General features: G+C 58.3%; 58 protein-coding genes (1 of these 58 running past the window's edge). 31 read left to right on the top strand and 27 right to left on the bottom strand.

Annotated elements, in window-relative coordinates; translation table 11 throughout:
- The 3 genes from L2I46_RS23265 to L2I46_RS23255 all read right to left on the bottom strand — a co-directional run.
- Nucleotides 1-49 carry the 5' portion of a hypothetical protein gene (locus L2I46_RS23265; protein WP_001588079.1) on the bottom strand. The gene continues 503 nt to the left of window position 1, outside the view, so the window shows 49 of its 552 coding nt (coding positions 1-49); its start codon is at nucleotides 47-49; its stop codon lies off the left edge, out of view.
- A 14-nt stretch (nucleotides 50-63) separates the two neighbouring features.
- The gene (locus L2I46_RS23260; RefSeq protein ID WP_048291710.1) at nucleotides 64-630 is read right to left on the bottom strand and encodes a hypothetical protein; all 567 of its coding nucleotides are present in this window, start codon (nucleotides 628-630) and stop codon (nucleotides 64-66) included.
- Between the two features lie 505 nt (nucleotides 631-1,135).
- Nucleotides 1,136-1,414 (bottom strand): hypothetical protein, encoded by a 279-nt coding sequence (locus tag L2I46_RS23255; protein WP_226322754.1) that lies wholly within the window; start codon nucleotides 1,412-1,414, stop codon nucleotides 1,136-1,138.
- 936 nt (nucleotides 1,415-2,350) lie between these two features.
- Here L2I46_RS23255 and L2I46_RS23250 point away from each other — a divergent pair.
- The 3 genes from L2I46_RS23250 (at nucleotide 2,351) to L2I46_RS23240 (ending at nucleotide 4,188) form a co-directional block, all read left to right on the top strand.
- Complete coding sequence (locus L2I46_RS23250; RefSeq protein WP_236948258.1) at nucleotides 2,351-3,058, top strand: replication protein; 708 nt, start codon at nucleotides 2,351-2,353, stop codon at nucleotides 3,056-3,058.
- Between the two features lie 87 nt (nucleotides 3,059-3,145).
- Nucleotides 3,146-3,625 (top strand): DUF4756 family protein, encoded by a 480-nt coding sequence (locus L2I46_RS23245; RefSeq protein ID WP_236948257.1) that lies wholly within the window; start codon nucleotides 3,146-3,148, stop codon nucleotides 3,623-3,625.
- A gap of 158 nt (nucleotides 3,626-3,783) precedes the next feature.
- A complete protein-coding gene (locus L2I46_RS23240; RefSeq protein WP_041035854.1) occupies nucleotides 3,784-4,188 on the top strand; it encodes an H-NS family histone-like protein in 405 nt (134 codons plus the stop codon).
- Nucleotides 4,189-4,313: 125 nt separating this feature from the next.
- On the opposite strand, the gene L2I46_RS23235 is transcribed toward L2I46_RS23240, so the two are convergent.
- From L2I46_RS23235 to L2I46_RS23210, 6 genes are all read right to left on the bottom strand, one after another.
- Nucleotides 4,314-4,694, bottom strand: coding sequence for a hypothetical protein (locus L2I46_RS23235; RefSeq protein ID WP_236948256.1), 381 nt, complete (start codon nucleotides 4,692-4,694; stop codon nucleotides 4,314-4,316).
- Between the two features lie 51 nt (nucleotides 4,695-4,745).
- Nucleotides 4,746-5,036 carry a hypothetical protein gene (locus tag L2I46_RS23230; RefSeq protein ID WP_000164588.1) on the bottom strand — a complete coding sequence of 97 codons (291 nt, stop codon included), beginning with the start codon at nucleotides 5,034-5,036 and terminating at the stop codon, nucleotides 4,746-4,748.
- 78 nt (nucleotides 5,037-5,114) lie between these two features.
- On the bottom strand, nucleotides 5,115-5,426 hold the full coding sequence (locus tag L2I46_RS23225) for a hypothetical protein (protein ID WP_001030749.1): 312 nt from the start codon (nucleotides 5,424-5,426) through the stop codon (nucleotides 5,115-5,117).
- A gap of 13 nt (nucleotides 5,427-5,439) precedes the next feature.
- Entirely contained in the window at nucleotides 5,440-5,769 is a 330-nt protein-coding gene (locus L2I46_RS23220) for a hypothetical protein (RefSeq protein ID WP_236948255.1), read from the bottom strand.
- A 15-nt stretch (nucleotides 5,770-5,784) separates the two neighbouring features.
- The gene (locus tag L2I46_RS23215) at nucleotides 5,785-6,003 is read right to left on the bottom strand and encodes a helix-turn-helix transcriptional regulator (protein ID WP_236948254.1); all 219 of its coding nucleotides are present in this window, start codon (nucleotides 6,001-6,003) and stop codon (nucleotides 5,785-5,787) included.
- Between the two features lie 146 nt (nucleotides 6,004-6,149).
- Entirely contained in the window at nucleotides 6,150-7,013 is an 864-nt protein-coding gene (locus L2I46_RS23210; RefSeq protein WP_000211446.1) for a DUF6387 family protein, read from the bottom strand.
- Nucleotides 7,014-7,669: 656 nt separating this feature from the next.
- On the opposite strand from L2I46_RS23210, the gene L2I46_RS23205 reads away from it, so the two are divergent.
- On the top strand, nucleotides 7,670-8,773 hold the full coding sequence (locus L2I46_RS23205; RefSeq protein WP_023290316.1) for an AarF/UbiB family protein: 1,104 nt from the start codon (nucleotides 7,670-7,672) through the stop codon (nucleotides 8,771-8,773).
- Here the strand turns inward: L2I46_RS23205 and L2I46_RS23200 are convergent.
- The 3 genes from L2I46_RS23200 to L2I46_RS23190 all read right to left on the bottom strand — a co-directional run bounded on the left by L2I46_RS23200 (nucleotide 8,770) and on the right by L2I46_RS23190 (nucleotide 11,550).
- Complete coding sequence (locus tag L2I46_RS23200; RefSeq protein ID WP_023290317.1) at nucleotides 8,770-9,741, bottom strand: sensor domain-containing diguanylate cyclase; 972 nt, start codon at nucleotides 9,739-9,741, stop codon at nucleotides 8,770-8,772. The genes L2I46_RS23205 and L2I46_RS23200 overlap by 4 nt on opposite strands.
- Before the next feature lie 204 nt (nucleotides 9,742-9,945).
- Nucleotides 9,946-10,782 carry an alpha/beta fold hydrolase gene (locus tag L2I46_RS23195; protein ID WP_044524034.1) on the bottom strand — a complete coding sequence of 279 codons (837 nt, stop codon included), beginning with the start codon at nucleotides 10,780-10,782 and terminating at the stop codon, nucleotides 9,946-9,948.
- Nucleotides 10,783-10,974: 192 nt separating this feature from the next.
- Complete coding sequence (locus L2I46_RS23190; protein ID WP_236948253.1) at nucleotides 10,975-11,550, bottom strand: hypothetical protein; 576 nt, start codon at nucleotides 11,548-11,550, stop codon at nucleotides 10,975-10,977.
- Between the two features lie 131 nt (nucleotides 11,551-11,681).
- Here L2I46_RS23190 and L2I46_RS23185 point away from each other — a divergent pair, with 131 nt between their 5' ends.
- Nucleotides 11,682-12,596, top strand: coding sequence for a LysR substrate-binding domain-containing protein (locus L2I46_RS23185; RefSeq protein WP_236948252.1), 915 nt, complete (start codon nucleotides 11,682-11,684; stop codon nucleotides 12,594-12,596).
- A 5-nt stretch (nucleotides 12,597-12,601) separates the two neighbouring features.
- On the opposite strand, the gene L2I46_RS23180 is transcribed toward L2I46_RS23185, so the two are convergent.
- Nucleotides 12,602-12,937 carry a DUF1869 domain-containing protein gene (locus L2I46_RS23180; protein WP_023290321.1) on the bottom strand — a complete coding sequence of 112 codons (336 nt, stop codon included), beginning with the start codon at nucleotides 12,935-12,937 and terminating at the stop codon, nucleotides 12,602-12,604.
- Between the two features lie 4 nt (nucleotides 12,938-12,941).
- A complete protein-coding gene (locus L2I46_RS23175) occupies nucleotides 12,942-13,274 on the bottom strand; it encodes a DUF1971 domain-containing protein (RefSeq protein ID WP_002911866.1) in 333 nt (110 codons plus the stop codon).
- Here L2I46_RS23175 and L2I46_RS29655 point away from each other — a divergent pair.
- Nucleotides 13,273-13,527, top strand: coding sequence for a hypothetical protein (locus L2I46_RS29655; RefSeq protein ID WP_320339539.1), 255 nt, complete (start codon nucleotides 13,273-13,275; stop codon nucleotides 13,525-13,527). The genes L2I46_RS23175 and L2I46_RS29655 overlap by 2 nt on opposite strands.
- Here the strand turns inward: L2I46_RS29655 and L2I46_RS23170 are convergent.
- Nucleotides 13,498-15,408, bottom strand: coding sequence for a putative bifunctional diguanylate cyclase/phosphodiesterase (locus L2I46_RS23170; protein WP_236948251.1), 1,911 nt, complete (start codon nucleotides 15,406-15,408; stop codon nucleotides 13,498-13,500). The genes L2I46_RS29655 and L2I46_RS23170 overlap by 30 nt on opposite strands.
- A 10-nt stretch (nucleotides 15,409-15,418) precedes the next feature.
- Nucleotides 15,419-15,916 (bottom strand): molybdopterin-dependent oxidoreductase, encoded by a 498-nt coding sequence (locus tag L2I46_RS23165; RefSeq protein ID WP_032428930.1) that lies wholly within the window; start codon nucleotides 15,914-15,916, stop codon nucleotides 15,419-15,421.
- Nucleotides 15,917-16,221: 305 nt separating this feature from the next.
- On the opposite strand from L2I46_RS23165, the gene shiA reads away from it, so the two are divergent.
- Nucleotides 16,222-17,541: a shikimate transporter gene (shiA, locus tag L2I46_RS23160; protein WP_236948250.1), complete on the top strand. Its 1,320-nt coding sequence runs from the start codon at nucleotides 16,222-16,224 to the stop codon at nucleotides 17,539-17,541.
- Between the two features lie 46 nt (nucleotides 17,542-17,587).
- Nucleotides 17,588-18,328 (top strand): lipoyl protein ligase domain-containing protein, encoded by a 741-nt coding sequence (locus tag L2I46_RS23155; RefSeq protein ID WP_236948249.1) that lies wholly within the window; start codon nucleotides 17,588-17,590, stop codon nucleotides 18,326-18,328.
- Here L2I46_RS23155 and L2I46_RS23150 read toward each other — a convergent pair.
- Entirely contained in the window at nucleotides 18,288-19,244 is a 957-nt protein-coding gene (locus L2I46_RS23150; RefSeq protein WP_048336048.1) for a LysR family transcriptional regulator, read from the bottom strand. The two genes, L2I46_RS23155 and L2I46_RS23150, sit on opposite strands and share 41 nt — an antisense overlap.
- A 116-nt stretch (nucleotides 19,245-19,360) precedes the next feature.
- Between L2I46_RS23150 and L2I46_RS23145 the strand changes: the two genes are divergently transcribed.
- Nucleotides 19,361-19,750 carry a tautomerase family protein gene (locus L2I46_RS23145; protein WP_023290327.1) on the top strand — a complete coding sequence of 130 codons (390 nt, stop codon included), beginning with the start codon at nucleotides 19,361-19,363 and terminating at the stop codon, nucleotides 19,748-19,750.
- Between the two features lie 21 nt (nucleotides 19,751-19,771).
- On the opposite strand, the gene L2I46_RS23140 is transcribed toward L2I46_RS23145, so the two are convergent.
- Entirely contained in the window at nucleotides 19,772-20,503 is a 732-nt protein-coding gene (locus L2I46_RS23140) for an HPP family protein (RefSeq protein ID WP_236948248.1), read from the bottom strand.
- Nucleotides 20,504-20,702: 199 nt separating this feature from the next.
- Here L2I46_RS23140 and L2I46_RS23135 point away from each other — a divergent pair, with 199 nt between their 5' ends.
- Nucleotides 20,703-21,812 carry an adenosylhomocysteinase gene (locus L2I46_RS23135; RefSeq protein WP_004203536.1) on the top strand — a complete coding sequence of 370 codons (1,110 nt, stop codon included), beginning with the start codon at nucleotides 20,703-20,705 and terminating at the stop codon, nucleotides 21,810-21,812.
- A 45-nt stretch (nucleotides 21,813-21,857) separates the two neighbouring features.
- Here L2I46_RS23135 and cobT read toward each other — a convergent pair whose 3' ends face one another.
- The 6 genes from cobT to dacD all read right to left on the bottom strand — a co-directional run bounded on the left by cobT (nucleotide 21,858) and on the right by dacD (nucleotide 27,465).
- Nucleotides 21,858-22,925 (bottom strand): nicotinate-nucleotide--dimethylbenzimidazole phosphoribosyltransferase, encoded by a 1,068-nt coding sequence (gene cobT, locus L2I46_RS23130; RefSeq protein ID WP_236948247.1) that lies wholly within the window; start codon nucleotides 22,923-22,925, stop codon nucleotides 21,858-21,860.
- 27 nt (nucleotides 22,926-22,952) lie between these two features.
- Nucleotides 22,953-23,693, bottom strand: a complete 741-nt coding sequence (gene cobS, locus L2I46_RS23125; RefSeq protein ID WP_050533842.1) for an adenosylcobinamide-GDP ribazoletransferase — start codon at nucleotides 23,691-23,693, stop codon at nucleotides 22,953-22,955.
- 310 nt (nucleotides 23,694-24,003) lie between these two features.
- Nucleotides 24,004-24,327: a DUF496 family protein gene (locus L2I46_RS23120; RefSeq protein WP_002911883.1), complete on the bottom strand. Its 324-nt coding sequence runs from the start codon at nucleotides 24,325-24,327 to the stop codon at nucleotides 24,004-24,006.
- 167 nt (nucleotides 24,328-24,494) lie between these two features.
- On the bottom strand, nucleotides 24,495-25,553 hold the full coding sequence (locus L2I46_RS23115; RefSeq protein WP_004203544.1) for an FUSC family protein: 1,059 nt from the start codon (nucleotides 25,551-25,553) through the stop codon (nucleotides 24,495-24,497).
- A 98-nt stretch (nucleotides 25,554-25,651) separates the two neighbouring features.
- A complete protein-coding gene (sbmC, locus tag L2I46_RS23110; RefSeq protein ID WP_236948246.1) occupies nucleotides 25,652-26,125 on the bottom strand; it encodes a DNA gyrase inhibitor SbmC in 474 nt (157 codons plus the stop codon).
- Nucleotides 26,126-26,301: 176 nt separating this feature from the next.
- Nucleotides 26,302-27,465, bottom strand: a complete 1,164-nt coding sequence (dacD, locus tag L2I46_RS23105; protein ID WP_016161444.1) for a serine-type D-Ala-D-Ala carboxypeptidase DacD — start codon at nucleotides 27,463-27,465, stop codon at nucleotides 26,302-26,304.
- Between the two features lie 180 nt (nucleotides 27,466-27,645).
- Here dacD and sbcB point away from each other — a divergent pair, with 180 nt between their 5' ends.
- Both sbcB and L2I46_RS29550 read left to right on the top strand, forming a co-directional pair.
- The gene (sbcB, locus tag L2I46_RS23100; RefSeq protein WP_012541115.1) at nucleotides 27,646-29,070 is read left to right on the top strand and encodes an exodeoxyribonuclease I; all 1,425 of its coding nucleotides are present in this window, start codon (nucleotides 27,646-27,648) and stop codon (nucleotides 29,068-29,070) included.
- On the top strand, nucleotides 29,071-29,199 hold the full coding sequence (locus L2I46_RS29550) for a hypothetical protein (protein ID WP_021313317.1): 129 nt from the start codon (nucleotides 29,071-29,073) through the stop codon (nucleotides 29,197-29,199).
- A gap of 105 nt (nucleotides 29,200-29,304) precedes the next feature.
- On the opposite strand, the gene fusA is transcribed toward L2I46_RS29550, so the two are convergent.
- Nucleotides 29,305-31,407: an elongation factor G gene (fusA, locus tag L2I46_RS23095; RefSeq protein ID WP_236948245.1), complete on the bottom strand. Its 2,103-nt coding sequence runs from the start codon at nucleotides 31,405-31,407 to the stop codon at nucleotides 29,305-29,307.
- Nucleotides 31,408-31,647: 240 nt separating this feature from the next.
- On the opposite strand from fusA, the gene L2I46_RS23090 reads away from it, so the two are divergent.
- On the top strand, nucleotides 31,648-31,956 hold the full coding sequence (locus L2I46_RS23090) for an ArsR/SmtB family transcription factor (RefSeq protein ID WP_008804136.1): 309 nt from the start codon (nucleotides 31,648-31,650) through the stop codon (nucleotides 31,954-31,956).
- A gap of 16 nt (nucleotides 31,957-31,972) precedes the next feature.
- Here L2I46_RS23090 and nifJ read toward each other — a convergent pair whose 3' ends face one another.
- A complete protein-coding gene (gene nifJ, locus L2I46_RS23085; protein WP_236948244.1) occupies nucleotides 31,973-35,488 on the bottom strand; it encodes a pyruvate:ferredoxin (flavodoxin) oxidoreductase in 3,516 nt (1,171 codons plus the stop codon).
- Nucleotides 35,489-35,889: 401 nt separating this feature from the next.
- Between nifJ and nifH the strand changes: the two genes are divergently transcribed.
- The 14 genes from nifH to nifM all read left to right on the top strand — a co-directional run bounded on the left by nifH (nucleotide 35,890) and on the right by nifM (nucleotide 49,629).
- The gene (gene nifH, locus L2I46_RS23080; protein ID WP_004203553.1) at nucleotides 35,890-36,771 is read left to right on the top strand and encodes a nitrogenase iron protein; all 882 of its coding nucleotides are present in this window, start codon (nucleotides 35,890-35,892) and stop codon (nucleotides 36,769-36,771) included.
- Between the two features lie 16 nt (nucleotides 36,772-36,787).
- Nucleotides 36,788-38,236, top strand: a complete 1,449-nt coding sequence (nifD, locus tag L2I46_RS23075) for a nitrogenase molybdenum-iron protein alpha chain (protein WP_012541112.1) — start codon at nucleotides 36,788-36,790, stop codon at nucleotides 38,234-38,236.
- A gap of 55 nt (nucleotides 38,237-38,291) precedes the next feature.
- Nucleotides 38,292-39,854, top strand: a complete 1,563-nt coding sequence (gene nifK, locus L2I46_RS23070; RefSeq protein ID WP_236948243.1) for a nitrogenase molybdenum-iron protein subunit beta — start codon at nucleotides 38,292-38,294, stop codon at nucleotides 39,852-39,854.
- Between the two features lie 39 nt (nucleotides 39,855-39,893).
- On the top strand, nucleotides 39,894-40,112 hold the full coding sequence (gene nifT, locus L2I46_RS23065; protein ID WP_004203557.1) for a putative nitrogen fixation protein NifT: 219 nt from the start codon (nucleotides 39,894-39,896) through the stop codon (nucleotides 40,110-40,112).
- A 10-nt stretch (nucleotides 40,113-40,122) separates the two neighbouring features.
- Entirely contained in the window at nucleotides 40,123-40,785 is a 663-nt protein-coding gene (locus L2I46_RS23060) for a NifB/NifX family molybdenum-iron cluster-binding protein (RefSeq protein ID WP_236948242.1), read from the top strand.
- 708 nt (nucleotides 40,786-41,493) lie between these two features.
- On the top strand, nucleotides 41,494-42,867 hold the full coding sequence (gene nifE / locus L2I46_RS23055; RefSeq protein WP_043875007.1) for a nitrogenase iron-molybdenum cofactor biosynthesis protein NifE: 1,374 nt from the start codon (nucleotides 41,494-41,496) through the stop codon (nucleotides 42,865-42,867).
- 9 nt (nucleotides 42,868-42,876) lie between these two features.
- Nucleotides 42,877-44,262, top strand: coding sequence for a nitrogenase iron-molybdenum cofactor biosynthesis protein NifN (gene nifN, locus L2I46_RS23050; RefSeq protein ID WP_236948241.1), 1,386 nt, complete (start codon nucleotides 42,877-42,879; stop codon nucleotides 44,260-44,262).
- Complete coding sequence (locus L2I46_RS23045) at nucleotides 44,249-44,719, top strand: NifB/NifX family molybdenum-iron cluster-binding protein (protein WP_008804129.1); 471 nt, start codon at nucleotides 44,249-44,251, stop codon at nucleotides 44,717-44,719. The genes nifN and L2I46_RS23045 overlap by 14 nt, the downstream gene beginning before the upstream one ends.
- A gap of 194 nt (nucleotides 44,720-44,913) precedes the next feature.
- Nucleotides 44,914-45,753, top strand: a complete 840-nt coding sequence (gene nifU / locus L2I46_RS23040) for a Fe-S cluster assembly protein NifU (protein ID WP_236948240.1) — start codon at nucleotides 44,914-44,916, stop codon at nucleotides 45,751-45,753.
- Nucleotides 45,754-45,768: 15 nt separating this feature from the next.
- Complete coding sequence (nifS, locus tag L2I46_RS23035) at nucleotides 45,769-46,971, top strand: cysteine desulfurase NifS (protein WP_236948239.1); 1,203 nt, start codon at nucleotides 45,769-45,771, stop codon at nucleotides 46,969-46,971.
- Nucleotides 46,972-46,986: 15 nt separating this feature from the next.
- A complete protein-coding gene (gene nifV / locus L2I46_RS23030; RefSeq protein WP_032700998.1) occupies nucleotides 46,987-48,129 on the top strand; it encodes a homocitrate synthase in 1,143 nt (380 codons plus the stop codon).
- A 2-nt stretch (nucleotides 48,130-48,131) separates the two neighbouring features.
- Entirely contained in the window at nucleotides 48,132-48,389 is a 258-nt protein-coding gene (locus L2I46_RS23025; protein WP_008804125.1) for a nitrogenase-stabilizing/protective protein NifW, read from the top strand.
- Entirely contained in the window at nucleotides 48,386-48,829 is a 444-nt protein-coding gene (locus L2I46_RS23020; protein WP_038421500.1) for a nitrogen fixation protein NifZ, read from the top strand. The genes L2I46_RS23025 and L2I46_RS23020 overlap by 4 nt, the downstream gene beginning before the upstream one ends.
- A complete protein-coding gene (gene nifM, locus L2I46_RS23015) occupies nucleotides 48,829-49,629 on the top strand; it encodes a nitrogen fixation protein NifM (RefSeq protein WP_155011602.1) in 801 nt (266 codons plus the stop codon). The genes L2I46_RS23020 and nifM overlap by 1 nt, the downstream gene beginning before the upstream one ends.
- A gap of 22 nt (nucleotides 49,630-49,651) precedes the next feature.
- On the opposite strand, the gene L2I46_RS23010 is transcribed toward nifM, so the two are convergent.
- Nucleotides 49,652-50,182: a flavodoxin gene (locus L2I46_RS23010; RefSeq protein WP_008804122.1), complete on the bottom strand. Its 531-nt coding sequence runs from the start codon at nucleotides 50,180-50,182 to the stop codon at nucleotides 49,652-49,654.
- Between the two features lie 319 nt (nucleotides 50,183-50,501).
- Between L2I46_RS23010 and nifL the strand changes: the two genes are divergently transcribed.
- From nifL to L2I46_RS22990, 4 genes are all read left to right on the top strand, one after another.
- Complete coding sequence (gene nifL, locus L2I46_RS23005; protein ID WP_025714614.1) at nucleotides 50,502-51,986, top strand: nitrogen fixation negative regulator NifL; 1,485 nt, start codon at nucleotides 50,502-50,504, stop codon at nucleotides 51,984-51,986.
- Complete coding sequence (gene nifA / locus L2I46_RS23000) at nucleotides 51,983-53,557, top strand: nif-specific transcriptional activator NifA (protein WP_047666776.1); 1,575 nt, start codon at nucleotides 51,983-51,985, stop codon at nucleotides 53,555-53,557. The genes nifL and nifA overlap by 4 nt, the downstream gene beginning before the upstream one ends.
- 164 nt (nucleotides 53,558-53,721) lie before the next feature.
- Nucleotides 53,722-55,128 (top strand): nitrogenase cofactor biosynthesis protein NifB, encoded by a 1,407-nt coding sequence (gene nifB / locus L2I46_RS22995; RefSeq protein WP_016161454.1) that lies wholly within the window; start codon nucleotides 53,722-53,724, stop codon nucleotides 55,126-55,128.
- Nucleotides 55,128-55,643: a nitrogen fixation protein NifQ gene (locus L2I46_RS22990; protein ID WP_236948238.1), complete on the top strand. Its 516-nt coding sequence runs from the start codon at nucleotides 55,128-55,130 to the stop codon at nucleotides 55,641-55,643. The genes nifB and L2I46_RS22990 overlap by 1 nt, the downstream gene beginning before the upstream one ends.
- Nucleotides 55,644-56,057 lie beyond the last annotated feature (414 nt).

Here is a 56,057-nt window from a genome sequence, read left to right as displayed (position 1 = left end):
AGCCTGATAGCAACACAGCAAGGCCAGCAATGGCTAAAAATTGACGCATGGTTCTCATCCCTTTTAATGATTGATAGTGCCGTTTCTCAGAACAACCAGACGAACTGGCATATCGGCATTGTTTACTGTGGCAAATCCACGGACTTCGAAATTGTTTACCGTTCCGGTGACGCTGACTTTCTGGCCTTTCTTATAGGTAAGAACTGCATCATCAATACCAGAGTAGTAATCCAGCCAAACCATACCGCCGCAGTAGCTTGTATCGGCAGTTTTAAAGAGCAGGTAATAGTGGGGGGCTGATTTGGGCATACCCGTCATCATATCGCTTGCACTTCTGCCCTTCGTAACTTCCAGAACTGTGGCATTGCTGATAGAGATCCTTTTGCCTGTCCATTTCTTTTCTGCTGCCATTGCGTTTTCTTCATAGTCTTTGCAGACAGCACCCAGACCTGATACTGGTGATGCTGGACCAAGATTTTGAGTGGCGGTACTTCCATTCAGCGCTTTACCTACTGAAGACAAAGAAGAGCTGATTGCCCCATTGACTTTACTCACGCCATCATTGAGCTGTTGGCATCCTGTTAGTGCGGCAGCAGACAGTACCAGTAGCATCACTATCCGTAATTTCATATCTATCCCCAATGTGTGGAAACTTTATGTCAAAGACAGCCCTACCCATAGGTTGGTCTCTCTGGGCTGTAAAAAAGCATTAATCAATTGATAGGATTCAATTTATTTTTCTGTTCGTCATATCGTTTGTATCGATCGAATTCAAATCATTTAATAGATTAAAACTATCATATATCTATAATCGATCGATATAAACAATTAAAACACCGATCAATTGACGCTAATTTGATAGTTAAAATCTATCAAATACAGTTTATTGATCTTTTATATCGATCAAAAAGAGGTGTTATGTGCACGAAGAGCCATGTCAGTAGCTGTTTGCACATGGATGGAGATAGAAAGGTATAGGTCGGAACAGATAATACCCTGTCGACCATTACGCAGACAGGGATTGTTAGATCTCAGGTAACGTAGCTATCTTCCGATATGGTGTTGCAAAAACCTGTATGCAACGCATGTTTTAATATGCTGTTTCATATGGAATGGTTGCTACCATTCAGATTTTTCAATCATCTTCCAAAGCACTCACACCGCTTGTCGGGAAATTGGTTTTCATATTATTCGATATCATCGGAACTAAGGACTCTATTGTTTCTTCACTAATTTGGCTCAGTTCAGAAATCAATCTTCTGTATGTGTTAATCATTCGTTCCTGATCACACTCATGTGCTGATTCTGATAAGAAGAAATAGTCATAATCTTTGACATGGATATTATCACCATTTTGCAAAGTGAGTTTTATTACTTGTTCATTCTCTTCAACATCTTTAACAATACAAATCATAAATGGTATTTTTTTTATTTGTATGAAAAAACGTAATAATCTTAATGTTGTTCATTCTTTATTTTCATTCTTTTTTATTATTTAATACCATATCGAATCGGTAAAAATCAAATTTAACTCATTTAATAAACGTTTTACCTGTTTTTTCTTATTCTTTTGAAAAGATATTTATCTTATGAGCTAACGCTCATGTGCTGACGCACGGCTACGCCCTAACTCTGTAAAATATATTTAACGATTTAACAATGGTCCTTGCTATGTTTTAGGGTAAAGCCAAAAGGATCAACATCTATTCTTTTATTCATGATTAAATATTTTCGATCCTATATTTCATAACAGTATTAGCACTAAAAAATATAGTATTTGCTCTTAAACGCATAGGAAAACTATATTCATAGAAGCAGCACTTAGTGATTGCTCAAGACAATCACACTGCTGAAACAGGGTTCATCCCTGTTAATGATGGTTTTATCCATAAAGAATTGCGGCGTAGCCGCTAAAACGTAGAGGAAAAACAATTGTATATTTACTAAAAAATCAGCAGCGCTTCGTGATTGTATAAAACAATCACTTGCTGTCCATAACATCAAGTAAAAACAAAGTAGAAAAATAGACGGTGCCATTTAACCGGCACACTCCCCGTTAAGGTTATTAAACATATTATAGTATTAAGGAGGTGTAACCTATTATATTTAAAAGAGATTTCACGGAAAAAGTTTCCTGTACGGAAATTTAAGTTTCTTCTGTGGAAACCGAAGTTTCCTGTACGGAAACCAAAATTTCTTCTGTGGAAACTTTTTTATAGTTAAAACACCCGGAAAGAAGTGAACACTATTTCGCAAAAGTGTATTATTTTTCCTTTTTTCACATTTATTTTTGACAAAAGTATATCCTGCATTATATAGAATAAACATAATAACAATAAAAGGATAACCGATGAGCATTGATTACAATACAATAATGACCTCCAGCAGTGAAGAGGTGGAAGAGTATATAAGCAGAAATCATTTCACGGACAAACAAAAACTGGAGATTTACAGTTTTTATAACAGAAACAGAAAAGATAAAATAACCGTAAATGTAAGAAAAGAGCGAAGTTCCGATATTCGACCGGGAATAGCCTATGTTCATGCTTTTCTTGATAATCTGGAAAAGCTCGGAAAAAATATGTCTGGTGCAGAATACACAATAATGATCCGCTTATGTAAACTCATGCAGCATGGAAACCTCATTGCTAGTATATCTCAGTCGGCACTCGCAGAAGAGCTTAATATGAGCAAATCTAACGTGTGTAAATGCTGGAATAAGCTAATAAATAAAGGCATTCTGGTCAAAGAAGGGAAGCATACCATGATAAACGCAAATCTCTTTCTGAAAGGCCAGTACAGAACATTAAATGCCACAAGGAAAGAATATGTTAAGAAGTCGCTGAGAACGACCAGTGAAGGCATAGAAGACGTATTCGTCACCGTTTATAAAGATACGGTACTTACAAATAACGTAGAGAAAACAATCGATAAAGAAGATGATAAACCTTTACTTTCTACTCCCGACGAAGATATTGACTGGGACTCTGTTTCAGAAGACAGCATATTTGATGATTATTCTCAAGAAGATGAGTTTGATGAAGAAGAAAACATATAAAACTTTTGCCTATATATTAGGTCATTTGACACTTACACCATATCTCGTAATATAAATATATACATTATTTTATTAACGAGGTTTTATATGAGAAAAGTAAAAACAGACAACAGTGATTTAATCCAATATTTAGATACAGTAAAAGAACTAAAAAATCATATTCCGATAGAGGAATACCGAAATGAATATCGTAAACTATGCTCTGATAATATTCCGTGGATTAAGATTAAAAAATTTAAGTCTGCCCATGCCGAACTTCGCAGACTGGATAAAAAGAGAGAATCTCTTATTGAATTGTTTATTGATGACCTTAACCCGATAAGCAGTTCAACAGCACGAACAGCAGCAAAATCATCAGGTAATTTTGATGTACTGCATGAGAGAATGCTTTATTCCAAAACACTTTCAGAAAAAAGTGATGAAGAAATTGTTGCCTTGGTCGTAAAACAGCGTACAGAAGCCGCTCTGGAGTTTCAGCGTTCTATTGAACAGAGCCTTGAGCAACTCTCCCGCATTTCGTCAGAGTTCAAACCATCAAGTCAGATACGCAGGAAAATGCCTCTGTAAAACTTATCCTGTGCTATTCAGTGTAAAATGGAATTTATTAGATTGATTAACCGATAGTATTTACTATATTATTTATCGGTTAGTATATTTTTGGCTGTTCAATCGCATCCTATACATTAACTGTATAAATCCCCATTTTAAACACAGGAAGGCATCGTATGAGTGAAACTCTCAAGGCACTGAATAATATCCGTACACTGCGCGCACAGGCTCGTGAAACAGATCTGGCAACTCTGGAAGAGATGCTGGAAAAACTCTCTGTTATCGTTGATGAGCGCCGTGAGGAAGAACAGGCAATACTCAAGGAACAAGAACAACGTCAGGCTAAGCTTGAAGCCTTCCGCCAGAAACTGTTAGAAGATGGTATCGATCCTGCTGAACTACTTTTAGTGGTTGGTTCAACTAAGCCTAAAACCAAATCGACACGAACTCCACGCCCTGCCAAATACAAATATACAGATGATAATGGCAATGAGCAGACTTGGACTGGTCAGGGCCGTACTCCTAAAGCAATTGCTACTGCTATTGAAGCAGGTAAAACATTGGAAGACTTCGCAATCTGATCATTCTAAGGCCGTCAATATATTTTGACGGTTTTAAAAATCAGGCTATATGTAATACTGGAATCCATTCCGTCATTACACTATTGATATACTCATACATTCCTCTAAATAACATTTTCCTGATGTTATCTATTTATGTCCAGATCCCAGTCCAGCACTCCATTATCAACTAAGGATTGTCCTTTTTCCAGATTTTTTATCAACATATCCCTGATATAAAGGTCATAATAAAATGTTACTCTCTCCAATAGCTCTGCCATATCTATATGCTCCTTTTTTTCTTTACCCGAACCATAAAGACCTTTGTAATAATCGAAACCATTAATGATTTCTAACATTTGAGCACGTAACAGTGAATCAACAGCATCCTCTTCTTTTACAAAAGTCATAACATCTTCATCATTTACACTTGCCATCCCGTAAATCCTGTTTACGTATAACATTAATGTCACTGATATAGCAAATATCATCGTTTTATCTTTTTTGCTCATCTTAACTTTTTTCATAAAAATCCTCTCTTATTAATATTAAGACTTAAATAAAAATACACATGAGTTTTAGCAAAACACCCAAGCATTACGCACAAGCCGTTCTGCAACCTCTTCAAAGTTGACCTCTGTAAGGTGTCCTTGATTTCCTTCTTGTGTAGTAAACTTCTCAAAGTTATGACAAATATGATTAATAGTGAGCCGTATAAATGCGCTCATAAAATCAGCATCATCGACAAGATGCGAAATGCTATCACTACACATATCCTGCATTGTTTTCCAGCTCGCTTCAAAAGAACGCTTTGCAAGATCATAGAACAACTCAGTAGATGTATTTTTACTTTCAATATTTTTAGTCATGATTACTCCTCATTTTTACATGATATATTTTAACTTACTCTTATTTTCAGCCCCTGAATACGGGGCTAAAACAAAAAACTACTTTTGAAAATCTTTCATAAAATCCATTTGTTTATGAAATGCCTTTAATGCTTTCAATATAAAATCGTTATCAATGAGTCTTGGTGATAACTTTACATCAAAGAATGTATTCCTTACGACTTTAGGGAACATCTGTTTTGCTACTTTAATACTGTCCTTATAAGTATTCATCATAAAAGCTTCTTCATGCTTGAGTTGTTCTACTTGTTCAGGATGGTTCTGAATAATAGAACTCACACGCAATTCAAAGCATTGTTTAGATAAATGCAGTAATATCTTGTTTGCTTCTTTTTTCAGATCTTTATTCATGATTTCTTCCTCTTTATTTAATGCCAAGTTTAGGATAGATTTTTTTGAACTCTCTATAAGAGTATTTTAAATCTTCCATAACTTCATCAATCAAAAAAATACATTCCCCAACATTATTGTCTCTCACCCACTTGAGGAAGTCTGGTTTTGTGATATAAATAATATGATCCATAACCATATTCATATATTTTTCATCATAAAGATGACGTTCAAATTGATCACCCATTATCTTAAACATGTTTTCCACATAAAGAGCAAAGTTATCCATTGCCATTCTTGAGAAAACTTCAGTTTTATCATTATCAAAGATAAATGATATTTCAGGCACATTTATATTTTTCATGTTATTTTCCTTTTATTAGTTAGATGTATTACGAGAAGTAGTTATAGCTTTATAAATCCACTCATCAACTTCGCTTTCAATGAAAGCAACAGCTCTTTCACCGATTTTTATTTGTTTGGGAAATTTCCCCGCGCTGATAAGTTTATAAATCCACGTCTTGCCGAACCCGGTTTTCCTTATTACTTCTGATAAGCGAATAAGTTTTAAAGTTTTATCTGTTTTGTTTTGAACCATGTTTATCTCCTGTGTTGTTCGATGGAGATAATTCTAGGATTTTAGCTGATTCTAAACTAGGGATGTTCACCAACCGTGAGTTTCGCGGAAATTTTGGAGGGAGACTCTTTATAGGGACATTCGCAGGTTGTGAACATCCCTTGTGTTTACTTTTTGTTTTTATCTGTGGCTTTATCGTTAAATGTTATCACGTCAGTGATCTTCCAGTCCTTTAACATATTGTTTTTAATATAAAAATCATTTAATACCTTGAAGTACTCATCGTTATCAAGATAACTTTTCGCGTAGTCATAATCAGTATCTTTGATGTTATCACGGCTCCGAATCCCACCAGTACCATGTAGAATGTCAGCTAAGATGTTGAAAGGTATGTTCTTACCTTCGTTGTAGAGCTGTTCCCATGAGATCAAATCCATCAAAGGGATGACTTTGTAATCAAGTATTCTTTGAAAAGTCTTATGACCAAACCGAAAAGTTCGTTTTGGTGGTTTTGCCGTTTTAAGCTGCTTTTGCCATAGAGCAATCAGCACCTTCAGGTGTTCTGCGAGATCGTCGCTGCTGGCTTCTTCCAAGTCAATTTCAACCAGTATTTTGTTGGCAGGATTCATGCCACCTTGTTTCAGATACTCAGAGATGTAGTCAGAACTCACAGCAACAGGGTCTGTTTGCTCAGAATTCTCCAGCCGATACATAGCCCGCCCATAGTTGAACAATTGAACTCTGCTCATTGGTCTTACAGCATAGCTATGTGACAGTCTGTGATTGCCTGAAATCCAGTCCGATTGAAGTATCACATCACCACATCGGATTTTGGCATCATGGTATATAGCTTGCATTTGATTATCTTTGCCTGCTGTTTCCCATTGTTGCCTTGTTTTGTAAGCCAACATCCGTCTTTCAAGCTCTGCATAGATTTGTTCTAGGGTCAGGTCTTTCAGGCCATCGTATCGGCGTACATCAAACCAAGATAATGCAGTCCTGATTTCTTCCATTTCCTTTTGTGTAGTCATTATTCTACCGATTGCTTTTAAGTTTCATAAAAGTTAACCCATTCAACATGATAGAGAAAGTGGAAAAGAGGGGCGGGTTTTCAAAATGGTGTGAGAGCAGATAAGTGATCTTGGATGTAAGTGCTTTAATCTTGACTAAACATCGTTTCTTTACTAAAAATTAACTAATTGTTTTATATAAATTAATTTAACAAAAATAACGACAACATCATGTTGATAGATAAAGTTAAATCAGATTCATATAGTTAGATAGTTATGACAACAACCAATTGTTTTTAATTGACATTTTCTTGATAAGAAAACAATAATGATGGTAAATATGTTGGTAAAAATATAGTTAAACTTAACAAAATCAGTAACAACAGGAGATACAGATGAAGTTCGAGTCCAGTCAGAGGAGCCAAATTTAAAAAGCCTGCTTTCGAGCAGGCTTTTTGCTTTCTTGCGTCTCTGGCGTTAACTCTGAATCGCACCCAGCCTGGCAAACACCTCATTGACAACGGCGTCAGGGCCGCCGCCCTACGCCCCAGGTATCCTCCGTGAACGCGCCACCGCTCAGCCTGAAAAAGCGCCCGGCGGTAGGATGATTTTGCTGACGCTTGCGGGTGAGATAGCGTGGATAAATCACTCTGTCCCATGTCTTTTAAGGAGGCGCCATGAACCTCAGACAACAGCAGCAGCAGGCGTTCGATCGCAGCGGAGAACCTCTTATCGTCGGCGACGTCAATCACTGTCCACTGCCGCCGGAGACCCTCGCCGCGCTGGCTGCGGATTCACCCTATGTGGTGCAGGTATACGGTTCGGGGCTGACCGGCGAGGTTTACCGGCTGCGCATCGCCGGCAAGGAGTACAATTTAAAGAAAAGACGCGCCGTGGCCGGCGTTGCCAACCTTAACGGGCAGCTGTCGTTTTTAAACGAGGTACAGCGCCGGCAGGCGCTGCAACGGCTGAAGGATGACCCAAATACCGCGCCGCGCTTCACCCACATCGTCCCGACGCTGTATGCCGATTATCGCCTCGGCATCCTCCTCTCCCCCTGGATCGATGGCGAGCCGATTCACCAGTTGACCCCGCCGCTGATCGCTCAGCTGTTCACCACGCTGGAAGCCTGTGAGGAGCAGGGGCTGATGGAGTGGGATCTCTGTAGCGGGAACCTGCTGGTGGACCGGGAGGAGCAGCTGTGGCTGTTCGATTTTGGCTATATGTATCCCTTCGACCCGCTGAGAGAATTCAACAGCAACGGTCTGGCCGATCCCCTGTTTCACTTTGTCGAGCGCTTTGAGACCCGCTTCTTTTTTAGCTGGCTGATGACCCGGGTGCCCGATGCCGAACAGCAGCTGGCGCAATATCGCGAGATGAAGCGGCTGGCGGTCGAAAGCTACCGGCGCAAGCTGGTCTGGCTTCGCGCCCGGCGGGCATCTCCGCAGGTGCAGGCTCATTTTCAGCAGATAACGGCGCGCTGGGAAACGGCGCTGGCGGACCCTGCCGCGCTGAGCCGGTTATTTGCCCTGGAGGCCTTCCGCTCACACGTGCTGGATATTGAAGACGACCTGCATGGCCAGTCCTGCACCTTGCTCACCCTGCAACGTATCGACTGGGTGATAGGCCAGCTGGAACAGCATTATGACTTTATCGCCGATCAGGGCGGCCTGTTTTATGACAACGCGGGGAAATCGCAGCAGGCGCTGCTCGGTGACTATGCGCAGAAGCGGCAGCAGGCGCAGGAGTACCTGCTGAATGCCGCCGCCGCAAAGGATTAACGGCGCTCGCGCCCCTGTTTCTGCTTCGCCTGATACATCAGGCGGTCGGCAGTGGCCACCAGCGCGTTGAGACTGGGGTGGCTGGCGGGATCGTACTCCACGCAGCCCCAGGAGAACGCCAACTGCCAGGGGTGAGCCGCCTGCTGGTTGAAACGCGCCACGTTGTGGCTGAGCGTCTCCATCGCCGCCGCGGCATCGTGGCGGCTGGTATTGGCGAACAGAATAATAAACTCATCGCCCCCCTGCCTGGCGAGGATATCGGATTCACGGAAGGCGGCTTTCATCAAATCGGCGATGGCGATCAGCGCGCGATCGCCCTCTTCATGCCCCCAGGTATCGTTGATGTGCTTAAAGCGATCGAGGTCGACAAACGCCAGGCTGACCGGCTCATGACGGCGCTGGGCCGTCAGCAGGGCATACTCGGCCAGGGTGAGGAATCCCCGGCGGTTAAACAGTCCCGTCAGCTCATCAGAGGTTGCCGCATCCAGCACCTTGAACTCATCCTCCACGATCGCCGCCAGATCGCTTAAGATCTGCATTTCATGCGCGGAAAACGAACGCGGCTGATGGTCCATCAGGCAAAAAGACCCCACCGTCGCGCCATCCGGCAGCTGCACCGGGTACCCGGCGTAAAAGCGGATAAACGGCGCCTGGATCACCAGCGGGTTGTCGTGAAAACGCTCGTCCTGCTGCATGTCGTTAACGATAAGCGGGTCGGTTTGCAAAATGGTATGGGCGCAAAATGAAATATCTCTCGGCACCGTGTCCACATCCAGACCGGCACAGGATTTGATATGCAGCAGATCTTCCCCTACCAGGCTGATGGACGCCACCGGCAGGTTATACAGCGAACGGGCAAGCCTGGTAAGGCGATCAAAGCGTTCTTCTTTTCCGCTATTCAACAGCCCGGAAGAGCGAAGCGATTGCAGGCGACGCTGCTCGTCGGGATGAAGTCCGGCTAATTTCATTGTCTCTCTCTTGTCTCTTGCGCAGAATTCCACCGGGTTTCCCGCGGGAAACCCGGCGTTTTATCCTGCCAGGGGGAAAATAGTCGTCAGGTATCCCATGAGTTAAGCAGATTTCCCCTGCTCGTCAACCGGCGCGCCCCGGCGACGGGCGACCGGGGCGCTGGCGGAAGGCCATTGCGGCATTCCGCCCGGCGAAAGGGAAGATCAGGCGCGGATAAACGCCAGCAGATCGGCGTTGATGGTATCGGCGTGGGAAGTGTGCATCCCGTGCGGGAAGCCAGGGTAAACGATCAGCTGGCTGTTGGGCAGCAGCTGGTCCTGCAGGATAGCGGCATTTTTATAGGGAACCACCTGATCGTCATCGCCCTGCATGACCAGCACCGGCAGCGTAATCGACTTAAGATCTTCGGTCTGGTCCGTTTCTGAAAACGCCTTAATACCTTCATAATGGGCTTTGGCGCTGCCGATCATCCCCTGTCGCCACCAGTTCTGGATCGTCCCCTGCGACACCTCCGCTCCTTCACGATTAAAGCCATAGAACGGGCCAGAGGCGACGTCGAGATAGAACTGGGCGCGGTTAGCCGCCAGCGCTTTGCGGAAACCGTCAAACACCTCGATCGGCGTGCCGCCAGGATTCTGTTCGGTTTTGACCATCAGCGGCGGAACGGCGCTGATGAGCACCGCCTTCGCCACCCGCCCCTGCGGCTGGCCGTAGCGGGCCACGTAGCGGGCGACCTGGCCGCCGCCGGTGGAGTGCCCGACGTGGACCGCATTGTGCAGATCCAGATGCTCCACTACCGCCGAGACGTCTGCCGCATAATGGTCCATATCATGCCCCTCGCTGACCTGATCGGAGCGGCCATGGCCCCGGCGGTCGATGGCGATGACCCGAAAGCCTTCGGCAAGGAAAAACAACATCTGGTTATCCCAGTCGTCGGCGCTTAACGGCCAGCCGTGATGAAAAACAATCGGCTGAGCTTCCTTCGGACCCCAGTCTTTGAAGTAAATATTGACGCCGTCTTGGGTGGTGACAAATGCCATGTTACAGACTCCTCTTTCAGGATAACCAGCCTGCAGGCCCGTGCCTGGACTGAATGCCGACGGCGGCCGGCTGAGATGCCAGCCGCGCAGGAATGTGATGCCAGTAACAGTGTAGAAGAAATTTATCACCCCGCCGGACGACTTATCCCGTTTCGCTTGATCGGCTCGCCTGAACCCGGCAAGCGGCAGCTACTACGCCGCACTCTCCCGCTGGCGGATGCGCACAATCAGCGCGCCGAGCAGCGCCCAGTCCAGCAGCACGGCGAAGGCAAAGTTCACGCCGCTGCGTCCTGCCCCGGCGGTGTGCCAGGTCAGCAGCGTCGCCGCGATAGCGACAGCCACGCTCAGCGCCGTGGCGCCGCTGACGCGGCGACCCGACAGTGCCGCCCGCCCCGCGGCAACGCGCCAGGCGACAGCCGCCCCCGCGCTGCCGAACATCACGCCGGGGAGCAGCGCCGGCCAGGCCTGGCCGCCATACCAGGCCACCAGCGCCAGCAGCCAGCCGGCCGCCGACACCAGGAAGGCCCAGCGCGTCGCCGTCAGGGGCGCCCGATAGAGCCAGGGCTGCGCGCGCGCGAATCCCCATCCGGCGCCGAAGGCCGCGATCAGGAGCGCCAGCAGACCCAGCGTGCCGCTCGCCCCGATAACGGGGGCCATGATGAACAGCAAGGCCCCGGCGGCGAAGACTACGCTGAGGGCGATGGCGCGACCGCGCGGGTCGATGGTTCCCGCAGCGTTCGCGGCGGCATGGTGGTGTAAAACGTGCATATTCAGCTCCTGACACATTAAACAGCATGAAAATAACTCATGTCATCGTCTTTACATGCCCGTAGCCTATCGCCACTATACATGGACACACAAACGCATAGTTTTCAGCCATAGATGAGAAAAACTCAGCCATGAGAACCCCCCGCCTGCCGCCGCTGGGCGCCCTGCGCGCCTTTCACGCCGTCGCCCGCCAGCGTAGTTTTAAACTGGCCGCCGGGGCGCTCGGCGTCAGCGCGACGGCGGTCAGCCATCAGATTAAAATGCTGGAATCGGTCCTGGAGTGCCGGGTCTGTGAACGCAGCGCGCAGGGCGTCAGCCTGACCGCCGATGGCGAGATCCTCTACGCCGCTACCCAGCGCGCCTTCAGCGCCCTGGAGCAGGCCGTCGTCCAGATAGCCCAGGCCCGCCAGCCGCCATCCTTAACCGTCACCACCACCTCCAATTTTCTCACCCACTGGCTGGTGCCACGGCTGGCGGACTTCACCGCCCGCTTTCCGGCTATCGACCTGCGTCTGCACACCAGCGTCGAACGGGTGGATCTGCATCTGGGCACGGTGGACGCCGCGATTCGCTATCGCGAAACGCCCGAGCCGGATCTGTGCTGTACCCTGCTGCATAAGGATCGCTTTATCGTGGTCGCCAGCCCGACGCTGGCCCTCAGCCGGCCTGACGATCTGGCGCAGGTGACGCTGTTTCACGTCGCCAACCGGCACGTACCGGCCGATTCGCCGAGCTGGGAGAACTGGCGTCGCCGCTATGGACCGCCGACGCTGAATATTGACGCGGGGTTAACCTTTAGCGATGAAACCCATGCCCTGCAGGCGGCGGTGGCCGGCCAGGGGGCGGTGATCGCCAGCGAACTGCTGGCGCGGGATCTGCTGCAGCGCGGGGTATTATCCGCGCCATTCAGCGGCGCATTGCCGGGCGCCAGCTACTATCTGGTCACCACCGAAGCGGCAGCGCAGCGGGCGGATATTATCGCGCTGCGGGAGTGGCTGGTGGGTCAGATGGCCCTGGGCGACAGCGGCCAGCCGGCAGCGGGATAGCGGCCTTACCAGCCGCAAACGTTGGTCTCTTCGTCGGACTCATAGCCGCGGACGATATTGATCAGCTCCTTCACCGCATCGGCCGCGGTAAGCGGGTCGCGCAGCGCCGCCAGCGAGGAAAAGCTTTTATCGACAGAGACGCCGTTATTGTTATTGGTGACCGTCAGCACAAACTCCCCCTCTAAATTGTCGTCCGGCAGAGCGCTCAGCAGCCCATTAACGGCCTCTACCGCCTGCTGCGGAATATACAAGACCATCGGTTTGAGGAATATTTTTTCTTGTTTCCGCTGAAGCCGGCCATTCTCTACCGCTAAGGTATAACCTTTATTTTCACTGTTCATAATTTTATCCCTCGATGAGAATTTTCGGATCAACATAGAAGTCGACATTAAATACCGTGTCCTCCGAGAGGGCCTCAATGCAGTGCCATTTTTCCGGCGGAAAAACGCCAAACTGGCCGGCTTCAATGGTCAGCGTTTCAACCGGTTCGGGGCTGGTTTCATCGGCATAGCCGAGATAGCGGATCGCCCCTTGCATCACCGACAGCCGGGGATAGACCCCCTGGCGGGTGCCAGCGTCCAGATGGCGGCGCCAGATAGAGGCCGGAGCGGTCTCCTTAGTCCACAGCGGCGTGCTGCGGGTATGAACGTAATGGGTGGGAATAATAATTCGCTGCATGTTTGCGCCTCACTTTACCGTCGCAAAGGATACGGTCAGAAATAGCCTATATGATGCATATCATATACCTCTTTCAAAGGTGAAGGATATTATTTTCCTGGCGAATTTTACCTCTACTCCTTTTTATACCCCTCTGGGATTAGCGCTAAGAGAAAATAAAAAAGGCGATTCCAGCTTGCTGAAATCGCCCGGAATAATATCTTTAAGGGCCTTCATATTTCATTTAGCGCAGCGGACTCGGTTTGCCGATTAAATAGCCCTGCACCAGGTCGCAGCCCAGCGCCTGCAGCGAGGCCAACTGCTCTTCGGTCTCCACGCCTTCAGCCACAATGCGCATATGCAGGCTCTTTCCCATGCTGATAATCAGGCGCACGATATCCAGATCGTCTTTTTGCTCCGGAATATTGATAACAAACGAGCGGTCGATTTTGATTTTATCGAACGGGAAGTAGCTTAAACGCGACAACGAAGAATAGCCGGTACCAAAGTCATCGATGGAGATTTGAATGCCCTGCTCGCGCAGCTGGCTGAGAATTTCCAGCGAACGGGTGTTCTCATTGAACACATCCGACTCGGTGATCTCCAGATCCAGCCGTCGCGGGTCGAGGCCAGTCTGCTGTAATACGCTGATAATGGTGTCGGTCAGCGAGGTGTTCATCAGCTGAATCGGTGAAACGTTAACCGAGACCTTGAGCGGCGTCGCCCAGCTGGCCGCTTCGGCACAGGCGGTTTTCAGCACCCACTCGCCGAGGGCATTGATAAGGCCGATTTTCTCTGCCACCGGGATAAACACCGTCGGCGGCACGGCGCCGCGCACCGGATGGAACCAGCGAACCAGCGCTTCATAACCGTAGATTTCGCGCGTAACGGTATCGGCGATCGGCTGGTAGTAGACTTTGAATTCGTCATGGGCCAGGGCCCGCAGCAGATCGTCTTCAAACGATTTATTCTCCTGCAGACGCTGCAGCATTCCCGGCCGGAAGATTTGCACATGGCCGCTGCCCTCTTTTTTCGCCTCATACAGGGCGAGGTCGGCGCACTTGTACAGATAATCGGTCCGGCTTTCGCCATCAGAGATCACGATCCCGATGCAGGCGTCGATATTAATCTGCGCATCGTAGATCAGATAGGGCTGGCTGATCTTCTCCCGGATAACATTGGCCCGCTCGAGCGCCATCTCTTCGGTCAGATCGTAAGAGAGCATCGCGAACTCATCGCCGCCGAGACGATACAGCGTCTCTGAGGTTTTACGGAAAAAAGAGAGGCGGCTGGCCAGATCCTGCAGCAGCTTATCGCCGGCGTCATGGCCGAGGGTATCGTTTACATCCTTAAAGCTGTCGAGGTCGAAAAGCATCACCACGGCGCAGCCATTATAGGGGCGCACCTGATTGACGATCTCCTGCAGACGCTGCCAGAAAGAGAGACGGTTTGGCATACCGGTCAGCGAATCATGGTAGGCATCGTACTGCAGTCGACGGTTCTGCACCTGCAGCTTCTCTTTCGAGGCCTGCAGATCGTTGGCCAGGGTTTTCATGCGAACGTGGGCGCGCCGCAGGTTATTATTCTGCCGCAGCATCAGCAGACCGAGGGAAATACACATGGCGATCAGCAGAATGGAGATCACCGAGTAGATATAATAGAGATGCTGAATTTTATCATGGGTGATATTAACGATATTAATATCTTGCGTCAGCGTGGCGGCCGCCATTGAGGTCAGGGGGCCATCCAGTTCGCTTAACACCGGCAGGATCGCTTTAACCTGCGCCGGTGTCATGGTATCAACTTGTTTATCAAGCAAATGGAGATTGCGGATCAGCGTGGCGACCACCGCCTTCCGCTGTTCGCTTTTATTAATAAAGCGACCCAGATCGCCCTCCTGCAGGAGTTCGATCTGGCTCATCATGATCTCGAGGCGCAGGCGCACCTCATCGTGGTCCACCCCTTCGGCCCCAATCGCCATTCCCGCCAGACGAGACTCCAGTCGCATATATTCCGATACCATCTGCGACATTGACCACGAGTCCGTATAGCGGGTAAATTTTTGCAACTCACTTTGTCGCTCATGCACCAGATAAGTAATATATCCAGTCACAATAAACAGCGACAAAATAATAGCCGTGAGTATTCGATTCAAGATCCGACCCTTACTCTATTATAATCTTAGAAACTTGCCAGGCCGATCGGGAATAATAGATCTGGTTCTGTAATTCAGCGCTGCTGTCGTAAGGGTAGACGATAAATAACGGGCCTTTATCCCGAACGCGCATATATTGGCCGTTCATTTTTAACGCCATAATGACCGGGAATTTATAAAAATCGTCCATCGGAATAATGGTGGTGTAATCGTTGAGCGCCAGCACGCGGACGGATTGACCTTTAGCGCCGACTAAATCCATGAGTTTATTAAGGGGAATGCCGTCAAAACGGACCTTGCCGGTGTACCAGGGGGTGGTGGTTTCCACCGTCTTCATGCCCAGCTTTTCCAGCATCGCGAGATCAAAAACCGCCTTGTCACCGACGTTCGTATTTCCGATTTTGCCGGAAATGGTCAGTACAGGTTTTCCTGTCGGCGCAGGCAGTTTTTCAGCATAAGCAGAAGGCAACATGACAGAACAAAATAAAACTGCAAGAAGTAGACGCATTTAACTCACCATTCCAGAGAAGGAGACATGTTAAGTGTAAACCATTTACGTCAATTCTTAAAAGGTGCTCCTCTTTGTTATCCGTTGATTTAATTAAAAGTATAAGCTTGCTGGCAAATTGCCAGAATGTTGAGTAAAGGGTGTGATTTCGCCCGCCTTTCCGGTCGCTTATTTTTGCACCAGCTCGCCGCTTAGCAGGCAAACTACTTTCCTCCACGGCCGCTGCGCGGTAGTCTCAGTGCAGACGCTACGCGAAAAGCGTCTCATTCCAATAACAACGAATTACGTGACTGACAGGACAGGGTATGGATTCAACAATAAGCGTGCAACCCGGCGAGGCGCCGGATTCGCTGCATCGGGCCCGGCGGGCGGCATGGGGCAGCTTTGCCGGCGCCGTGGTCGACTGGTACGATTTTCTTCTCTATGGCATTACCGCCGCGCTGGTGTTCAACCGCGAATTTTTCCCGCAAATCAGCCCGGCGATGGGCACCCTTGCCGCGTTTGCCACCTTCGGCGTCGGGTTTCTTTTTCGCCCGCTGGGCGGGATTATCTTTGGCCACTTCGGCGACCGTCTCGGGCGCAAGCGGATGCTGATGATGACCGTCTGGATGATGGGTATCGCCACCGCCTGCATCGGCCTGCTCCCCTCATTCAGCCAGATCGGCTGGTGGGCGCCGGTGCTGCTGGTGTTCCTGCGGGCGGTTCAGGGCTTTGCCGTCGGCGGCGAATGGGGCGGCGCGGCGCTGCTCTCGGTGGAGAACGCGCCGAAGGGAAAAAAAGCCTTTTACAGCAGCGGGGTGCAGGTGGGCTACGGCGTCGGCCTGCTGCTCTCCACCGGGCTGGTATCGCTGATCAGCAGCCTGACCACCGACGAGCAGTTCCTCAGCTGGGGCTGGCGCTTACCCTTCCTGTTCAGCGTGACGCTGGTCCTGATTGCGCTGTGGATCCGTAACGGTATGGCCGAATCGCAGGAGTTTGAAGCCCAGCAGAGCCAGGCCAACGCGCCGCAGGTGAAAAAGCGACTGCCGGTGGTGGAAGCCCTGCTTCGCCATCCCGGGGCGTTTTTACTGATTATTGCCCTGCGGTTGTGCGAACTGCTGACCATGTACATCGTCACCGCCTTCGCCCTCAACTACTCGACGCAAAACCTCGGCCTGCCGCGCGAGTTGTTCCTCAACATCGGCCTGCTGGTGGGCGGCCTCAGCTGTCTGACTATCCCCTGCTTCGCCTGGCTGGCAGACCGCTTTGGCCGTCGGCGGATCTATATTACCGGGGCGCTGATCGGCACGCTGAGCGGTTTTCCGTTCTTTATGGCGCTGGAGAGTCAGTCCGTTTTCTGGATCCTGTTCTTCGCCCTGATGCTGGCCAATATCGCCCATGATATGGTGGTCTGCGTCCAGCAGCCGATGTTTACCGAGCTGTTCGGAGCCAGCTATCGCTATAGCGGCGCCGGCGTCGGCTACCAGGTGGCGAGCGTGGTCGGCGGCGGCTTTACGCCCTTTATCGCCGCGGCGCTGGTCACCTTCTCCGGGGGCTCCTGGCACAGCGTGGCCCTCTATCTGACCGCGGGTTGCCTGCTGTCAGCGCTCACCGCGCTGCTGATGAAAAAGCATACCGTCGACTGACCAGCCTTCGGAGGGCGCGACCCGCGCCCTCCGGTAAGGAGAACGCATGTCTCTGTTGCCCCTGGCCGACTGCTGGCCACGCCGCTTTACCCCCGCCTCGCTGGCGCTGCAGTTTTGCGAGGACCCCACCCAGGCGGAACAACCGCTGTTTGCCAAAGCCGGCGCCGGCGAGGCCGTCGCCCAGCTCTGGCAGGCGCCGCAGGGATTCGTGGTGCCGGGGAGCTATCGTCAGTTTGCGGACCTGCCGGCGGTCAGTGCGCGTTTTGCCGCGCGGGGCTGGCCGGTATGGCTCCGCCGCTCCGGGGGCGGTCTGGTGCCCCAGGGGCCGGGGATTATCAACCTCAGCCTCGCCTGGCCGGTGCAGCAGCCGCTCGGCGAGGCCGCCGAACCCATCTATCACTCGCTGTGCGCTGTGCTGCAGCGCACCCTCGCGCGCTTCGGCGTTGCCAGCCACGCCCGGGCGGTGAGCGGTTCCTTTTGCGATGGCCGGTATAACCTCGCCTGCGGAGAGGGAGAGGAGGCGCGCAAGATTGTCGGTACCGCCCAGTACTGGCGGCCGCAGACGGCGAGCGGCGGCCATGTGGTGCTGGCCCACGCGGTGATCCTTATTGACGCCGACCTTAGCGCGGCGCATCAGGCGGCGAACGCCTTCGAAGCGCAGCTCGGCAGCGGGCGGGTCTACCGCGCCGACAAAACCGTCACCCTGGCGCAGTTGCTTCCCGGCGAGCGCCATCTGCTCCCCCGCTTCAGCGAGGCGCTGGACCGGGAGCTGGACGCGGCTCGCTGAAGGTCGCTTTCAGGTAGCGGCTAAAGGTCTCCACCGCGCGCGACACCCGCGGAGTATAGGGCCGGATGACGTACAGCCGATCGGCGAACACCTCCACCGGCTGCCACGCCGGCAGCAGCTCCTGCACCAGCCCGCGGCCGATAGCCTCCCGGGCGCTAAAATCCGGCAGCAGCGCCACCCCCAACCCCGCCAGCACCGCATCGCGCAGCGACTCGCTGTTGTTGGTGGCGAACGGCCCCTGCACGTTGATGGTCACCCGCTCATCGGGCGTCTGGCGGGAGGCGAACGTCCAGTGCGGGCGCTGGGGCCCACGGGGATAGGTCAGGCACTGGTGTTGACGCAGATCGTCGGGCGTCTCCGGGCGGCCATGGCGGCGAATATAGTCGGCGGATGCGACGATCAGCGTGGCCGTGTGGCACAGCGGCCAGGCGACGTGGGTGTCCGGGAGCGCCTCGCGCCGACAGTGGCGGATGGCGAGGTCGAACCCTTCGCTGCCGAGAGAGACCAGCCGGTCGGTCACCTCCAGCTGCAGATGCAGCTGGGGATGTTGATGTAAAAAGGGCGCGATCGCCGGCACCAGCTGCTGACGGGAAAAGGCCACCGGCGCGGTCAGGCGCAGCGTCCCCCGCAGCGGCCCGCCCTCATCGCAGGCGCCGGTGAAAATATCCCGCAGCTGGCCAAACGGCTCACTGAGCTCCGCCACCAGCCGCAGCCCGTCGTCGCTGAGGCTGACGCTGCGGGTGGTGCGATGGACCAGCGTTTTACCGGTCACCCGCTCCAGCTCGCTGATTTTCTGGCTGATGGCCGACTTGCTGATCCCCAGCTTTTCCGCGGCTCGGGTATAGCTTTTCTGCTCTTCCAGCACCGTCAGCCAGTAGAGATGGGCCCAGTAACTCTCCGGACGACTCTCGCTCATATTGATTGTTCACCAGTAAAAACAATGTATTCAACTATAGCGGTTTTTGCCCGCGACGGCATCGGCTAGCATCCATATCAGACAGCGATTATTCCCTAACGATAAGGACCACCTGCATGCCATTACTGACATTTGACCTGATTGAAGGCCGTACGGAACAGGAGATCAGAACCCTGCTGGATGCCGCTCATCGCGCCGTGCTGCGCGCCTTCGAGGTACCGGAACGCGACCGCTACCAGATTGTTCACGAAAACAAAGCCCATCATATGGTGATTGAAGATACCGGCCTCGGACTGACCCGCACGCGGGATCAGGTGGTGGTGCGGGTCTATACCAGCCCGCGCAGCGACGCGCAGAAGCAGCGTTTCTTCGCCATTCTGCAGGAGGAGCTGGCGGAACACTGCGGCCTGAGCGGCGATGATGTGATGGTGTCGATTATCAGCAACCAGAAAGGCGACTGGAGTTTTGGCCGCGGGGTCGCGCAGTATCTTACCGGCGATCTCTAACCCGCGGCCGGGAGGGCGCTGTCAGCGGCGGCCTGCCGCCGCGATGCGCTGGCGCGCCTGCTGTTCGATATTTTCCAGCAGTTCCTGGACATCGTCTTCGTCAATGTCGAGGAACTGGCCTTGCAGCAGGGCGGCGTGAATATCTTCCCGGGTAACCGAAATGCCCAGCGGCACCGCACGGGATTTGACCTCCTCCGCCGCCAGCGGATGGGGGTAGCGGCGGCCAACCAGATTGTTAAACACGATGGCCAGCAGCGCCAGCATCAGCGAGTTGAGCAGCACCGGCGTCAACACAAAGTGATAGCCTTCGCTGTGCACCCCGGCGCCGCCGAGGATCGCCGTCAGGGCCACCGCGCCGCCGGGAGGATGCAGGCAGCGCAGAAAATACATCCCGGCGATGGCCAGCGCCGCCGCCAGCCCGCAGGCCAGCGCCGGGTCGGGCACCAGCATACCCACCGTGACGCCGATCAGCGCCGACAGCACATTGCCGCCGACAATCGACCACGGCTGCGCCAGCGGACTGCTCGGCACGCCAAACAGGAGTACCGCCGATGCGCCCATGGGGGCAATAAACCACAGGTTGACTTCGCCGAGCAGCCAGTGGCTGAACATGCTGGTCACCGCCAGCCCGGTACCGGCGCCGATGGAGCCCAGCACAATATGCCGACGAGCCACCGGCAGCGCGTGCGGCTTCAGCCGCCCAAGGAAAATCCGCAGCCGTGAAAACAGGCCTGCGGGAATAACACTCAACATCGCTTTATCGCTCAGATCATAGGAATTACTTATATTTTATTTTCTTTTTTTAACCTTACATTAACAACCCTGTATTTAGCAGGGGATCGCGCGGGCGGCGATTTCCGGGCGGCGCAGGGCTGTGAATTCTCGCCTGGGCTGATAGAATCCCTTTTCTGTCAGGGGGATACCCCTTTTGCGAACTGAAGGTCATAACCCAGTGAATAATAAAATCTCTTTAGCGAAAGAAGTGGCATGGGCCAGCCAGAATATGCCGCGTACCCTGCGTCAGGTCGCCGCCCTGCCCGACCTCAGCGGCGTCCGCCTTGCCTGCTGTATGCACCTCGACATGAAAATGATCCCGCTGGTGCAGGGGATCCTCGACAAGGGCGCTCAGGTCTTTTTAACCACCTGTAACCCCACCACCGTGCAGGACGACGTGGTGGCCTGGCTGGTGGAGCGCGGCGCTGAGGCCTGCGCCTGGCGCAATATGAGCGATGCCGACTGGCAACAGTCATGGGAAAAAGCGATCGCCTGGCAGCCCACTCACCTGTGCGAAATGGGGGCCGATATCACCACCCTCCTCCATCAGCGCGGCGAGTTCGGCAACATCGTGGCGGGTCTGGAAGCCACCGGCTCCGGCGTCAATCGACTGGGTGATATTCAGCCCGGCTATCCGATCTTTAACTGGGACGATCTGCCGGTCAAAGAGGGGCTGCATAACCGCCATATGGTCGGACTCACCGCCTGGCACACCTTCTTCCAGACCACTCATCTCACCCTGCATGAGAAAAAAGTGCTGGTGATCGGCTACGGCCTGGTTGGCCAGGGCGTCGCGGCGGCGGCAAAAGCCTTTGGCGGCCAGGTGATGGTGGCGGAGATCGATCCTGCCCGTCGGCTGCAGGCGGCCTATGACGGCTGGCACGTGGTCGATCTCCAGGAGGCTATCGCCTCGGCGGACGTGGTAGCCACCGCGACAGGCGGTAAAAACGTGGTTAATCGCCAGGCGCTGGACCGGGCGAAAGCGGGCGTGTTTATCCTTAACGTCGGCCACGTGGCGGAAGAGATCGACGGCGAGTACCTGCGCCAGTACCCTCAGGAAGAGGTGATGCCGTATATCAACGCCTACCGCATGGCTGACAAAACCGTCTACCTGATGGCCAATGGCTCGATGCTCAACCTGACCGCCGGCTTCGGCGACAGCCTTAACGCCTTTGACGTCACCCTGGCGGTGATGGCCAGCGGTATCGGCCATATTGTCAGCGACGGTATGCGCGCCCCGGCGCAGGTTTACCTACTGCCGCAGGCGGTCTGGCAGCAGGCGCTGTAAACGCAGCGCATCGTCCCCCTATAGTGGAGACGATGCGCTTTTTCATCAGGACGCTGGCGCGCTGTCGGGCAGCACAATGTTGCTCTGCGCCAGGGTCCCCATCTGGTGGTACATCGCGCTGGCGGCATCCAACAGGTGCATGGCCAGCGCGGCGCCGCTGCCCTCCCCCAGGCGCATGTCCATATCGAGATACAGGCGCAGACCCAGCGCGTCGAGGGCGATCCGCGCTCCTTTCTCCGCCGACAGGTGCGAAGGGATAAGATACGGATGCGCCGCCGGGGCCATGCGGCAGGCCGCCAGAGCCGAAGCGTAGGAGAGGAAGCCATCCAGCACCACCGGCAGGCCGCAGGAGGCCGCCCCGAGGATCACCCCGGTCATACCCACCAGATCAAAACCGCCCACCTTCGCCAGCACCTCCAGCCCGTCCGCCGGGTTCGGCTGGTTATGAGCGATCGCCTGGCGCACCACCGCCACCTTATGGCCCCGCTGCGCCAGCGGCAGATTGGCCCCGCAGCCCACCACCGCGTCGGGGTCGCTGCCGGTCAGGACGCTGATCGTCGCAGCGGCCGGGGTGGTATTGGCCATCCCCAGCTCCCCCACGCCAAAGACGTTCACCCCGTCGGCGGCGAGCTGGCGGGTGAAACGCATGCTGGCCAGCAGCACAGTCTCTGCCTGCTGACGGCTCATCGCCGCCGTCCGGGCGATATTCCCGCTACTGCGGGCCACCTTGAGGTTGATCAGGCCCGGCAGCGGCTCGGCGTCGATGCCGACATCCACCACCTCCACTCTCACGCCGGCCTGCGCCGCCAGCACGCAGACGCCGGTGTTGCCCCGCACCATATTGCCGGCATGAATGGCCGTCACCGCCTGCGGGGAAGGGGTCACGCCTTCATGCCAGACGCCGTGGTCGGCGCACATGACCACGATGGCTTTTTCAGTCAGCGCCAGCTGCCCCTGCAGCCCCGGCAGACCGGCCAGCTGTACCGCCAGGCTCTCCAGACGGCCAAGGCTGCCGGGCGGCTTTAACAGGCCATCAATATGCTGCTGCGCGCGCGCCATGCCCGTCACATCGGGCTGCGGAATGGCAGCCAGTAACGCCGAAAGTGTTTCCATTCTGTTCCTCACCGTTGATGCCAGGCCTTACAGTAGCGCCAGTAAAAAGAGTAATTCACCCAGCTCGATCGCCGCTCCGAGGGTATCCCCGGTCTGCCCGCCGAGGGTTCGCTTCAGCGCCCACCCCAGACCCCAGATCAGCACCAGGGCGATCAGCGCGGCGCGCAGCCCATGCAGCCCCAGCAGGGCGGTGGCCAGCGCGATCGCCAGCGCCATCGTCACCAGCGTCTGCTGCAGGCTAATTTTGCCAATAAACAGATTGCCCAGCCCTTTTTCCCGCGCATAGCGATGGCGATACATCAGCAGCACCGCCATTCCGCGACCGACGGCGCAGGCCGCCGCCAGCGCCGCGATGGGGTTGACATCGCGCAGCAGCAGTTCGCCGACCACCAGCACCTTCGCCACCAGCACAAAAATCAGCGCCAGCCCGCCGTGGGTACCCAGCCGGCTGTCGCGCATGATCTCCAGCATTCGATCGCGGGTGCGGGCGGAGAAGATGCCGTCGCAGGTATCGGCCAGCCCGTCAAGGTGAAATCCGCCGGTGAGCAGCGCCAGCGCCAGCGCGCCGAACAGCGCCGCCAGCGGGACGCCGCACCACGGCTGCAGGAGGTACACCACCGCGCCGGCGATGGCGCCGAGCAGTAAACCGACCAGCGGGAAGGTGACGATACTGCGCTGGTACTGTTCGATCTCCAGGCCCTGAGATAACCGCGCCGGGACCGGCAGACGGCTGATAAACGAGAGTGCGGCAAAGAATGACTTAATCACGTGGGGTTGACTCCTGTCGGCGAAAGCAGCGGAAGAGATTCTGTCGCGCCCGGTCAGCACCTGAGTTTGTCTTCTGGCGAATCGATCGTCGGAGAGGTGAGAGGTGTTGAGATATCGCCCTGACGCCGCTGCGTCAGATGCCCGGCCAGGATGAGAGAAACCTTTCCGATATCAATACGTTTTCGCGGGGCAGTATAGCAAAGAGTCGGTGGAGAGAGGCAGTTGCCGGGACAAAGTTTTCGCAGAAAAAGAGACGGGAGGGGGTAGTGCAGAACAGCCCGGCGACGCTGACGCCGCCGGACAGCTGGGATTAGCCTTCGACTTTGGCTTCACCCATCACTTTCAGTTTTTTAGAGATGTCGCGGCGCTCTTTGGACAGCTCGGCATTCTTGATGATGTAGTCATCAACGCGGTCTTCGTAATCGCTCTTCATGCTGGCGATGATGCCCTGGATAGCTTCCACGCTCATGCCCGGTTTGATGTAGTCGCTGAGGTTGTCCAGCAGCAGAACGCGCTTCTGGTTATCACGGATCTTTTTCTCAACGTCCTGAATTTCACGCTGCAGTTTGTTCTTACGACGGTACAGACGAACAAACTCCAGTACGTCCTGGAAAGAAGGCTTAGTTGTTTCCATTTTTACACCCCTAATAATTGAGATTCGGATTCGTAAAGCGACTGCGTTATAGGGCTAACATAACTGCTAGCAGTCGCTGATGACAATGTTTTTTCCTTTGCGTTTATCATAACCCTAAACGCTGCTGAATCGAAACAACCCGTGCAGTTACCCGGTGCATCTGGTGCTTATTTGCGCAACGCGCGGCAGATCAGATGCGACAGCAGCTCCAGCTGGCGCGCCAGTTCAATAGAGAGCCAAACATAGCCATGGATCGGGGTTTCCGCCAGGCTATCGTCACCCTGCTCTTTCATCAGCTGGCGCAGTTCGAGAACGATTTCATTCAGCTTTTCATTGTTGGCGCGCACAGGCTGAGGGTTCCCTTCATACAAGGCGTGGGCGATGGCCAACAGCGTCTGCTGGGTCATCTGCTGCGTCTCCCGCAGGGTGTGCGCGTTCAGCATGACGAAATGGCCCGGACGGGTTGCCCACCAGGCGTTGATCTGCAGCTCCAGCATGCACACGAGGTTGCGGCTGACGGTCTGGATAGCCTCGAAGATCGCCTTCTGGATGTGCGTCTCTTTGCTGGCGGGGGTGATCAGCCCGCGCATTTTGACGACGTCGTTGAGCGCCTGTTGGAGATGCTTTTCCAGCCGCGGCCGATCCACCAGATTTGGCGAGAAGCCGGCCTGGTAGAGGCGGTTGAAGTTGGTGACGTAGCTGGCCATCTGGATGCGCCAGTGGATAAACGCCCGCTGCGGCCAGATACCGGTAAACAGCATCGCCAGCAGCGAGCCGAAGATCACATCGCCGCTTCGCCACAGGGCGGTATGCATATCGCCCGGCGGCGCCCCGACCACCACCGACAGGGTGATGCCGATCAGCAGCGCCTGATAGGGTTTCTTGCCCAGCGCCAGCCAGCCGCAGAGGAACATCGCCGCCGCGCACCAGAGGACCATCAGCGGCAGGGAGATAAGCTCAAGCTTGAGCGCCACCAGCCCCAGCGCCGAGCCGAGGATCGTGCCGCCGATGCGCTGAAACGCCCGCGGCACGACGTTGCCCCAGAAGGAGATCGGCCCCATTACCACCACCAGGGTGATGAGAGGCCAGGTCCCCTCAGGCACGTTCAGCAGCCGCACCAGCAAAAAGGTGAGCACAAAGGCCAGCGCAATCCGCACACCATGCACCACCCGATAATGGCGATACAAGCGGATCTCAAATGGCTTGAGTGATTTATCAGCGCGCACAACCCTCTCCGGCAAAACGAAAAGGCCAATTGTAACTGCTTTTTCGCCCGGAGCGTGCCGGGAATGTAAAAATCCTTGTCCGGAACAGGGGTAAATCGCTACGACGCTACGCGCTCAACGGGGACATACATGTCGATATCCCAGTAGCCGTCGTGGTTGCCGTCGTTGAGATAGATCTCAAAACAGGGCCTGGGGGCCACGCGATACGTTGTGCTCTGCAGCAGGCTGTCGAAAAACTGCATCCACGGGGTGGCAAAATCGTAATCCACCACCCGCGCGCGGGCGCAGGCGTAATCCCCGCCGGCAATCGCCGCCAGTATCACCCCTTCGCTGTTGGCGGGAATGACGTAATCCTCGTCAACGGCGACCACGGTGGCGCAGCGCAGTTTTTCCGCCGGCACTTCCTCCGGGTTATCGTAGTAGACGGCAAGCCATTCACGGGCGGGCACCTGATGGTTCTCAACCCACATCATCAGTTGCTCAAACCCCTGCTTGACCGTTTGATCCCAGGGCCCGACCAGATGGAAACCGGCAATGGTTTTCTTGCCGAGGGGGGTGATGCTGTAGTTCATCTTGCCTCCTTTGGAGATAAATGACTGTATGAATATACAGTTAATTTAACAGGAGATCCCCCCTCAGTATGTGCGCGAATTCACAGAGTCGCCATCACACTGCTGAAAAAACAGGCGCCCCGCCAGCAGGAGCGACAGACGAAAAAAAACCGCCTGCAAAGAGGCGGTTATCATGGTTACAGCTCGTGGTGCAGGTAATCGCTCATTCGCGAGAACACCCCGCCTTTATTGATGCTTTCGAGGGTGACCAGCGGATAGTGCCCCACCACCTTGTCGCCGTCATACAGCGAAATCTCGCCGACCCGCTGGTTGGCGGCGATCGGCGCCTCCAGATCCTTCTTATCCAGCACATATTTCGCTTTAATCCGCGACACTTCCGCCTTCGGCAGCGCTAACCAGAAATCCTGATCGGTGCCGAGCTTAATCTGCTCTTTATCGCCGTACCAGATGCGTTCGGTGCCGACCTTCTGGCCTTTCTGCAGCACCTGCACGGTGTCAAAGTTCTGCTGCCCCCAGTGCAGCAGTTTAGCGGCCTGCTGCTCGCGGCCTTTCGGACTGTCCGCCCCCATCACCACGGCGATCAGCCGGCGCTGGCCATCCACCGCCGAGGCGATCAGGTTGAACCCGGCGCCCGAGGTGTGGCCCGTTTTCAGGCCATCGACGTTCATGGTTTTATCCCACAGCAGACCGTTACGGTTTTGCTGGGTGATCCCGTTCCACGTCAGGCTTTTCTGGCTGTACATGTGGTAGACGTCAGGTTCGCCATGAATAATCGCCCGCGACAGCACCGCGAGGTCATAGGCAGAACTGTGCTGGCCCGGGGCGTCGAGGCCGTGGACGGTTTCGAAATGGGTATCCCGCAGGTGCAATTTTTCGACATACTGATTCATCAGGGCGACAAACTGCGGCTGGCCGCCGGCGACATAGTCGGCCAGCGCGACGCAGGCGTCGTTACCGGAGTCGACAATCAGCCCACGGCTGAGGTCGCGGACGCTGACCCGATCCCCTGGTTTTAAGAACATCAGGGATGACCCGTCGAACACCGGGTTGCCCTTCGCCCAGGCGTCTTTACCCACGGTGACGATGTCGTCAAAGGTGATACGATGGCTGTCGATGGCGCGGTCGACCACGTAGCCGGTCATCAGTTTGGTCAGACTGGCAGGATTGCGCTGCTGATGTTCGTTACCCGCGGTCAGGACCTGACCGGTGGTGTAATCCATCAGCACCCAGGAGCCAGCCTGAATAGCCGGTGGCGCGACCGTAGCAGGGAAGTCGACGGCAAATGCGCAGGAAACGCTCGAAGCGAGCAAAGATACAGCAATAAACAAACGGCCTTTCAACGGCATATCCTCTAGATTTACAGATCCGCCGTCCTTTTTACGGAACTTCGCGTTTCATATCAGGGTTTAATTGCAAGAAAATATGACACAGCAGAGGAAGTTGCTTGCCGTTACCCTTCTGATGACCGGGCAAATCGTTTACCATACCGGTCGCACGCCACCACGGATAATGAACAGACTATGCAAGATAGCGTCAACCAGCCCGGATTTTTATTCCACGATTATGAAACCTTCGGCACCAGTCCTTCCCTCGACCGGCCGGCGCAGTTCGCCGCCATCCGCACCGACGCGGAGCTGAACGTGCTCGGCGAGCCCGAGGTGTTTTACTGCAAGCCCGCTGACGATTATCTGCCGCAGCCGCAGGCGGTGATGATCACCGGGATCACCCCGCAGGAAGCGCTGGCCAAAGGGGATAATGAGGCCGCGTTTGCCCGCCGCATCCACGATCTGTTCACGGTGCCGCAAACCTGTATCGTCGGCTATAACAACGTGCGCTTTGATGACGAAGTGACGCGGAATATCTTTTATCGCAACTTCTATGACCCTTATGCCTGGAGCTGGCAGCACGATAACTCGCGCTGGGATCTGCTCGACGTGATGCGCGCCTGCTATGCCCTGCGTCCGGAAGGGATCACCTGGCCGGAGAATGACGAGGGTTTGCCCAGCTTCCGGCTTGAACATCTGACCGTCGCCAACGGTATTGAACACCAGAACGCCCATGATGCGATGGCCGATGTGTACGCCACCATCGCCATGGCGAAGCTGGTGAAAACCCGGCAGCCGCGGCTGTTTGATTATCTCTACAGCCACCGCAATAAGCGCAAGCTGGCGACGCTCATCGACGTGCCGCAGATGAAACCGCTGGTGCATGTCTCCGGCATGTTTGGCGCCGCGCGCGGCAACACCAGCCTGGTGGCGCCCCTGGCATGGCATCCGGAAAACCGCAATGCGGTGATTATGGTCGATCTGGCGGGCGATATGGCGCCGCTGCTGGAGCTCGATGCCGATGCCTTGCGCGAGCGGCTTTACACCCCGCGCGCCGAGCTTGGCGATCTGCCGGCGGCGCCGATCAAGCTGGTGCATCTCAATAAATGTCCGGTGCTGGCTCAGGCCAATACCCTGCGCCCGCTGGATGCCGACCGGCTGGGGATCTCCATTCAGCGCTGTCTGGAGAATGCCCAGCTGCTGCGGGCGAATCCGCAGGTGCGCGAGAAAGTGGTGGCGGTCTATGCCGAAGCCGAGCCGTTCGTGCCGTCCGAAAACGTCGACGCCCAGCTTTACAATGGGTTCTTTAGCGATGCCGACCGCGCGGCGATGAAAATCGTGCTGGAAACCGAACCGCGCAATCTGCCGGCGCTGGATATTACCTTCGCCGATAAGCGTATCGAACGCCTGCTGTTTAACTACCGGGCGCGCAACTTCCCCGGCACGCTCGATGAACATGAGCAGCAGCGCTGGTTAGAGCACCGTCGTCAGGTGTTTACGCCAGAGTTTTTGCAGGCCTATGCCGATGAGCTGCAGATGCTGTATCAGCAGTATGCGGATGATAAAGAGAAGCTGGCGCAGTTGAAGGCGCTGTGGCAATACGCACAGGATATTGTCTGATTGGCTGAAATTCCCGGGTTGCGGCTAACGCCTTACCCGGGCTACAAACTGTATCAGCAGTATGCGGATGATAAAGAGAAGCTGGCGCAGCTGAAGGCGCTGTGGCAATACGCACAGGATATTGTCTGATTGGCTGACATTCCCGGGTTGCGGCTAACGCCTTACCCGGGCTACAAACGATGGCTGGACTCGTAGCCCGGGTAAGACGCCTCGCGTCGCACCCGGGAACGTTGCTTAGCTTTTCGCGCGGCTGGCGATGATTTCATCCGCCACATTACGCGGCGCTTCAGCGTAATGGTGGAACTCCATGCTGTAGGTTGCCCGTCCCTGAGACATCGAGCGCAGCGTGGTGGAATAACCAAACATCTCCGCCAGCGGCACGTCGGCGCGGATGATCTGGCTGCCGAAGCGCTCTTCCATCCCCTGCACCATCCCGCGACGGGAAGAGAGATCGCCCATAATATTCCCGGCGTACTCTTCCGGCGTCTCCACCTCGACGTGCATCACCGGCTCAAGGATCACCGGATCCGCTTTGCGCGCGCCTTCCCGGAAGCCAAAGATCGCCGCCATGCGGAACGCCATCTCCGAGGAGTCCACGTCGTGGTACGACCCGAAGGTCAGGGTCGCTTTCACGTCAACCACCGGATAACCCGCCAGCACGCCGGTGCCCATCGCTTCGCGCAGCCCTTTCTCCACGGAAGGGATGTACTCGCGTGGCACCACGCCGCCTTTGGTGGCGTCCTCGAAGACGAAACCGCTGCCCGGCTCCAGCGGCTCCAGGGTCAGCACAACGTGCCCGTACTGCCCTTTGCCGCCGGACTGGCGCACAAATTTGCCTTCCACGTCCATCACTTTCTTGCGCAGGGTTTCGCGGTAGGTGACCTGCGGACGACCAATGTTGGCCTCGACGCCAAACTCGCGCTTCATCCGGTCGACAATGATCTCCAGATGCAGCTCGCCCATGCCGGAGATAATCGTCTGGCCGGACTCTTCATCGGTATGTAGACGGAACGACGGATCTTCCGCCGCCAGCCGCTGCAGCGCGATGCCCATTTTCTCCTGATCCGCTTTGGTCTTCGGCTCGATGGCCAGCGAAATCACTGGCTCCGGAAACTCCATCCGTTCGAGGGTAATGATCGCACCCGGATCGCACAGCGTATCACCGGTGGTCACATCCTTCAGACCGACGCAGGCCGCGATATCCCCGGCGTGCAGTTCGTCAACTTCGTGGCGGTCGTTGGCCTGCATCAGCACGATACGCCCGATGCGCTCTTTCTTGCCCTTCACCGGGTTCCACACCGCATCGCCTTTCTTCAGCGTCCCGGAGTAGACGCGGATAAAGGTCAGCTGGCCGACGTAGGGGTCGGTCATCAGTTTAAACGCCAGCGCCGACAGCGGCTCATCGTCGCTCGGATGGCGTTCCGCCGGCTGACCTTTCTCATCAATGCCCTGTATCGCCGGAATATCCAGCGGCGACGGCATCAGCTCCACCACCGCATCGAGCATGCGCTGCACGCCTTTGTTTTTAAAGGCGCTCCCGCAGAGCACCGCCTGGATTTCCCCCTTCACCGTGCGCTGGCGCAGACCGGCAACGATCTCCGCCTCGTCCAGCTCGCCGGTTTCCAGGTATTTATCCATCAGCGCGTCGCTGGCTTCCGCCGCCGCCGAGACCATTTTCTCCCGCCACTGCTGTGCCGTCGCCAGCAGATCGTCAGGGACAGGCCCATAGCTGAAGGTCATGCCCTGGGTGGCGTCATCCCACAGGATGGCGCGCATTTTAACCAGATCGACAACGCCGGTGAAATGCTCTTCGGCGCCAATGGGGATCACAATCGGCACCGGGTTGGCCTTCAGGCGGTCGATCATCATCTGCACCACGCGGAAGAAGTCCGCGCCGGGGCGGTCCATCTTGTTGACGAAGGCCAGCCGCGGAACGTGGTATTTATTTGCCTGGCGCCAGACGGTTTCCGACTGGGGCTGCACCCCACCGACGGAGTCATACACCATCACCGCGCCGTCGAGCACGCGCATGGAACGTTCCACCTCAATGGTGAAATCCACGTGCCCCGGGGTGTCGATGATATTGATCCGGTGCGGCTCGAAGCTGCGGTCCATACCCGGCCAGAAGCAGCTCACCGCCGCCGAGGTAATGGTGATCCCGCGCTCCTGCTCCTGGGCCATCCAGTCGGTGGTTGCCGCGCCATCGTGTACTTCACCCAGCTTATGGCTCATCCCGGTATAAAACAGGATGCGCTCGGTGGTGGTGGTTTTACCGGCATCGATATGCGCGGAGATACCGATGTTGCGATAACGTTCGAGGGGGATGGGTCGGGGCATGATGCGTCCTTAGTCGTTTTGACTGTCAGTCTGCGGTCGGAATGATCCGCAGTTCATTTAACTGCCGCCTATCATAGTACAACTGTACGAGTATATTCGAACTATTTTTGCTATTATTATGATTGGTCAGGTTGCGGCGGCGCGCGTGGCATCAGAACCGGAGTTTGGGTATAGTAGCCGCCAGCCGCCGATATGGGCTGCGGCTGCCATGCGCCGCGCCACTGCCGACACAGGATTATTATGATCGCCAATCACCCCGAACGAGAACAAATTCGCCTGGAAAATGTCCTTTCCGCGCTCGGTAACCCACTGCGACTGGAGATCATCCGCACGCTGGCCGACGGCAGCGAGCTGAGCTGCAACGCTCTGCGCCAGGAAGAGGTGGCCAAGTCCACCATGACCCACCACTGGCGCGTCCTGCGCGACAGCGGTGTGATCTGGCAACGGCCTCAGGGACGGGAGAACATGATTTCGCTGCGCCGGGAAGATCTGGACGCCCGTTTTCCCGGCCTGCTGGATACGCTGCTGAACGTCATGCAGCAGCCGTGAATCGCTAACCCACAGCCTACTCCTCTCCCGCCAGCCGCTGATACTGCCTGAAACGGGCCCGGGCATCGTCCTCCGTTTGCCGGAACAGCGCGTCCGCCAGATCCGGCGTGGTTTTATGCAGCGCGGCATAGCGCACCTCGCCGAGCAAAAAGTCGCGGAAACTCTCTTCCGGCTCTTCGGAGTCCAGTATAAACGGCGTTTTGCCTTCGGCTTCCCGCTGCGGATGATAGCGCCACAGGTGCCAGTATCCCGCCTCCACAGCCCGCTTCGCCTCGCGCTGACTGCAGCGCATCCCGGCTTTCAGGCCGTGGTTGATACAGGCGGCATAGGCGATCACCAGCGACGGTCCCGGCCAGGCCTCGGCCTCAGCGATGGCCCGCAGGGTCTGATCTTTATCGGCGCCCATGGCGATCTGGGCGACGTAAACATTGCCGTAGCTCATCGCCATCATGCCGAGATCTTTTTTGCGCGTGCGTTTTCCCTGAGCGGCAAATTTGGCGATCGCCGCCACCGGGGTCGATTTGGACGACTGGCCGCCGGTGTTGGAGTAGACCTCGGTATCAAACACCAGAATATTGACGTCTTCCCCACTGGCCAGCACATGATCGAGGCCGCCGAAGCCGATATCGTAGGCCCAGCCGTCGCCGCCGAAGATCCACTGCGAACGCCGGACGAAATAGTCGCGGTTCTGCCAGAGCTGCTCCAGCAGCGGGACGCCCTCTTTTTCCTCCGCCAGCAACGCACTGAGGCGGTCCGCGCGCTCACGGGTCCCCTCCCCCTCATCCTGCTGCGCCAGCCACTGCCGCATCGCGGCGTGAAGCGCGTCGCTGACCGGCAGCGCCAGCGCGGCGGTCAGCTCCTCGGCGATCTGTTGGCGGATCGCCTGGCCGCCAAGCATCATGCCGAGACCGAACTCGGCGTTATCCTCAAACAGCGAGTTTGCCCACGCCGGTCCGTGGCCGCGATGGTTGGTGGTATAGGGCATCGAAGGCGCGCTGGCGCCCCAGATCGAAGAGCAGCCGGTGGCGTTGGCGATCAGCATCCGGTCGCCAAACAGCTGGGTGATAAGCCGGGCATAGGGCGTTTCTCCGCAACCCGCGCAGGCGCCGGAAAACTCCAGCAGCGGCGTTTCGAACTGGCTGCCTTTGACCGTCGTTTTGCGAAACGGGTTATCTTTTGGCGCCAGTCCCAGGGCGTAATCCCAGACCGGAGCCATCGCACGCTGGCTGTCGAGGGAGACCATCTGCAGCGCCTTGCCGCGCGACGGGCAGCTCTCCACGCAGTTGCCGCAGCCGGAGCAGTCCAGCGGCGAGATAGCCAGATGATAGTGATAGTCTTTGGCCCCCTGAGCGGGTTTACTCAGCAGCCCGGCGGGAGCCGTGTCCTGCTCTTCAGCGCTCAGTAACGCCGGGCGGATCGCCGCATGCGGGCAGACAAAGGCGCACTGGTTACACTGGGTACAGCCGTCAGGCTGCCAGACCGGCACCTCCAGCGCGATGCCGCGCTTCTCCCAGGCGGCGGTGCCGGAGGGAAAGGTGCCGTCTTCCATCCCGGCGAAGGCGCTCACCGGCAACAGGTCGCCACGCTGGCGGTTCATGGGCTGCAGGATATCGCGGATGAAGTCCGGCATCAGGGCGCTCGCCTGCGGTGCCGGCGCCTCGAGGGTCGCCCAGTGGGCGGGTACCGTCACCCGGTGCAGCGCCGCCATCCCCAGCTCGATAGCCCGCTGGTTCATCTCAATGACGCTCGCCCCTTTGCTGCCATAGCTTTTCTCCACCGCCTGCTTGAGATAGTCCGCCGCCGTTTGCGGCTCGATAATCGCCGTCAGCTTAAAGAACGCCGCCTGCATCAGCATGTTAAAGCGCCCGCCGAGGCCCAGCTCGCGGGCAATGTCCACCGCATTAAGGGTATAAAAGTCGATCTTTTCCTGCGCCAGATAGCGCCGGACGCTGACCGGCAGGTGCTGCTCCAGCTCTGCCTCGGACCAGCTGCAGTTGAGCAGAAAGGTGCCTCCTGGCTTCAGCCCCTCCAGCAGGTCGTAGCGATCGACATAGGATTGCTGAGAGCAGGCGATAAAATCGGCCCGGTGGATCAGGTAGGGCGAGGTGATCGGCCGGTCGCCAAAGCGCAGGTGCGAAACGGTGATCCCCCCGGACTTTTTCGAGTCGTAGGAAAAGTAGGCCTGGGCGTAGAGTGGCGTGTTATCGCCGATGATCTTGATGGCGCTTTTGTTCGCCCCGACGGTGCCGTCCGAGCCCATCCCCCAGAATTTACAGGCGGTGATCCCGACATGGGAGACCGCCAGCGGTTCCTGCCGGGCGGGCAGCGAGGTAAAAGTGACATCATCGACAATACCCAGGGTAAAGCCGTCCTTCGGCAGCGGCTGCCTGAGGTTGTCAAACACCGCGGCGATATCGTTGGGCAGCACGTCCTTACCGCCGAGCGCGTAGCGTCCGCCGACGATCAGCGGCGCATCGTCGCGTTGATAGAAGGCGTTCTTGACGTCGAGGCACAGCGGTTCCGCCTGCGCCCCCGGCTCTTTGGTGCGGTCAAGGACGGCAATACGCTGCACGCTGGCGGGCAGTTGCGCGAAAAAGTGCGCCAGCGAGAACGGCCGATAGAGATGGACGCTGAGCAGCCCCACCTTCTCCCCCGCCGCATTCAGCGTCTCCACCACCTCCTGGACGGTGTCGCACACTGAGCCCATGGCGATAATCACCCGCTCGGCATCCGGCGCGCCGTGGTAATTAAACAGGTGATATTCCCGCCCGGTCAGCGCAGTGATCTTCGCCATATAGCTTTCCACCAGATCGGGCAGTGCGAGGTAGAAGCGGTTACCGGCCTCCCGCTCCTGGAAGTAGATATCCGGATTTTGCGCGGTGCCGCGGATCACCGGATGATCCGGGTGCAGCGCCTGCCGACGAAAGCGCTCCAGCGCCGGGCGGTCCAGCAGCGTCGCCAGTTGCTCATACGCCAGCACCTCAATCTTCTGTATTTCGTGCGAGGTGCGAAAGCCGTCGAAAAAGTTGATAAACGGGATCCGCCCGGCGATCGCCGCCAGGTGCGCCACCGCCGACAGGTCCATCACCTGCTGAACGTTATTCTCCACCAGCATGGCGCAGCCGGTCTGGCGTACCGCCATCACGTCCTGATGGTCGCCAAAAATATTCAGCGAATTGGTCGCCAGCGCCCGCGCGCTGACGTGAAAAACACCCGGCAGCAGTTCACCGGCAATTTTGTACAAATTGGGGATCATCAGCAGCAGCCCCTGCGACGCGGTGTAGGTGGTGGTGAGCGCTCCCGCCTGCAGCGCGCCGTGCACCGCCCCGGCGGCACCGGCTTCGGATTGCATTTCCATCAGGCGCACCGGCTGGCCAAACAGATTCTTTTTCCCCTTAGCGGCCCATTCATCGACATTTTCCGCCATCGGCGTGGAGGGGGTGATGGGGTAGATGGCCGCCACGTCGGTAAAGGCGTAGGAGATCCAGGCCGCCGCCGTGTTGCCATCCATTGTTTTCATGTTTCCGGACATCGTTCAATCCTCAAAGGTGAGCGTTCTCTTTACCGCGGCAGCCCGCGGCAAACCCTGTCACCTCTCCAAGCACAGCCTGTGCCAGCTCGCGAATTGCCGCCTGTCACTCATCAATTCAACAGGTTAAGGGAAGAAACGCGCAGGCCCGTCCGGCGGGATTGCGGGGAATAAGACACTGTGCGCGACAAGCTGTTGAACAGGTGACAAAGCGCCGCGCCGGGCGTGGCGGGAAATTGTTCTGTTTCGCACATTTGGTAGCGTTATTGTGCCGTTTGCTCAGCCTCCCGGCGCGGCTGCTTTACAAAAAACCATTATTTATCAAATAACTGAGCAAAAATTCGCAGCTGGTACGTTCCCTGCACTTCTCTGCTGGCAAACACTCAACAACAGGAGAAGTCACCATGACCATGCGTCAATGCGCTATCTACGGTAAAGGCGGTATCGGTAAATCCACCACCACCCAGAATCTCGTCGCGGCCCTCGCCGAGATGGGTAAGAAAGTGATGATCGTCGGCTGCGATCCGAAAGCGGATTCCACCCGTCTGATCCTCCACGCTAAAGCCCAGAACACCATCATGGAGATGGCGGCGGAAGTGGGCTCGGTCGAGGATCTGGAGCTCGAAGACGTTCTGCAAATCGGCTATGGCGATGTCCGTTGCGCCGAATCCGGCGGCCCGGAGCCAGGCGTCGGCTGCGCCGGACGCGGGGTGATCACCGCCATCAACTTCCTCGAGGAAGAAGGCGCCTATGAAGAAGATTTGGATTTCGTCTTCTATGACGTCCTCGGCGACGTGGTCTGCGGCGGCTTCGCTATGCCGATCCGCGAAAACAAAGCCCAGGAGATCTACATCGTCTGCTCCGGCGAGATGATGGCGATGTATGCCGCCAACAATATCTCCAAAGGGATCGTGAAGTACGCCAAATCCGGCAAGGTGCGCCTCGGCGGCCTGATCTGTAACTCGCGCAAAACCGACCGGGAAGACGAACTGATCATCGCCCTGGCGGAGAAGCTTGGCACGCAGATGATCCACTTCGTTCCCCGCGACAACATTGTGCAGCGCGCGGAGATCCGCCGGATGACGGTGATCGAGTACGACCCGACCTGTCAGCAGGCGAATGAATATCGTCAACTGGCGCAGAAGATCGTCAATAACACCAAAAAAGTGGTGCCGACGCCGTGCACCATGGACGAGCTGGAATCGCTGCTGATGGAGTTCGGCATCATGGAAGAAGAAGACACCAGCATCATTGGTAAAACCGCCGCTGAAGAAAACGCGGCCTGAGCACAGGATCCTCACCATGACCAACGCAACAGGCGAACGTAACCTTGCGCTCATCCAGGAAGTCCTGGAGGTGTTTCCCGAAACCGCGCGCAAAGAGCGCAGAAAGCACATGATGATCAGCGATCCGCAGATGGAGAGCGTCGGCAAGTGCATTATCTCGAACCGTAAATCGCAGCCCGGGGTGATGACCGTGCGCGGCTGCGCCTATGCGGGCTCGAAAGGGGTGGTGTTTGGGCCAATCAAAGACATGGCCCATATCTCGCATGGCCCCATCGGCTGCGGCCAGTATTCGCGCGCCGGACGGCGCAACTACTATACCGGCGTCAGCGGTGTCGACAGCTTCGGCACCCTGAACTTCACCTCTGATTTTCAGGAGCGCGATATTGTTTTCGGCGGCGATAAAAAGCTGACCAAACTGATCGAAGAGATGGAGCTGCTGTTCCCGCTGACCAAAGGGATCACCATCCAGTCGGAGTGCCCGGTGGGCCTGATCGGCGATGACATCAGCGCCGTAGCCAACGCCAGCAGCAAGGCGCTGGATAAACCGGTGATCCCGGTGCGCTGCGAAGGCTTTCGCGGCGTATCGCAATCGCTGGGCCACCATATCGCCAACGACGTGGTGCGCGACTGGGTGCTGAACAATCGCGAAGGGCAGCCGTTTGCCAGCACCCCGTACGATGTTGCCATCATTGGCGATTACAACATCGGCGGCGACGCCTGGGCCTCGCGCATTCTGCTGGAAGAGATGGGGCTGCGCGTAGTGGCGCAGTGGTCCGGCGACGGCACCCTGGTGGAGATGGAGAACACCCCATTCGTTAAGCTTAACCTCGTCCACTGCTACCGTTCGATGAACTATATCGCCCGCCATATGGAGGAGAAACATCAGATCCCATGGATGGAATATAACTTCTTCGGCCCGACCAAAATCGCCGAATCGCTGCGCAAGATCGCCGATCAATTTGATGACACCATTCGCGCCAATGCGGAAGCGGTGATCGCCAAATATGAGGGGCAGATGGCGGCCATCATCGCCAAATATCGCCCGCGGCTGGAGGGGCGCAAAGTGCTGCTGTACATGGGGGGGCTGCGGCCGCGCCACGTCATCGGCGCCTATGAGGATCTCGGGATGGAGATCATCGCCGCCGGCTACGAGTTTGCCCATAACGATGATTACGACCGCACCCTGCCGGACCTGAAAGAGGGCACCCTGCTGTTTGACGATGCCAGCAGCTATGAGCTGGAGGCCTTCGTCAAAGCGCTGAAACCTGACCTCATCGGCTCCGGGATCAAAGAGAAATATATCTTCCAGAAAATGGGGGTGCCGTTCCGCCAGATGCACTCCTGGGACTATTCCGGCCCCTATCACGGCTATGACGGCTTCGCCATCTTTGCCCGCGATATGGATATGACCCTGAACAATCCGGCGTGGAACGAACTGACTGCCCCGTGGCTGAAGTCTGCGTGATTGCCCCTTCACTGTCCCGTCAGTCCACCGATTTGTGGCGCGGGAGGAGAACACCATGAGCCAAACGATCGATAAAATTCACAGCTGTTATCCGCTGTTTGAACAGGATGAATACCAGACCCTGTTCCAGAATAAAAAGACCCTTGAAGAGGCGCACGACGCGCAGCGTGTGCAGGAGGTTTTTGCCTGGACCACCACCGCCGAGTATGAAGCGCTGAACTTCCAGCGCGAGGCGCTGACCGTCGACCCGGCAAAAGCCTGCCAGCCGCTCGGCGCCGTACTCTGCGCGCTGGGGTTCGCCGGCACCCTGCCCTACGTGCACGGCTCCCAGGGCTGCGTCGCCTATTTTCGCACCTACTTTAACCGCCATTTTAAAGAGCCTGTCGCCTGCGTCTCCGACTCCATGACCGAGGACGCGGCGGTGTTCGGCGGCAACAACAACATGAATCTGGGCCTGCAGAATGCCAGCGCGCTGTATAAACCCGAGATTATCGCCGTCTCCACCACCTGCATGGCCGAGGTGATCGGCGACGATCTGCAGGCGTTTATCGCCAACGCCAAAAAAGAGGGATTTGTTGACGATAGCATCGCCATTCCTTACGCCCATACCCCCAGCTTTATCGGCAGCCATGTCACCGGCTGGGACAATATGTTTGAAGGGTTCGCGAAGACCTTTACCGCTGACTACGCCGGGCAGCCGGGCAAACAGCAAAAGCTCAATCTGGTGACCGGATTTGAGACCTATCTCGGCAACTTCCGCGTGCTGAAGCGGATGATGGCGCAGATGGATGTCCCGTGCAGCCTGCTCTCCGACCCATCAGAGGTGCTCGACACCCCCGCCGACGGCCATTACCGGATGTACGCCGGCGGCACCAGCCAGCAGGAGATCAAAACCGCGCCGGACGCCATTGACACCCTGCTGCTGCAGCCGTGGCAGCTGGTGAAAAGCAAAAAGGTGGTTCAGGAGATGTGGAACCAGCCCGCCACCGAGGTGGCCGTTCCGCTGGGCCTGGCCGCCACCGACGCGCTGCTGATGACCGTCAGTCAGCTGACCGGCAAACCGATCGCCGACGCTCTGACCCTGGAGCGCGGCCGGCTGGTCGACATGATGCTGGATTCCCACACCTGGCTGCATGGCAAAAAATTCGGCCTCTACGGCGATCCGGATTTCGTGATGGGGCTGACGCGCTTCCTGCTGGAGCTGGGCTGCGAGCCGACGGTGATCCTCAGTCATAACGCCAATAAACGCTGGCAAAAAGCGATGAAGAAAATGCTCGATGCCTCGCCGTACGGTCAGGAAAGCGAAGTGTTCATCAACTGCGACCTGTGGCACTTCCGGTCGCTGATGTTCACCCGTCAGCCGGACTTTATGATCGGTAACTCCTACGGCAAGTTTATCCAGCGCGATACCCTGGCAAAGGGCAAAGCCTTCGAAGTGCCGCTGATCCGTCTGGGCTTTCCGCTGTTCGACCGCCATCATCTGCACCGCCAGACCACCTGGGGCTATGAAGGCGCAATAAACATCGTCACGACGCTGGTGAACGCCGTGCTGGAAAAACTGGACCACGACACCAGCCAGTTGGGCAAAACCGATTACAGCTTCGACCTCGTTCGTTAACCATCAGGCGCCCCGCCGCAGGCGGGGCCAGGAGGGAGTATGCCCATCGTGATTTTCCGTGAGCGCGGCGAGGCGCTGTATGCCTATATCGCCAAACAGGATCTGGAGGCCCGGGTGCTCCAGGTCGAACATGACGAGACGGACCGCTGGGGCGGCGCGATTGCCCTCGAAGGGGGACGTCGCTACTACGTCAATCCGCAGCCGGGGCGACCCGTCTTCCCGATAAGCCTGCGCGCCACTCGCAGCACGCTGCTATAAGGAGCTGGAAATGTCCGACAACTATACCCTTTTCTGGCGTCTGCTGGCGCTGTTCCAGACGCTGCCGGAGCTGCAGCCGGTGCAAGTCGTCGACTGGCTGGCGCAGGAGTGCGGCGAAACGTTGACCCCGGCACGGTTAACCACCCTGACGCAGCCTCAGCTGGCCGCCAGCTTTCCTTCGGCGACGGCGGTGATGTCCCCGGCCCGCTGGGCGCGGGTCATCGCCTGCCTGCAGGGGGTGCTGCCCGGCCATTTGCGCATCGCCAGCCCCCCTCAGCGAACGCCGCAGCTGCGGGTCGCTTTTTGCTCGCAGGATGGCCTGGCCATCAATGGTCATTTTGGCCAGAACCGGCTGTTTTTTATCTATGCCTTCGATGACCAGGGCGGCTGGCTGGCGGATCTGCGCCGCTATGCCTCTTCTTCTGCAGCGTCTGACGCCAGTGAGATGCGCGCCAGGCTGCTGGAGGATTGCCATCTGCTGTTTTGTCAGGAGATTGGCGGGCCTGCCGCCGCGAGGTTGATCCGCCATCAGATCCATCCGATGAAAGCGCCGCCGGGCACGACGATTCAGGCTCAGTGCGACGCGGTAAGCACGATGCTGGCCGGTCGGCTGCCGCCGTGGCTGGCGAAGCGCCTCAACCGGGATAACCCTCTGGAGGAACGTGTTTTTTAATCGTTGCGTTTTGCTTGTTGCCCGCCGACCCCGCGGGCCTTTTTTTGCCCCCGCAGGGGACATCCTTTCTTTCAGCAAGGCAAGCGCCGCAGGACAGGGACAAAAGTGACAGCGGGGGGGGTTGGGCGCATCAGGAAATGTTGTGCTTGCTGCCCGCCGACCCCGCGGGCTTTTTTTTGCCCCTGCAGGGGGAGTCCTTTCTTTCAGCAAGGCAAGCGCCGCAGGACAGGGACAAAAGTGACAGCGGGGGGGTTGGGCGCATCAGGAAAATTGGCGAGAACGCAGGCGCGCATCCAGGACTGGCCGCCAGGACGGCGGCCAGAGGGCGGTCGAGACAAGGATGTCGAGTCCGCCCGTTCCGCCAGATGAAGCCGGAGTGGAGCGGACCGCGCAGCGGCAATTTTCAGCGCCATGCGGGGGGTCATGGGGGCGGGCGAAACGCCCCCCATGCCGTTCACCCGCAGAGGGTGCGATGAAATAGAGAGGAAGGTCGGTGAACGGAATATTCCACCTTATCGACCTTTCCCACCATGAAAGAATGCCTGGCCTGGCTCTGAATAGCGGCACGAGGCAACATTTGCCTTCCCCCTGTTTGATTGTTGCCTTTGTCGCAAAACCCACAACCCTTTTCCCTTAAAAATCAACCTCCCTCTCCCTGGAGCGCGAATTGCATCACCTCTCCGGTCTCCCACCGTCAACGAGGTCACTATGAAGGGAAAGGAAATTCTGGCGCTGCTGGACGAACCCGCCTGCGAGCACAACCAGAAGCAAAAATCCGGCTGCAGCGCTCCTAAGCCCGGCGCAACCGCCGGCGGCTGCGCCTTCGACGGCGCGCAGATAACGCTCCTGCCCATCGCCGACGTCGCGCATCTGGTGCACGGCCCCATCGGCTGCGCGGGCAGCTCGTGGGATAACCGCGGCAGCGTCAGCGCCGGCCCGGCCCTAAACCGGCTCGGCTTTACCACCGATCTTAACGAACAGGATGTGATTATGGGCCGCGGCGAACGCCGCCTGTTCCACGCCGTCCGTCACATCGTCGACCGCTATCATCCGGCGGCGGTCTTTATCTACAACACCTGCGTACCGGCGATGGAGGGGGATGACCTGGAGGCCGTCTGCCAGGCCGCACAGACCGCCACCGGCGTCCCGGTCATCGCCATTGACGCCGCCGGTTTCTACGGCAGTAAAAATCTTGGCAACCGAATGGCGGGCGACGTGATGCTCAGGCAGGTGATTGGCCAGCGCGAACCGGCCCCGTGGCCAGACAACACGCCCTTTGCCCCGGCCCAGCGCCACGATATCGGCCTGATTGGCGAATTCAATATCGCCGGCGAGTTCTGGCAGGTCCAGCCGCTGCTCGACGAGCTGGGGATCCGCGTCCTCGGCAGCCTCTCCGGCGACGGCCGCTTTGCCGAGATCCAGACCCTGCACCGGGCGCAGGCCAATATGCTGGTGTGCTCGCGCGCGCTGATCAACGTCGCCCGGGGGCTGGAGCTGCGCTACGGCACGCCGTGGTTTGAAGGCAGCTTCTACGGGATCCGCGCCACCTCCGACGCCTTGCGCCAGCTGGCGACACTGCTGGGGGATGACGACCTGTTCCGCCGCACCGAGGCGCTGATCGCCCGCGAAGAGCAGGCGGCGGAGCAGGCGCTGGCGCCGTGGCGCGAGCAGCTCCGTGGGCGCAAAGTGTTGCTCTACACCGGCGGCGTGAAATCCTGGTCGGTGGTATCAGCCCTGCAGGATCTCGGCATGACCGTGGTGGCCACCGGCACGCGGAAATCCACCGAGGAGGACAAACAGCGGATCCGTGAGCTGATGGGCGACGAGGCGGTGATGCTTGAGGAGGGCAATGCCCGCACCCTGCTCGACGTGGTGTACCGCTATCAGGCCGACCTGATGATCGCCGGCGGACGCAATATGTACACCGCCTGGAAAGCCCGGCTGCCGTTTCTCGATATCAATCAGGAGCGCGAGCACGCCTACGCCGGCTATCAGGGCATCATCACCCTCGCCCGCCAGCTCTGTCTGACCCTCGCCAGTCCCGTCTGGCCGCAAACGCATACCCGCGCCCCGTGGCGCTAGGAGAACACCATGGCAGACATTATCCGCAGTGAAAAACCGCTGGCGGTGAGCCCGATTAAAACCGGGCAACCGCTCGGGGCGATCCTCGCCAGCCTCGGGCTGGCCCAGGCCATCCCGCTGGTCCACGGCGCCCAGGGCTGCAGCGCCTTCGCCAAAGTTTTCTTTATTCAGCATTTCCATGACCCGGTGCCGCTGCAGTCGACGGCCATGGATCCGACCGCCACGATCATGGGGGCCGACGGCAATATCTTCACCGCGCTCGACACCCTCTGCCAGCGCCACAGCCCGCAGGCCATCGTGCTGCTCAGCACCGGTCTGGCGGAAGCGCAGGGCAGCGATATCGCCCGGGTGGTGCGCCAGTTTCGCGAGGCGCATCCGCGCCATAACGGCGTGGCGATCCTCACCGTCAATACCCCGGATTTTTTTGGCTCGATGGAAAACGGCTACAGCGCGGTGATCGAGAGCGTGATCGAGCAGTGGGTCGCGCCGACGCCGCGTCCGGGGCTGCGACCCCGGCGGGTCAACCTGCTGGTCAGCCACCTCTGTTCGCCAGGGGATATCGAATGGCTGGGCCGCTGCGTGGAGGCCTTTGGCCTGCAGCCGGTGATCCTGCCGGACCTCTCGCAGTCAATGGATGGCCACCTCGGTGAAGGGGATTTTACGCCCCTGACCCAGGGCGGCGCCTCGCTGCGCCAGATTGCCCAGATGGGCCAGAGTCTGGGCAGCTTCGCCATTGGCGTGTCGCTCCAGCGGGCGGCATCGCTCCTGACCCAACGCAGCCGCGGCGACGTGATCGCCCTGCCGCATCTGATGACCCTCGACCATTGCGATACCTTTATCCATCAGCTGGCGAAGATGTCCGGACGCCGCGTACCGGCCTGGATTGAGCGCCAGCGCGGCCAGCTGCAGGATGCGATGATCGACTGCCATATGTGGCTTCAGGGCCAGCGCATGGCGATGGCGGCGGAGGGCGACCTGCTGGCGGCGTGGTGTGATTTCGCCCGCAGCCAGGGGATACAGCCCGGCCCGCTGGTCGCCCCCACCAGCCACCCCAGCCTGCGCCAGCTGCCGGTCGAGCAAGTCGTGCCGGGGGATCTTGAGGATCTGCAGCAGCTGCTGAGCCACCAACCCGCCGATCTGCTGGTGGCTAACTCTCACGCCCGCGATCTGGCGGAGCAGTTTGCCCTGCCGCTGATCCGCGTCGGTTTTCCCCTCTTCGACCGGCTCGGTGAGTTTCGTCGCGTCCGCCAGGGGTACGCCGGTATGCGAGATACGCTGTTTGAGCTGGCCAATCTGCTGCGCGACCGCCATCACCACACCGCCCTCTACCACTCGCCGCTTCGCCAGGGCGCCGCTCCCCAGTCGGCTTCAGGAGACGCTTATGCCGCCCATTAACCGTCAGTTTGATATGGTCCACGCCGACGAGTGGTCGATGAAAGTCGCCTTCGCCAGCTCCGATTACCGCCACGTCGATCAGCATTTCGGCGCCACGCCGCGGCTGGTGGTCTACGGCGTCAAAGCCGACCGGGTCACCCTGCTGCGGGTGGTGGAGTTCCCGGTCGCCAGCGGTCACCAGACCGAGAAGATAGCCGAGCGCATCCATGCCCTTGAGGATTGCGTCACCCTGTTCTGTGTGGCGATTGGCGAGGCGGTTTTTCGCCAGCTGCTGCAGGTGGGCGTCCGCGCCGAACGCGTCCCTGACCAGACCACCATCCTCGGCTTGCTGCAGGAGATCCAACTCTCCTGGTATGAAAAAGCGCAGCGCCGCAGCGCGCGGCAACGCGATCCGCAGCGCTTTAACCGCCTGCTGGAGGAGCCGGCGTGGCGGGAGGAGCCCGACCCGCTCCCCTGATCCTGTCGTTTATGTGACAAAGCCCACAAAACGCCACAACAGTGTCGGCCCTGTCGGGGGCGCTTAACCCGCCAGGTCATTAACAAATAAGGTTTTTATGCGTTGGTATCGCAATTGCTTGGGGGTCAGTACCACCGCCAGTCTGCGGTGTACCGCGCCCCGGCGTTTTCGTCATCATCCCTGGAGCTGACAGCATGTGGAACTACTCCGAGAAAGTAAAAGACCATTTTTTTCATCCCCGCAACGCGCGCGTGGTCGACAACGCCAACGCGGTGGGCGATGTGGGTTCATTAAGCTGCGGCGATGCGCTGCGCCTGATGCTGCGGGTTGATCCGCAGACCGAGATCATCGAGGAGGCGGGCTTCCAGACCTTCGGCTGCGGCAGCGCCATCGCCTCCTCTTCCGCGCTGACGGAGCTGATTATCGGCCACACCCTGACCGAAGCCGGGCAGATCACCAACCAGCAGATCGCCGACTACCTCGACGGTCTGCCGCCGGAAAAAATGCACTGCTCGGTGATGGGCCAGGAAGCGCTGCGTGCGGCCATCGCCCATTTTCGCGGCGAAAGCCTTGAGGAGGAGCATGAGGAGGGTAAGCTGATCTGTAAATGCTTCGGCGTCGACGAAGGGCATATTCGCCGGGCCGTGGTGAACAACGGCCTGACCACCCTCGAAGAAGTGATTAACTACACCAAAGCCGGCGGCGGCTGCACCGCCTGCCATGAAAAAATTGAGCTGGCGCTGGCGGCGATCCTCGCCCAACAGCCGCCAGCGCCCCTGCCAGCGGAGACGGCCCACGATGCGCACTGGCAAAGCGTGGTCGATACCATCAACGAACTGCGCCCGCACATTCAGGCCGACGGCGGCGACATGACGTTGCTCAACGTCACCCCGCGTCAGGTGACCGTCAGCCTCTCCGGCAGCTGCAGCGGCTGCATGATGACCAACATGACCCTCGCCTGGCTGCAGCAAAAGCTGATGGAGCGTACCGGAACTTACATGGACGTGGTGGCGGCCCCGGCCGCGGTTAACTAACCCAAGGGGGATACGATGAAACCTGTTTATCTCGATAACAACGCCACCACCCGTCTCGACCCGATGGTTCTCGACGCGATGATGCCCTTTTTAACCGACTTTTACGGCAACCCTTCGTCGATACACTATTTTGGTCTGCCGGCGCAGGCGGCCCTTGAACGGGCGCACCAGCAGGTGGCCGCCCTGCTCGGGGCCGACTACCCCAGCGAGATCATCTTTACCTCCTGCGCCACCGAGGCCACCACCACCGCTATCGCCTCGGCGGTGGCCCTGATGCCGGAGCGGCGCGAAATCATCACCAGCGCGGTCGAACATCCCGCCACTCTGGCGGTGTGCGAACAGCTGGAGCGCCAGGGATACCTGATCCACCGTATCGCCGTGGATCAGCAGGGCGCCCTGGATATGGCGCAATTTCGGGCGGCGCTTAGCCCGCGCGTGGCGCTGGTCAGCATCATGTGGGCCAATAACGAAACCGGCGTCATGTTCCCGGTGCCCGAACTGGCGGAGCTGGCTCATGAGCAGGGCGCGCTGTTTCACTGCGACGCGGTGCAGGTGGTGGGCAAAATCCCGATGACGCTCAGCCAGACGCGGATCGATATGCTCTCCTGCTCGGCGCATAAATTCCACGGTCCCAAAGGGGTGGGCTGCCTCTGGCTGCGGCGGGGAACGCGTTTTCGCCCGCTGCTGCGCGGCGGCCACCAGGCGCATGGCCGGCGGGCCGGTACGGAAAATATCAGCGGCATTGTCGGGATGGGCGCCGCCAGCGAGCTGGCACAGGTTCATCTGCCGGGCATGGCGCAGATTAGCCAGCTGCGCGATCGTCTTGAACAGCATCTCCAGGCCACTATCCCGGCGGTGACGGTGATGGGCGGCAGCCAGCCGCGGGTGCCCGGCACTCTCAATCTGGCCTTCGAGTGTATCGAGGGCGAGGCAATCCTGCTGCTGATGAATCAGGCCGGGATCGCCGCCTCCAGCGGCAGCGCCTGCACCTCCGGCTCGCTGGAGCCGTCGCACGTCATGCGGGCAATGAATATCCCCTACACTGCGGCCCACGGCACCATCCGCTTCTCCCTCTCACGCTATACCCGGGAAAAAGAGATCGACTACGTCATCGCCACCCTGCCGTCGGTTATCGACCGGCTGCGCGCCCTGTCGCCCTACTGGCGACAGGGTCAGCCGCACCTGCAGGATGGCGCCTTCACGCCGGTCTACGGCTAAGGCGGGGAGACAATGATGGGACGCGTACTGATTAACGACACCACCCTGCGCGATGGTGAACAGAGTCCCGGCGTGGCCTTTCAGGCCAGCGAAAAGATCGCCATCGCCGAGGCGCTGTACGCGGCGGGGATCGAAGCCATGGAGGTCGGCACCCCGGCGATGGGCGAGGAGGAGTGCGCCCGCATCCGGCAGGTGCGCCGTCAGCTCCCGGGCGCCACGCTGATGACCTGGTGCCGGATGCAGGCGGGAGAAATTCGCCAGAGCGCCGACCTGGGCATGGACTGGGTGGATATCTCCATCCCCGCCTCCGACAAGCTGCGGCAGTACAAACTGCGCGAAGGCTTACCGCTGCTGCTGGAGCGGCTGGCGGCCCTGATCCACCTCGCCCACACCCTTGGCCTGAAGGTCTGCATTGGCTGTGAGGACGCCTCGCGAGCCAGCGACGCGACGCTGCAGGACATTGCCCACCTGGCCCGGGAGGCGGGAGCCACCCGTCTGCGCTATGCCGATACCGTCGGTATCCTCGACCCGTTCACCACCGCGGCGCAGATCGCCGCCCTGCGCCGCGTCTGGCCCGGCGAACTCGAGATGCACGCCCATAACGATCTGGGCCTGGCTACCGCCAACACCCTGGCGGCGGTGCGCGCCGGGGCCACCAGCGTGAACACCACCGTGCTGGGCCTGGGCGAACGCGCGGGCAACGCGGCGCTGGAGACCGTGGCGCTCGGACTGGAGCGCTGCCTGGAGGTCAAGACCGGCGTGCGTTTCACCGCCCTGCCGGCGCTGTGCGAACAGGTGGCCCTCGCCACCCGCCGCCCGGTGGATCCCCAGCAGCCGCTGGTGGGTGAGCTGGTCTTTACCCACGAATCCGGCGTGCACGTTGCGGCGCTGCTGCGCGACAGCGAGAGCTATCAGGCGATCGACCCCGCCCTGCTGGGCCGCGGCTATCGGCTGGTGCTGGGCAAACACTCCGGTCGCCAGGCGGTTAACGGCGTCTTCGATCGGATGGGTTATCACCTGACATCAGCGCAAATTGACCAGCTGCTGCCAGCGCTCCGTCGCTTTGCCGAAAACGGCAAACGCAGCCCGCGGGATGATGAGCTGGCGGCAATCTACCACGCGCTCTGCAGCGCCGAAACGCTGCAGGCCAGGGGCTGAGTATGGAGTGGTTTTATCAGATCCCCGGCGTGGGCGACCTGCGCTCCGCCGATGCGTTCTTTCAGTTTTTCGCCGTTCCCTACCAGCCCGAGCGCCTGGCGCACTGCAGCCTGCCGGTGCTGGCCACCTTTCACCGCAAGCTGAAGGCGGAAGTGCCTCTGCTCAACCAGCTGGAGGATAACCCGCGCGCGCACTGGCTGCTGGCGCGCCGACTGCTGGCGGAGAGTTATCAGCAACAGTTCGAGGAGAACACGCCATGAGACCCCGATTTACCTTTAGCGAAGCGGTCCGCGTCGTGCGCGCCATCCGTAACGATGGCACCTATGCGGGCCTGCCGTCCGGCGCCCTGCTGGTGCGCCGGGGCAGCATCGGCTATGTCCGCGACTGGGGAGTATTCTTGCAGGACCAGATCATCTACCAGATCCACTTCCCGGACTGCGACCGGGTGGTCGGCTGTCGCGAACAGGAGCTGATTGCCGGCGATCGGCCCTGGCTGGCCGGCAATCTGCAGTATGGCGATAGCGTAATCTGTCAGACGGCGCTGGCGATGCAGGGCGAGATGGTGGTCAGCGTCGGTCAGTTGGGGCGCATCGAAGCCACCGACCGGGGCGAGCATGGCAACGGCTATATCGTCGACTTCGGCGGCCGCTGGTTCCAGGTCCCGGTAAGCGCGCTGGCGCTGGCAGAGGAGGAAGAATAATGGAGCCCTGGCAACGATTTGGCCGGCAGCGGCTGGCGCAGAGCCGCTGGAACTGCGAGCCGGCGGCCATCGCCGCGGTCGACCGGCAGGCCTTCGAGGCGGCCTGGCAGCGCCAGGCCCAGATGGAGCAGGTTATTGTCGCCCAGATTGCGCCGGAGGCGATCCCCGCCGCGCTGCAGGAGGGCCTCGCCACTTCGCTGGGCGCCTGGCTGGATGAGGGAGGATTTACGCCAGCGGAGCGGGCGGCAATCGTCCTGCACCACGCCCGGCTGGAAACCGCCTTCGCCGGGATTGCCAGCCAGGCGCCGCGGCCGGATCCCGCCACGGTGCAGGCCTGGTATCTGCGGCATCAGGCGCAGTTTATGCGCCCGGAACAGCGCCTGACCCGCCATCTGCTGCTCACCGTCGATGGCGACGACCAGACGGTTTACTCGCGCATACGGGAGCTTCATGGGCAAATCGAAGCCTCCCGCGAGGCGTTTGCGCCGCTGGCCCAGCGACACTCCCACTGCCCGAGCGCGCTGGACGGCGGACTGCTGGGGTGGATCGGCCGGGGGCTGCTCTATCCGCAGCTGGAGGAGGCGCTGTTTGCGCTGGCGGAAAATGCGCTGAGCGCGCCGGTGGCCAGTGAGCTCGGCTGGCATCTGATCTGGTGTGAGGCCATTCGCCCTGCCGCGCCGATGACGCCTGAGCAGGCACTGGAAAGCGCCCGCGATTACCTCAGTCAACAGAGCCAGCGCCGCCACCAGCGCCAGTGGCTGGCCGAGATGTTAGCGCGCCAGCCGGGGCTGTGCGGGTAGCCGACAGGCTACCCGCCATCGCCTACAGCAGATGCGGTTTAATCTCCTCAAGCCAGGTCGCCAGCCGCGCGTCGGTCTCGTCGAACTGGTTATCCTGGTCCAGCACCAGCCCGACAAAGCGATCCCCCTCCAGCGCCGATGAGGCGCTGAACTCATACCCCTCGTTCGGCCAGCTGCCGATCATCGTCGCCCCGCGGGCACGCAGGGCGTCGTACAGCGGCCGCAGCCCGCTGGCGAAGTTATCCGGATAGCCACGCTGATCGCCGAGGCCAAACAGCGCCACCGTTTTCCCCTGCAGGCTAACGTCGCCGAGGTTGCGGATAAACTCGGCCCACGACTCGCTCTCGCCCCCGGCCTCGAGGCCCGGCAGCTGGCCGTCGCCCAGCGTCGGCGTCCCCAACAGCAGGGCCGGGTAGGCCAGCAGGTCCGCCAGCGTGGCGCGGTTAATATTGACCGGGGCGGCGGCGGCCTCCCCCAGCTGCTTGTGGATCATTTTCGCGATCTTGCGGGTTTTACCGGTATCGGTACCAAAGAAAATGCCAATGTTCGCCATAGTACGCTCCTGTCGGAATGGTGTTGAAAAAAGGAATGACGACAGAGGTATTGCGAAGGCTGTGCCAGGTTGCCCTGCACCGCGACGGCCCATCCCTGCCCCATCAGGATCGCTTCGCATCACGATGCCGCGCGCCAAAGGCGCACCCGGCGGGGCGAAAGGTAAAAATCCGTGAATTTTCCCCCTGTCGGATCAATGTTTCGCGTGGTCGTTCCGATAAGGGCGCACACTTTGCATGGTTATCCGGGTTCGGCTTACCCCGCCGCGTTTTGCGCACGGTGTCGGACAATTTGTCATAACTGCGACACAGGAGTTTGCGATGACCCTGAATATGATGCTCGATAACGCCGCGCCGGAGGCCATCGCCGGCGCGCTGACTCAACAACATCCGGGGCTGTTTTTTACCATGGTGGAACAGGCCTCGGTGGCCATCTCCCTCACCGATGCCAGCGCCAGGATCATTTACGCCAACCCGGCGTTTTGCCGCCAGACCGGCTATTCGCTGGCGCAATTGTTAAACCAGAACCCACGCCTGCTGGCCAGCAGCCAGACGCCGCGCGAGATCTATCAGGAGATGTGGCATACCCTGCTCCAGCGTCAGCCCTGGCGCGGCCAGCTGATTAATCAGCGTCGGGACGGCGGCCTGTACCTGGTGGAGATTGACATCACCCCGGTGCTTAGCCCGCAAGGGGAACTGGAGCATTATCTGGCGATGCAGCGGGATATCAGCGTCAGCTACACCCTCGAGCAGCGGCTGCGCAACCATATGACCCTGATGGAGGCGGTGCTGAATAATATCCCCGCCGCCGTGGTAGTGGTGGACGAGCAGGATCGGGTGGTGATGGACAACCTCGCCTACAAAACCTTCTGCGCTGACTGCGGCGGCCGGGAGCTGCTCACCGAGCTGCAGGTCTCCCCTGGCCGGATGACGCCCGGCGTGGAGGCGATCCTGCCGGTGGCGCTGCGCGGGGCCGCGCGCTGGCTGTCAGTGACCTGCTGGCCGTTGCCCGGCGTCAGCGAAGAGGCCAGCCGCTACTTTATCGACAGCGCGCTGGCGCGGACCCTGGTGGTGATCGCCGACTGTACCCAGCAGCGTCAGCAGCAGGAGCAAGGACGCCTTGACCGGCTGAAGCAGCAAATGACCGCCGGCAAGCTGCTGGCGGCGATCCGCGAGTCGCTGGACGCCGCGCTGATCCAGCTGAACTGCCCGATTAATATGCTGGCGGCAGCCCGTCGGCTGAACGGCGAGGGAAGCGGGAATGTGGCGCTGGAGGCCGCCTGGCGTGAAGGGGAAGAGGCGATGGCGCGGCTCCAGCGCTGTCGCCCATCGCTGGAACTCGAAAACCCCGCCGTCTGGCCGCTGCAGCCCTTTTTCGACGATCTGTGCGCCCTCTACCGTACCCGCTTCGATCCCGACGGGCTGCAGGTCGACATGGCCTCACCGCATCTGATCGGCTTTGGCCAGCGCACCCCGCTGCTGGCGTGCTTAAGCCTGTGGCTCGACCGCACCCTGGCCCTCGCCGCCGAATTGCCCTCCGTGCCGCTGGCGATGCAGCTCTATGCCGAGGAGAACGACGGCTGGCTGTCGCTGTACCTGACTGACAACGTACCGCTGCTGCAGGTGCGCTACGCTCACTCCCCCGACGCGCTGAACTCGCCGGGCAAAGGCATGGAGCTGCGGCTGATCCAGACCCTGGTGGCGCACCATCGCGGGGCCATTGAGCTGGCTTCCCGACCGCAGGGCGGCACCTGCCTGACCCTGCGTTTCCCGCTGTTTAACACCCTGACCGGAGGTGAAGCATGATCCCTGAATCCGACCCGGACACCACCGTCAGACGCTTCGACCTCTCTCAGCAGTTCACCGCCATGCAGCGGATAAGCGTGGTGCTGAGCCGGGCCACCGAGGCCAGCAAAACGCTTCAGGAGGTACTCACTGTATTGCACAACGATGCCTTTATGCAGCACGGGATGATCTGCCTGTACGACAGCGAGCAGGAGATCCTCAGTATCGAAGCGCTGCAGCAAACCGGCCAGCAGCCCCTCCCCGGCAGCACGCAGATCCGCTATCGCCCCGGCGAGGGACTGGTGGGGACCGTGCTGGCCCAGGGGCAGTCGCTGGTGCTGCCCCGGGTCGCCGACGATCAGCGTTTTCTCGACCGCCTGAGCCTCTACGATTACGATCTGCCGTTTATCGCCGTACCGTTGATGGGGCCCAACGCCCGGCCAATAGGGGTGCTGGCGGCCCAGCCGATGGCGCGCCAGGAAGAGCGGCTGCCGGCCTGCACCCGTTTTCTCGAAACCGTCGCCAACCTCGTCGCCCAGACCATCCGGCTGATGATCCTTCCGGCCTCACCCGCCCTGTCGAGCCGCCAGCCGCCGAAGGTGGAACGGCCGCCGGCCTGCTCGTCGTCGCGCGGCGTGGGCCTTGACAATATGGTCGGCAAGAGCCCGGCGATGCGCCAGATCGTGGAGGTGATCCGTCAGGTTTCGCGCTGGGACACCACCGTGCTGGTGCGCGGTGAAAGCGGCACCGGGAAAGAGCTGATCGCCAACGCCATCCATCACCATTCGCCACGGGCTGGCGCCGCCTTCGTCAAATTTAACTGCGCGGCGCTGCCGGACACCCTGCTGGAAAGCGAACTGTTCGGCCATGAGAAAGGCGCCTTTACCGGGGCGGTGCGTCAGCGTAAAGGACGTTTTGAGCTGGCGGATGGCGGCACCCTGTTCCTCGATGAGATTGGTGAAAGCAGCGCCTCGTTCCAGGCCAAGCTGCTGCGTATCCTCCAGGAGGGGGAGATGGAGCGGGTCGGCGGCGATGAGACCCTGCGGGTGAATGTCCGCATCATCGCCGCCACCAACCGTCACCTGGAGGAGGAGGTCCGGCTGGGCCATTTCCGCGAGGATCTCTATTATCGTCTGAACGTGATGCCCATCGCCCTGCCCCCGCTGCGCGAGCGTCAGGAGGACATCGCCGAGCTGGCGCACTTCCTGGTGCGCAAAATCGGCCAGCATCAGGGGCGCACGCTGCGGATCAGCGAGGGCGCGATCCGCCTGCTGATGGAGTACAGCTGGCCGGGTAACGTTCGCGAACTGGAGAACTGCCTCGAACGATCGGCGGTGATGTCGGAGAGTGGCCTGATCGATCGCGACGTGATCCTCTTCACTCACCAGGATCGTCCCGCCAAAGCCCTGCCTGCCAGCGGGCCAGCGGAAGACAGCTGGCTGGACAACAGCCTGGACGAACGTCAGCGACTGATCGCCGCGCTGGAAAAAGCCGGCTGGGTGCAGGCCAAGGCGGCACGGCTACTGGGGATGACGCCGCGCCAGGTCGCTTACCGGATCCAGATCATGGATATCACCCTGCCGCGTCTGTAGGCCGCGGTGTCAGGTTCAGGACATTGTCGTCAGTGCGGCAGGAACGCGACAATGTTGTGCCGCAGGGATGCGGGATAATGCTTTATTTTTCAGCCAGATAAGAAATTCGTCTCTGGTACGTCGTTTGCAGCAGGAAGGTATCGCCCAACCATGAAGGTACGACCATGACTTCCTGCTCTTCTTTTTCCGGCGGTAACGCCTGTCAGTCGGCGGACGCCAGCGCGTTAGCGCCGCGGGTGGCCGACAAGGTCGCCGCGCACCCCTGCTACTCCCGCAGCGGGCACCACCGTTTCGCCCGGATGCATCTTCCGGTCGCCCCGGCCTGCAATCTGCAGTGCAACTACTGCAACCGTAAATTCGACTGCAGCAATGAGTCCCGTCCCGGGGTGTCATCGACGCTGCTGACCCCCGAGCAGGCGGTGTTGAAAGTGCGCCAGGTGGCCCAGGCCATCCCGCAGCTGTCGGTGGTCGGCATAGCCGGGCCCGGCGATCCGCTGGCCAATATGACCCGCACCTTCCGCACCCTGGAGCTGGTCCGCGACCAGCTTCCGGATCTCAAATTATGCCTGTCAACCAACGGGCTGATGCTGCCCGACGCGGTCGATCGCCTGCTGGAGGTCGGCGTGGATCACGTCACGGTGACCATCAATACCCTGGATGCCGATATCGCCGGGCAAATCTATGCCTGGCTGTGGCTCGACGGCGAACGCTACTGCGGCCGGGAAGCCGGGGAGATCCTGATTGCCCGCCAGCTTGAAGGAGTCCGCAGGCTGACCGCCGCGGGAGTGCTGGTCAAGATAAACTCGGTGCTGATCCCGGGGATCAACGACGGCGGCATGGCTGAGGTCGGCCGTCGTTTGCGGGAAAGTGGCGCGTTTATTCACAATATTATGCCGCTGATTGCCAGACCGGAGCACGGCACGGTCTTTGGTCTCAACGGCCAGCCGGAGCCGGACGCCGGGATGCTCGCCGCGATCCGCAGCCAGTGCGGGGAGGTGATGCCGCAGATGACCCACTGCCACCAGTGCCGTGCCGACGCCATCGGCATGCTGGGCGAAGATCGCAGCCAGCAGTTCACCCGGCTGCCGGACCCGGACAGCCTCCCCGACTGGCTGCCCATCCTCCACCAGCGCGCCGAACTTCATGCCAGCCTCGCCACGCAGGGGGAGTCGGACGCGGATGACGCCTGTCTGGTGGCCGTGGCCTCCCGCCACGGCGAGGTCATTGACTGTCATTTTGGCCATGCCGACCGCTTCTCGATCTACAGCCTGTCGGCCGCAGGTATGGTGCTGGTGGGCGAGCGCTTTACGCCAAAATATTGCCGCGGCGAAGAGGAGTGTGATCCACAGGAGAACGAGGCCAGACTGGCGGCGCTGCTGGCGCTGCTCGCCGACGTAAAAGCGGTGTTCTGCGTGCGTATCGGCCATACGCCATGGCAGCAACTGGAATTGCAGGGCATTGAGCCGCAGGTGGACGGCGCGTGGCGTTCGGTCGCCGAGGTGCTGCCTGCCTGGTGGCAGCGGCGGCGCCAGAGCCTGGCGGCATCGCGTCTGCGTCAGGGGGTCGCCTGATGGCGCCGGTCGACTGGTTGACCCGACTGTGGCGATTGTACCACGCCGGAAAAGGCTGCTTTCCGCTGCGGATGGGGCTGACGCCCGCGGCATGGCGGGCGCTGCAGCAGCGGCTGGGCGAGGTGGCGACGCCGCTGGACAGCGCGACGCTGAGCCGCCGTCGGCTGATGACCGAGCTGAATGCTACCCGCGACGAAGAGCGTCGGCAGCTGGGGCAGTGGCTGACGGAGTGGATGGCGCCGGGGGCCGAACCGATGGCGCAGATCGTCGCCGAGGTAGCGCTGGCGTTTAACCATCTGTGGGAGGATCTGGGACTCGATTCGCGGGCGGAACTGGGCCGGCTGATGAGCGACTGCTTTCCACTGCTGGTGGTGCAGAACGTCCACCATATGCGCTGGAAAAAGTTCTTTTACCGCCAGCGCTGCCTGCAGTCGCAGGGGGAGATTGTCTGCCGATCGCCAAGCTGCGACGAGTGCCTGGAGCGCATCCTCTGCTTCGAACCGCCGCCGCTATAAACAAGCCGCAGCCCCCTGCGACTGACCCAACCACACTCGCGTTTAACCCCTTTACGCGAGTTTCTGCCGGGTGGCGCTTCGCTTACCCGGCCTACAAAGACATTTACATATCAAAAAGTTACTCAACACCGTAGGCCCGGCAAGCGCCGCGCCGCCGGGCAATATATCAGGCTCCGTGTCCAACATGTTGCCGGGTGGCGCTTCGCTTACCCGGCCTACATAACCATTTATATATCAGATGGTTAACCATCACCGTAGGCCCGGCAAGCGCAGCGCCGCCGGGCAAGGATAGCGGGCGCGGAGCCGCTTTTGTGCCGGGTGGCGCTTCGCTTACCCAGCCTACAACCCCAAATCACCACTGGATCAGGGGCCGCTGAAACTGCCGGTGCTGGCGGCCTCAAAATCGCTGAGACG

Origin of the sequence: Klebsiella sp. 2019SCSN059, from assembly GCF_021739525.1 — a bacterium.
Classification (GTDB): Bacteria; Pseudomonadota; Gammaproteobacteria; order Enterobacterales; family Enterobacteriaceae; genus Klebsiella; species Klebsiella quasipneumoniae.
The sequence above is the reverse complement of the archived record's forward strand: the minus strand, read 5'-3'. Positions and strand labels throughout refer to the sequence as shown.

Coding starts and splice junctions, on each gene's coding strand:
- L2I46_RS23245 (WP_236948257.1), top strand. CDS start 3,146: ATGAGAAAAGTAAAAACAGACAACAGTGATTTAATCCAATATTTAGAT.
- nifL (WP_025714614.1), top strand. CDS start 50,502: ATGACCCTGAATATGATGCTCGATAACGCCGCGCCGGAGGCCATCGCC.
- nifE (WP_043875007.1), top strand. CDS start 41,494: ATGAAGGGAAAGGAAATTCTGGCGCTGCTGGACGAACCCGCCTGCGAG.
- L2I46_RS23250 (WP_236948258.1), top strand. CDS start 2,351: ATGAGCATTGATTACAATACAATAATGACCTCCAGCAGTGAAGAGGTG.
- nifA (WP_047666776.1), top strand. CDS start 51,983: ATGATCCCTGAATCCGACCCGGACACCACCGTCAGACGCTTCGACCTC.
- L2I46_RS23165 (WP_032428930.1), bottom strand. CDS start 15,916: ATGCGTCTACTTCTTGCAGTTTTATTTTGTTCTGTCATGTTGCCTTCT.
- nifD (WP_012541112.1), top strand. CDS start 36,788: ATGACCAACGCAACAGGCGAACGTAACCTTGCGCTCATCCAGGAAGTC.
- L2I46_RS23140 (WP_236948248.1), bottom strand. CDS start 20,503: ATGTTGAGTGTTATTCCCGCAGGCCTGTTTTCACGGCTGCGGATTTTC.
- nifS (WP_236948239.1), top strand. CDS start 45,769: ATGAAACCTGTTTATCTCGATAACAACGCCACCACCCGTCTCGACCCG.
- L2I46_RS23215 (WP_236948254.1), bottom strand. CDS start 6,003: ATGGTTCAAAACAAAACAGATAAAACTTTAAAACTTATTCGCTTATCA.
- L2I46_RS23150 (WP_048336048.1), bottom strand. CDS start 19,244: ATGAGCGAGAGTCGTCCGGAGAGTTACTGGGCCCATCTCTACTGGCTG.
- nifB (WP_016161454.1), top strand. CDS start 53,722: ATGACTTCCTGCTCTTCTTTTTCCGGCGGTAACGCCTGTCAGTCGGCG.
- L2I46_RS23205 (WP_023290316.1), top strand. CDS start 7,670: ATGAACCTCAGACAACAGCAGCAGCAGGCGTTCGATCGCAGCGGAGAA.
- L2I46_RS23060 (WP_236948242.1), top strand. CDS start 40,123: ATGTCCGACAACTATACCCTTTTCTGGCGTCTGCTGGCGCTGTTCCAG.
- L2I46_RS23185 (WP_236948252.1), top strand. CDS start 11,682: ATGAGAACCCCCCGCCTGCCGCCGCTGGGCGCCCTGCGCGCCTTTCAC.
- cobT (WP_236948247.1), bottom strand. CDS start 22,925: ATGGAAACACTTTCGGCGTTACTGGCTGCCATTCCGCAGCCCGATGTG.
- L2I46_RS23025 (WP_008804125.1), top strand. CDS start 48,132: ATGGAGTGGTTTTATCAGATCCCCGGCGTGGGCGACCTGCGCTCCGCC.
- fusA (WP_236948245.1), bottom strand. CDS start 31,407: ATGCCCCGACCCATCCCCCTCGAACGTTATCGCAACATCGGTATCTCC.
- nifN (WP_236948241.1), top strand. CDS start 42,877: ATGGCAGACATTATCCGCAGTGAAAAACCGCTGGCGGTGAGCCCGATT.
- L2I46_RS23230 (WP_000164588.1), bottom strand. CDS start 5,036: ATGACTAAAAATATTGAAAGTAAAAATACATCTACTGAGTTGTTCTAT.
- L2I46_RS23180 (WP_023290321.1), bottom strand. CDS start 12,937: ATGAACAGTGAAAATAAAGGTTATACCTTAGCGGTAGAGAATGGCCGG.
- sbmC (WP_236948246.1), bottom strand. CDS start 26,125: ATGAACTACAGCATCACCCCCCTCGGCAAGAAAACCATTGCCGGTTTC.
- L2I46_RS23255 (WP_226322754.1), bottom strand. CDS start 1,414: ATGATTTGTATTGTTAAAGATGTTGAAGAGAATGAACAAGTAATAAAA.
- L2I46_RS23090 (WP_008804136.1), top strand. CDS start 31,648: ATGATCGCCAATCACCCCGAACGAGAACAAATTCGCCTGGAAAATGTC.
- L2I46_RS23220 (WP_236948255.1), bottom strand. CDS start 5,769: ATGAAAAATATAAATGTGCCTGAAATATCATTTATCTTTGATAATGAT.
- nifK (WP_236948243.1), top strand. CDS start 38,292: ATGAGCCAAACGATCGATAAAATTCACAGCTGTTATCCGCTGTTTGAA.
- L2I46_RS23240 (WP_041035854.1), top strand. CDS start 3,784: ATGAGTGAAACTCTCAAGGCACTGAATAATATCCGTACACTGCGCGCA.
- L2I46_RS23175 (WP_002911866.1), bottom strand. CDS start 13,274: ATGCAGCGAATTATTATTCCCACCCATTACGTTCATACCCGCAGCACG.
- L2I46_RS23010 (WP_008804122.1), bottom strand. CDS start 50,182: ATGGCGAACATTGGCATTTTCTTTGGTACCGATACCGGTAAAACCCGC.
- L2I46_RS29655 (WP_320339539.1), top strand. CDS start 13,273: ATGTTTGCGCCTCACTTTACCGTCGCAAAGGATACGGTCAGAAATAGC.
- nifH (WP_004203553.1), top strand. CDS start 35,890: ATGACCATGCGTCAATGCGCTATCTACGGTAAAGGCGGTATCGGTAAA.
- nifM (WP_155011602.1), top strand. CDS start 48,829: ATGGAGCCCTGGCAACGATTTGGCCGGCAGCGGCTGGCGCAGAGCCGC.
- sbcB (WP_012541115.1), top strand. CDS start 27,646: ATGCAAGATAGCGTCAACCAGCCCGGATTTTTATTCCACGATTATGAA.
- L2I46_RS22990 (WP_236948238.1), top strand. CDS start 55,128: ATGGCGCCGGTCGACTGGTTGACCCGACTGTGGCGATTGTACCACGCC.
- L2I46_RS23190 (WP_236948253.1), bottom strand. CDS start 11,550: ATGCACGTTTTACACCACCATGCCGCCGCGAACGCTGCGGGAACCATC.
- shiA (WP_236948250.1), top strand. CDS start 16,222: ATGGATTCAACAATAAGCGTGCAACCCGGCGAGGCGCCGGATTCGCTG.
- nifJ (WP_236948244.1), bottom strand. CDS start 35,488: ATGTCCGGAAACATGAAAACAATGGATGGCAACACGGCGGCGGCCTGG.
- nifT (WP_004203557.1), top strand. CDS start 39,894: ATGCCCATCGTGATTTTCCGTGAGCGCGGCGAGGCGCTGTATGCCTAT.
- L2I46_RS23020 (WP_038421500.1), top strand. CDS start 48,386: ATGAGACCCCGATTTACCTTTAGCGAAGCGGTCCGCGTCGTGCGCGCC.
- L2I46_RS23045 (WP_008804129.1), top strand. CDS start 44,249: ATGCCGCCCATTAACCGTCAGTTTGATATGGTCCACGCCGACGAGTGG.
- L2I46_RS23145 (WP_023290327.1), top strand. CDS start 19,361: ATGCCATTACTGACATTTGACCTGATTGAAGGCCGTACGGAACAGGAG.
- L2I46_RS23260 (WP_048291710.1), bottom strand. CDS start 630: ATGAAATTACGGATAGTGATGCTACTGGTACTGTCTGCTGCCGCACTA.
- nifU (WP_236948240.1), top strand. CDS start 44,914: ATGTGGAACTACTCCGAGAAAGTAAAAGACCATTTTTTTCATCCCCGC.
- L2I46_RS23235 (WP_236948256.1), bottom strand. CDS start 4,694: ATGAAAAAAGTTAAGATGAGCAAAAAAGATAAAACGATGATATTTGCT.
- L2I46_RS23155 (WP_236948249.1), top strand. CDS start 17,588: ATGTCTCTGTTGCCCCTGGCCGACTGCTGGCCACGCCGCTTTACCCCC.
- L2I46_RS23200 (WP_023290317.1), bottom strand. CDS start 9,741: ATGAAATTAGCCGGACTTCATCCCGACGAGCAGCGTCGCCTGCAATCG.
- L2I46_RS23210 (WP_000211446.1), bottom strand. CDS start 7,013: ATGACTACACAAAAGGAAATGGAAGAAATCAGGACTGCATTATCTTGG.
- L2I46_RS23225 (WP_001030749.1), bottom strand. CDS start 5,426: ATGAATAAAGATCTGAAAAAAGAAGCAAACAAGATATTACTGCATTTA.
- L2I46_RS23120 (WP_002911883.1), bottom strand. CDS start 24,327: ATGGAAACAACTAAGCCTTCTTTCCAGGACGTACTGGAGTTTGTTCGT.
- nifV (WP_032700998.1), top strand. CDS start 46,987: ATGGGACGCGTACTGATTAACGACACCACCCTGCGCGATGGTGAACAG.
- L2I46_RS23195 (WP_044524034.1), bottom strand. CDS start 10,782: ATGGCATTTGTCACCACCCAAGACGGCGTCAATATTTACTTCAAAGAC.